A 52,663-nucleotide genomic window follows, 5' to 3' on the forward strand; every position below is an offset into this window, starting at 1 on the left:
GCGATGCGGAACGCTTGGCGCTGCTGACGGAAGCGCTTTACGCCCGCCTTTCGCTTGCCCCGGCCGGCGCGCGCGCCGCCAGCGCCCTTGCCTCGCGCGTGGCAGCTGCCGCGCCAGCCGGCCAGTCGCTCGCCCTGCATGCCGTGGCGCAGCTTGAAGCCAGCGGCGGCGCCTTGCGCGTCGAATCGCTGGCAGCGGCGCTGGGCGTTTCGCGCCAGTACCTCGCCAACCAGTTCCGCGACCATGTCGGCCTGTCGCCCAAACTCTTCGCCCGCATCTGCCGCTTCCGGGCCGCCCGCGCTGCCGCCCTTGCGGCCGAGCCTGGACGGCATGGCCACGACTGGGCCACCCTGGCCCTCGACAGCGGCTACTTCGACCAATCCCACCTGATCCGCGATTTCCAGGACTTCACCGGCGCCTCGCCCGACGTCCATTTGGGTAATCGGTAAGCCGCCACGCCCTGTCGCGAGAAAGTGCGATTTTGGGGTCAAATTGGCCTGACCAAACCGCTATTTTCTGCGATTTTCGGGAACTTTCCGTGATTTCGCATGTCTAAAAGAAAAAATCACGGAAAAGGCCTAAAAATCGCACGAAATAGCGGTTTGGTCAGGCCAATTCAGGGCAAAAATCGCACTTTCTCGCGAAGGAGAAAAAGATGACACCGAATCTATGTATCGCCATTTCCGCGCCCACTTTACGCGCCCTGCTCGACTTTCAAAGCGAGCACGACCAAGAAGCCGACCCAGCCGACTTGGCCGACCAAGTCATCCGCAACTGGCTGCACTATCAGCGCGAGCTCGCCAAAACAGTGGGCCAGCGCGGTTACTTCTGGAAGAAGCTATTCCTTCCTGATGGCACTCGGCTACGGGTTTCCAACCATATGACCACGCGCTATGCCGCTGTCGTGGGTGACGACCTCGTCTACGAAAGCATGACCATTTCCCCGAACCGGTTTGCACAAATGACGCTGGGGTCAGCACGCAATGCCTGGGAAGTCGTCTATGTTCAGATGCCAGGCCAGCGTGAGTGGAAGCTCGCGCTACGTCTGCGCTACGCACTGGAAGCCGACGAGCGGCGAGCGGCCAACCGCCCAGCCACGCCACCATCCGCTGTCGCGCCGCCACCGGCCGCGCCGCGCAACTTGCCCATTGCGACGCTGCATGCGCCCCAGTTACGCCCCGACTGCGAAGAACGGCGCAAGGCGTACCGCCGCGCAGAAGACCTCCTGCTCGACTAGTTTCCATTTTTCCAATCGCAGCCGCGGCCGGCATGGCAAGATGCGGCCATCAACCACCCACTGGAGGAGAACACCATGATCAAAGGCCTGCGCACCGCGATTTACCCCACCCCCGACCTGGCAGCCGGCAAAGCCTGGTACAGCAAGGTATTCCAGAAGGAGCCCTACTTCGACCAGCCCTTCTACGTCGGCTTTGAAATTGGCGGCTTCGAGCTGGGCCTGCTGCCGGACGGCGAACCCGGCAAGGCCGGCAGCCAGGTCTACTGGGGCGTGGAAGACATTGCCAAAGAAGTCCAGCGCATCCTCGCACTGGGAGCAAGCACTCACTCAGAAATCCAGGAAGTGGGCGAAGGCATCAAGGTGGCCGAGCTGGCCGACCCGTTCGGCAATGTCCTCGGCCTGATTGAAAACCCGCATTTCGACAGGGCCAAGGTCGCGTGATACCATGCACCCCCTATGCGCAAACGCAATAACAAATCCATCCTGATCAAGACGCCCGACCAGGTCGAGCTGGCCCGCGTGGCCGGCCAACTGGCGGCCGACGTGCTGACCTTCATCGCACCGCACGTCAAGCCGGGCGTCTCGACCGCCCAGCTGGACCAGCTGTGCAACGACTACATCGTCAACACCCAGAAAGTCATCCCGGCCAACGTCGGCTACGGCGGCTTCACCGGCACCGTCTGCACCTCGGTCAACGAGGTGGTATGCCACGGCATCCCGACCCCGAAGAAGGTGCTGAAGGATGGCGACATCATCAACATCGACGTGGCCGTCATCAAGGACGAATGGTTCGGCGACACCAGCCGCATGTACTACGTCGGCACGCCGTCGAAAGCGGCGCAGAAGCTGTGCGAAGTGACGTATGACGCGATGTGGGCCGGCATTCGCGCGGTCAAGCCGGGCAACCGCCTGGGCGACGTCGGGAACGCGATCCAGAAGCTGGCCGAAGCGGCCGGCTACAGCGTGGTGCGCGACTATTGCGGCCACGGCATCGGCATGGTGTATCACGAAGACCCGCAGGTGCTGCATTACGGCCGCCCGGGCACCGGGCTGCTGCTGGAGCCGGGCATGGTGTTTACCATCGAGCCGATGATCAACGCCGGCAAGCACGCCACGCGCGCACTGCCGGACGGCTGGACCGTGGTCACGGCCGACAGGTCGCTGTCGGCGCAGTGGGAGCATATGGTGGCGGTGACCGAGACCGGCTTCGACGTGTTGACGCTGGCGCCCGGCGAGCAAAACCGGTAATTCGATGTCTGACCCGCAGGGTCAGACACCTGGCCTGCGGCGGCCGCGTACCGGGTGTCTGACCCTGCGGGTCAGACACCGGTTTACCGGTTCTAGCGCAAAGTCAGTTTCAACGCCGGCTTCTCGCCATAATCCTCATAGCGCTCATTGATCCCGCCGACGCAATAGCTGATCTCTTCCAGCAAATCCCCCGGCATCTTCCTCGCATCGGTAATGACAATCTCCAGCACCTCATTCGGCTTGAGCCGGAAGCGCGTCATATTGTCCTCATCGCGCAGATAAGACAGGCAATCCACCCAGGCATCAATCGTCGCGCCATACCCCGACGGGAACCCGAGTTCCGCCTGGCAGGCAGCATGAAAAGCCGCCTCATCGCCGATTACGGCCCCGTTTAACGTAGCAACAGCCATTATTTCTTTTCCTTCGGATCGGTGACGAAACCAAGACGGGTCAGGCCATGCGACTGCGCCGCCGCCATCACCTGCGCCACCACTTCATAGCGGGTATCCTTGTCCGCCCGCAGCTGCAACTCCGGCTGCTGCGGCAAGCCCGCCGCCTCGGCCAGGCGCTCCTCAAGCTCGCCCGGCTGCAAGGCATCGTTATTCCAGTAAACCGTGCCGGCGGCATCGATGGCCAGGGTCACGGTATCGGCCTCCTGCTGCAGCGCCTTGGCCTGCGCCTTGGGCAGTTCCAGCTGAACTGCATTGGTAAACATCGGCGCGCTGATGATGAAGATCACCAGCAGCACCAGCATCACGTCCACCATCGGCGTGACGTTGATGTCCGCCATGGATTCCTTCTGCCGGTGATGGTTGAAGGAGCCGAATGCCATCAGTTCAATCCCTGGCCAGGTAAGCGTGCAAGTCGTGCGCGAAGGCGTCGAGCTCGGACAGCGTGATGCGGTTGATGCGGTTAAAGCCGTTATACGCCAGCACCGCCGGAATCGCCACGGTCAGGCCGACGCCGGTCATGATCAGCGCCTCGCCCACCGGACCGGCCACCTTGTCGATCTGCACCGTGCCCTGCGCCGACACCGCCGCCAGCGCGTGGTAGATGCCCCACACGGTGCCCAGCAAGCCGACAAACGGCGCGGTCGACGCGATCGACGCCAGCAAGGTCAGGCCCGATTCCAGCCGCGTGGTCGAGACATGGATCGCATCGCGCAGCACGCGCGTGACCTGCTCCGAGCGCCCCATTTCGGCGGCGATGCTGCCGCCCTTGGCGTGCGCCAGCTGGTGCGCCCCGGCCTGCGCCACAGCCGCAAAGATTCGCTCCTGGTCGCGCGCCACCATCAGCGCCACGCCATCGGCCACCGAGGGCGCGTCCCAGAACGCCTGCACCACCGGCGCCGCGCGCCGGATGCGCCACGAGGCCCAGCCCTTCCACAGGATGAAGAACCATGATGCCAGCGACATCGCCAGCAGCAGGTAGGCCACGGCATGGCTGATCGCATCGCCGCGCTGCCAGTAGCTGGCGAAGGTAAAGTGCTCCATCAGCCGATCAGCCGTTCAGGCCCAGCACGTCGTACATATCGTACAAGCCGGTCTTCTTGTCGGCCAGCCATTGTGCCGCGCGCAGCGAGCCGTTGGCGTAGTGCTGGCGCGAAGAGGACTTGTGGCTGATTTCAATGCGCTCGCCCTCGGTGGCAAACATCACGGTATGGTCGCCGATGATGTCGCCGCCGCGCACGGTGGCAAAGCCGATCGAGGACGGATCGCGCGGGCCGGTCACGCCTTCGCGCGCGAACACGCCGCACTCCTTCAGGTCGCGCCCCAGCGCATCGGCAATCACCTCGCCCATTTTCAGCGCGGTGCCGGACGGCGCATCGACCTTGTGGCGGTGGTGCGCCTCGATGATCTCGATGTCGTAGCCCAGGTCGAACTGCTTGGCGGCGAACTCCAGCAGCTTCAGCGTCACGTTGACGCCCACGCTCATGTTCGGCGCGAACACGATCGCGGTCTTTTGCGCCGCTGCCGCGATGGCCGCCTTGCCCGCTTCATCGAAGCCGGTGGTGCCGATCACCATCTTCACGCCATGCTCGGCGCAGTAGGCCAGGTGGGCCAGGGTCCCTTCCGGGCGGGTGAAGTCGATCAGCACGTCGGCGCCGGCCAGACCGGCGGCCAGGTCGGCGGTGATGGCCACGCCGGCCGGCTGGCCGGTAAAGGCAGCGGCATCGCTGCCCAGGGCCGGCGCGCCTTCGCGGTCCAGCGCGCCGGACAGGCGTGCCTCGGGCGCCTTCTGCACCGCCTCGATCAACATATGGCCCATGCGGCCGCTGGCGCCGGCGATGGCGATATTCAGTTGCGTCATCTCGCTGTTTCCTCGGTTATTGCTTGGTGCCCGATTCCTGGCCGCCCGGCAGCGGCGCCTTGCCCGGCGCCAGGTTGCCCTTGGCATCCTCGGACTTCTTGAATTCCTTGATCGGGCCGGCGATGCGCGCGATGTATTCCTGTTCGGTCGGCAGGTCGCCGCCCTCGAAGCTGGCCACCTTGTCATCCTGGTCGAAGAACACCACCACCGTGCTGGTGGTCAGCTCGCCATTGCCCTTGGCCAGGCGGAACGGGTAGTCCCAGCGCTTGCCGTGGAAGGCATCGGCCATCAGCGGCGTGCCGAGCAGGAACTTGACCTGGTCCTTCGTCATGCCGTTCTTGAGCTGGGCCAGCATCTCCTTCGACACGAAATTGCCCTGCTGGATATCGGGGCGGTAGGGCGAGAAGAACCACAGGAATTTCTGCGTCTTGGTGATCTGGGTGGTCTGGGCCCCCTGCGAGGCTTCCACCGGGGCCACGGTGGCTGGCTTGCTGGCGCAGGCAGCCAACAGGGCGGCAGCCAGCAGCGGAGTGCTACGTTGCAACAAAGACAGCGGGGTCAAACGCATATTATGCATACCTCAATTCCGTGAGCAGAAGTGCCTAAAACGCTATATCATAAAGCACTTCCCGCAACTGACGTTAGCAAACATGAGTAACAGCCCTACCGACCTGAAGGCCTCCGGCCTGAAGGCTACCCTGCCGCGCCTGAAGATCCTCGATATTTTCCAGAGCAGCCCCGTGCGCCACCTGACGGCGGAAGACGTGTACAAGCTGCTGCTGGCCGAAAACATGGACGTCGGCCTGGCCACGGTGTACCGCGTGCTGACCCAGTTCGAACAGGCCGGCTTGCTCAACCGCAACCATTTCGAAAGCGGCAAGGCGATTTTCGAGCTCAACGAAGGCTCGCACCACGACCACCTGGTCTGCCTCGATTGCGGCCGGGTGGAAGAATTCGTCGACGAAGAGATTGAAAAGCGCCAGCAAAGCATCGCCGCCGAGCGCGGCTTCAAGATCGCCGAACACGCGCTGGCCATCTACGGCAGCTGCACCAAGGTCAACTGCCCGCACAAGCATTGATTTTTCAGTGGTTGCTCAGCGCGTTCGACAGCAGCCGCGACGTGATATCGACAATCGGGATCACTCGCTCGTACGCCATGCGGGTCGGCCCGATCACCCCCAGCGTCCCCACGATCTTGCCGTTGGCCTCATAGGGCGCGGTGACCACGCTCATTTCATCCATCGGCACCAGCTGCGATTCGCCGCCGATGAAGATCTGCACGCCGGAGGCCTTGGACGACACGTCCAATAGCTGCATCAGCCCGGTCTTTTGCTCGAACAGGTCGAACATCGCGCGCAGCGAGCTCATGTTCGAGGACAGGTCGGCCACCGACAGCAGGTTGCGCTCGCCGGCGATCACCATGTCTTCCGATTCGGCCATGGCCTCGCTGCCCGCCTCCACCGCCGCCTGCATCAGGCGCCCCATATCGTCGCGCAACTGGCGCAGCTCATGCTGCAGGCGCCCGCGCACGTCCTCGAACGACAGCCCGGAATAGTGCTGGTTGATGAAATTGGCCGACTGCTGCAACTGGGCCGGCGTGTAATCGACGTCGGTCAGCAGGATGCGGTTTTGCACGTCGCCGCCGGGTGAAACAATCACCAGCAGCACCCGCTTTTCGCCCAGGCGCAGGAATTCGATCTGCTGGAACACCGACTCGTGGCGCGGCGCCAGCACCACGCCGGCAAACTGGGTCAGCGACGACAGCATCTGGGCCGCATTGGCAATCAGCTTTTGCGGCTGCGGCGAGGCCGCGCGCAGGCTGGCCTGCACCGCGCTTTCATCGATGTGCTGCACCGTCAGCAGGGTGTCGACAAAGATGCGGTAGCCGCGCGGGGTCGGCACCCGTCCCGCCGAAGTATGCGGGCTGGCCACATAGCCCTGCTCTTCCAGGTCGGCCATGATGTTGCGGATGGTGGCCGGCGACAGCTCCAGCCCGGAAATCTTGGACAGGGCGCGCGAGCCCACCGGCTGGCCGTCGGCGATGTAACGCTCAACCAGGGCTTTGAGCAGGGTTTGGGCACGGATATCGAGATGCATAGGCCTATTCTGCCAACTGTTGTTCCAGCCACGCAAGCAATTCATCGAGCGTGGCGCAAATCGCGTCCGGCTGCGGCGCACCGTCCGGCAGGCCGGCGCCGTGCCGGTTCATCCACACCGCGCGCAAGCCGGCCGCCTGCGCCCCCGCCACGTCCAGCGCCAGGTCGTCGCCCACGTACACCGCATCGTGCGGCGCCACGCCCAGCGCCTGGCAGGCCGCGCGGAAGATGTCCGGCGCCGGCTTGGCCGCGCCGAAACGGGCCGCCGCCAGCGATACCTCGAAATGGTGGGCCAGGCCGATCACTTCCAGGTCGGCATTGCCATTGGAAATCGTGCCCAGCTGCACATGCTGGCGCAGCTTGAGCAAGCCCGGCAGCACATCGTCGTATGGCGTGACTGCATTGCGCGCGGCAAAGAAGTGCGCCATCGCGCCCTCGACATGGGCCGCGTCCTCGCCGGCCGCGGCAAAGGCCGCGTGCAGGCTGGCGCGGCGCAGCTGGCCCAGGTCGATCAGCAGTTCCGGCTGGGCCGCCGCCAGTTCGGCACGGTGCGCGCGCAAGGCATCGATCGACCATTGCGCCGCCACCCTGGGCGCATGAGCCGCCAGCCAGGCGTGCAGCGTCAGCTCCGCTTCAGCGATGACGGGCGCGATCGGCCACAGGGTGTCGTCCAGGTCGAACAGGATGGCTTTCGGCTTCATGGGCGCATTGTACCGCGCCGCGGTTGCAAGCTGTTACAAGGGAAAAGCTGGCCAAATCGGCTATGGATGGTGCAAATGCACTAAAATAGGCGCCGATTTGACCGCGCGACGCGCGCAACCGACTGGAGAAAGTGGAATGAAGAGTAAGTATCTGTCTGCCGCCGCCGCGCTGCTGTGCGTCGCCGGACTGGCCGCCTGCGGCGGCAAGGGCAATGGCAGCATCGCCCTGGTAGTCCAGGTCCTCGGACTGGACCGCGGCGACCTGGTGCTGCAGAACAATGGCGGCGACGACCTGACCATCACCACCGCTGGCAACGGCAGTTATTCCTTCAAGACGCTGATGGCTCCGGACTCCCAGTTCAATGTGAGCATCAAGAGCGTGCCGGCCAACGTCAGCTGCAAGCTGGCCAACAACACCGGCAAGATCAACTACTACACCTACAACCAGACCGTCGTGACCTGCACCCCCGACCCGTACCCGCTGGGCGGCACGGTCAGCGGCCTGGCCGGCAGCGGCCTGGTGCTGGCCAACGGGGCCCAGACCGTGAACGTGGCCGCCAACGGCAGCTGGCAGTTCGCCACCCCGATCGGCAACGGCAGCGTGTATGGGGTCACCGTGCTGAACCAACCGACCAACCCCAGCCAGAAATGCACGGTCGCCGGTGGCACCAACGGCAACGGTACCGGCAAAATCGAGCCAAGTAAGGATATCAATTTCAACTTGATCGTGACTGTTACCTGCAACTAAGAAAGAGTCCAGATGAAAGCAAAATTCCTTGTCGCGGCCCTGCTGGCCGTCGCCCTGGCAGCCTGCGGCGGCAAAGCCAGTTTCACCATTGGCGGCACCATTTCCGGCCTGAACAACAGTGGCCTGAAGCTGAAAACCGCTGCCGGCGACACCGTCGAAGTGCCAGCTGGCGCCACCACCTTCAGCTTCCCCAACAGCATCAGCTACGGCACCGAATACAAGGTCGAGATCGTGCAGCAGCCGGCGCACATGACCTGTGACTTCCTGGGCGGCACCAATGTCGGTTCGGCTGGCCACACCACCTCGATCAACATCCAGATCAGTTGCGTCCAGAACGCCTACGCCGTCACCGGCACCGTGGAACGCTTGACCACTGGCGACTTGACGCTGGTCAACGGTAGTTCGAGCATTGTGGTCGCCAAGGGCGCCACCACCTTCGCCCTGCCCAACCTGCTCCCGGTCGGCACCGCCTACGGCATCAGCGTCCTGACCCAGCCGCCCGGCCTGAAGTGCGAAGTCCTCAACGGTAGCGGCGTAATGGGCGACGAGCCCCGCAACAACGTGCAAGTGGTCTGCAACCCGGCGTGATATAAGCAAGTGGAATGACTGGAATTCCAAAAATAAATTGGAACAATATGCCGCGACGCAGCATAATTACACCTGTCTCCTCCACTTCTTAACAGAAATGGATTCAGCCCGCTCCCTGAGCGGGCTTTTTTTTGTTCCGGCGCCGACCACCTTGCCCTCGCCGGGTCAGCCTTGCTGGCTGCGCCGCTGGTAAGCTATAGTCGGCTACTTTTCGAGAGCGTCCCCAAGTAGAAGGCAAGCACCGCTTGAAACAAGAAAAACTACACCTGCTGTTCATTTGCCCCACCGTTGCCGGCTATATTGGCGGCACCGAAACGGTGGTCAGCCAGTTCTGCCAGCGCCTCAAGCACAAGGCGCAGATCACCCTGCTCAGCGGCGAGCCCGGCGCAGGCCGCAAGCGCCTGGTCGACCTGGAAGGCGTCAAGCTGCTTACCCTGCCGTTCATCGCCCGCGACAGCAAGCTGAACCGAGTGCTCAGCAAGCTGCTCATGACCAGTCCGTTCAAGATCGAGAGCTACAGCTTTTTCCGCTCGCTCGGGCAAAGCGGCATGGACCTGTCGCGCTACGACTACATCGTGACCTTCTACGAAGCCGATGCCTACCTCTTGTCGAAGCGCTACCCGGCGCTGCGCCAGCGTTGCCGCCATTTCCTGCCGGGCGTATCGCTGCGCGGCTTCTTCAAGCGCGTGCCGGCCAAGGACGTGTTTTACCTCGGATACCGCGCAGCGGAAAAGACCCGACGGAAATGGGGCCTGGAGATCCAGTCGCTGCCGCTGGGCGTGGACGGCGCCTTCTTCCCGCCCAGCCCACCGGCCTACCCGGCCGGCAAGCGCCTGCTGTACATCGGCCGCCTGGATGGCAGCAAGAACGTGGACTGGCTGGCGGACTTTTTCATGCAAAGCGGCCTGGCCCGGCAAGGCTACCACCTCGACATCGTCGGCGACGGCCCGCTGCTGGACAGCCTGCTGGCCAAGTACGGCAACGAGCCAAGCATGACTTTCCACGGCAGAAAGCGCCAGGAAGAAGTGATCGGCATCCTGCGCCAGGCCTTCCTGCTGCTGCACCCGACCGACCACGAAAGCTTTGGCCTGACCATCCTGGAAGCGATGGCAGCCGGGATTCCCGTCCTGACCCACGGGCTCGACAGCATCAAGGCCTGGGCCGGGGAACACCCGCGCTACGCCGCCCACCTCGATGCCGCCGCCTGGACCCGGGAAATCCAGAAATTCGAGCAGCCCGCCTACTGGCTCAGCGCCAGCGCCGGCAGCCTCGAGTACGCCAAATCGTTCACCTGGGAGCGCGTGGCAGACCAGGTGCTGGAACTGATCGCCACATGAAAGTCGGGGTCAGGTCTGGCAATCCGCCACAAATTTCGCTATGCGAAATTTGTGGCGGATTGCCAGACCTGACCCCGACTTTCAATCAGACAGGCAGGTTGGCCAGCGCGACGTAGGCTTCCACCGGCACCATTTCCGGGCGGTCTTGCGGGTTGATGCCGGCCGCTTCCAGCTGCTCCGGCGTGAACATGCCAGCCACGCAGTTGCGGATTACTTTCCTGCGCTGCGAGAAGGCTTTCTGCACCACCGCTTCCAGCCGTGCCGGGTCGCAGGCCAGCGGCTGCTCGATCGGGATCATGCGCACGATGGCCGAATCGACTTTCGGCGGCGGGTCGAAGGCGTCCGGCGGCACGATGAACAGCAGGGCCATGCGGTAGCGCCATTGCAGCATCACCGACAGCCGGCTGTAGGCCTTGGTGCCGGGTTCGGCCACCATGCGCTCCACCACTTCCTTTTGCAGCATGAAATGCTGGTCCTGCACAATGGGGGCGAATTCGGCCAGGTGGAACAGCAGCGGCGAAGAGATGTTGTACGGCAGGTTGCCCACCACGCGCAGCTTTTTCCCTTCCGGCACCGGGATGTAGCCAAAGTCGAACTTCAGCGCGTCGCCGGCGTGGATGGTCAGTTTTTCGCGTGGGTAGCGCTTTTCCAGGCGCGCCACCAGGTCGCGGTCCAGTTCCACCACGTGCATGTGCGGCAGGGACTTGAGCAGCAGGTCGGTCATGGCGGCCAGTCCGGGGCCGATTTCCACCATGGTGTCGCCGGCGGCCGGCGCAATGGAATCGATGATGTCGCCGAGGACGCGGTCGTCCTGCAGGAAGTTCTGGCCGAAGCGTTTGCGGGCAATGTGTTTCATGGTTGTTCTTTCTGCTTATTGGCTGGCCTGCGCCATCTGCAGCGCCGCCTCCAGTGCGGCCTGCATGCTGGAGCAGTCGGCGCGGCCCAGGCCTTGCGCGGCCAGGTCGAGCGCAGTGCCGTGGTCGACCGAGGTGCGGATCAGCGGCAGGCCGAGCGTGATGTTGATGCCGTGGCCGAAGGTGGCGTACTTCAGCACCGGCAAGCCCTGGTCGTGGTACATGGCCAGCACGCAGTCGGCGTCTTTCAGATACTTGGGCTGGAACAGGGTGTCGGCCGGGTACGGGCCGCGCGCATCGATGCCGCGCGCGCGCGCAGCGTCCAGCGCCGGGGTGATGGTATCGATCTCCTCGCGCCCCAGGTAGCCGTTTTCGCCGGCATGCGGGTTCAGGCCCGCCACCAGGATGCGCGGCGCGGCGATGCCGAACTTGCCGCGCAGGTCGGCCTGGATGATGTCCAGCGTTTGCGCCAGGCTCTCTTGCGTGAGCGCGGAGCTGACCTCCTTCAGCGGCAAGTGGGTGGTTGCCAGCGCCACGCGCAAGGGCGGTGCATCTTCTGCGCCGGCGGCTGCACGCGGCTGGCCGGCCAGCATCATCACCACGCGCGCGGTGCCGGTCTGCTCGGCAAAGTATTCGGTGTGGCCGGAAAAGGGCACGCCGGCGTCGTTGATGGTGGATTTCTGCACCGGGGCGGTGGCCACGGCTTCGAACCAGCCGGCGCGGATGCCTTCGATGGCGGCGTCCAGCGTGGCCAGCACGTAGCGGCCGTTTTCCTTGTCCAAGACGCCCGGCTGCACATGGGCGCCGAGCGGGATGTCCAGCGCGCACAGGCGGTCCGCGCCGAAGTGCGGCAGGCCGGCATTGCGCGCCGCCATGGTGGTGACGGCGCTGATGCGGATCTCGGGATCGATGGCCGAGGCGGTCATGGCCAGGAAGGCGGCGTCGCCCACCAGCACCGCATTGACCTGGTGCCGCATGGCCCAGGCGGCGCGGATGGCGATTTCCGGCCCGATGCCGGCCGGCTCGCCGGTGGTGATGGCAATCACCGGACGAACCCCGGGGCGCACACCTGGGCGACGTGCTTGCAGGTTGGCGCTCATGGTGTCCCCCGCCTGCTTATTTCAACGATTCGTCGCGGAACTCGACGTAGGCGCGGTCGCGCACCTGGCGCTGCCAGTCTTCCACCGCTTCCACCAGCTTGCGCTCGCGCAGGGCGTTGCGGGCCGCGGCGCGCTGCTTCTCTTTCGAGACGTCGTCGGTCTTGCGCTCCAGCACCTCGATCAGGTGGTAGCCGAAGGACGATTCGACCGGTTCGGACACCTGGCCCAGTTTCAGGCCGTTCATGGCCTGCTCGAATTCGGGCACGGTGTCGCCAGGGTACAGCCAACCGAGGTCGCCGCCCTTGCTGGCGGTGCTGTCGTTGGAGAACAGGCGCGCCAGCTCCTCGAACTTGGCCGCCTTGTTGTCCAGGCGCTCCTTCAGTTCCAGCAGCTTGCGCTTGGCGTCGGCCGCGCTCATGGTCGGCGTGACTTTCAGCAGGATGTGGCGGGCATGGGTCTGCTGCACGGTTTCCTGGGCAGCCGCTTCGGCCATGCTGCGCTTGTCGACCAGCTTCAGGATGTGGAAGCCGGCTGCGCTCTTGATGATCGGGGTGTTCTGGCCCGGCTTCAGCTTGTTCAGCGCCTCGGCGAAGATCGGCGGCAGCGCGCTGCCCGGGCGCCAGCCCACGGCGCCGCCCTGCAGCGCGTCGGACGCGTCGGAATAGGTGGCGGCCATCTTGGCGAAGTCGGCGCCGGTGCGCAGCTGGCGCAGCACTTCTTCGGCGCGCTTCTGGCGCTGGCCCAGCACTTCGGGCGAAGCATTTTCCGGGATGCGCACCATGATCTGCGAGATGTTCAGCTCGAACTGCTCGGACGCCGCCGCTTTCTCGGCAGCGATGAAGCTGTCCACTTCCGCTTCGCCGATGGTGATCTTGTTGTCGACCTCATACTCGCGCAGGCGCTGCATGATGATCTCTTCGCGGATCTCTTCGCGGAAGGAGGCGAAGGTGGTACCCTCCTTCTCCATCTGGTTGCGCAGCTGCTGCACCGTCATCTTTTGCTGCTCGGCGATGCGGGCAATGGCGCGGTCGAGCATATTGTCGTCCACCCGCACCCCCATTTCCTTGGCCAGCTGCAGCTGGGCGCGCTCCACGATCATGCGCTCGAGCACCTGCTTGCGCAGTTCGGCCTGGTCAGGCACGGCCAGCTTCTGCTGCTGCATGCGCGCCACGATGGTGGCCGCGCGTTCGTTCAGTTCACGCTGGGTGATCACTTCATCGTTGACGATGACGGCGATGGCGTCGATCGGCGCGTTGGCCGACTGGCCCGGCGGCGTGAAGCCCTTCGATGGCGCCGCCTTGGCAGCAGCGGCTGCCGGCACTGTCGGCTTGGCCGGCTTGGCGTCCTGCGCCAGGGCCGGGACGGCAAGGGAAGCACACAGCAGGGCAACAGCTAATTTGATCGGGTGCATATCTGAAACGCTCATGTATCAGTGTGGATGAAATCGAAAGCTTAACGGCCTTCATTGACGCGGCGATAGCCAGGAATGCTGTTCTTCAGCACCTCCAGCGGGTTGCCGAAACCGAGCTTGGACAAGCCGTTCAACTCCAGCTGGAAGAAGAACTGGGTCGAGGTCTTCTTGGCCGTGGTGACGAAGCGCTGCGCGCCCATGCGGAATACCCAGCAATCGCAGTTGTATTCCAGCCCCACCACGCTTTCCAGCATCTTGTGCTCGCGCAGCGAGTATGACACGCGGCCGACGCCGAACCACTTGTCCGAGATCGGCCACTGGGTCGACAGGTCGGCATTCTTGAAGCTGTCGCGCACATAGCGGTAGCCGGCGTTGAGCACCTTGTAGGTGCCCGGCTGGTACTGCAGCGACATATTCGAGGTGGTGACCTTGCTGGTGCTCGGGTTGTACTGCACCAGGCTGTCGATGCCCCAGGAATTGGAGATGCGGCCGGTGGCCGCCAGCAGCATGTCGGAACGGGTGCTGTTGACCGGCGTTGAATTGTCGATCTGCACGCGCTGGTCGGCGAAGTAGAAGCGCTGGCCGAACGCCAGGCGCAGGCGCTCGGCGCCGGACGACTCCAGGAAGCGCGACACGACTGCCGCCGTCACCTGGTTGGCGTCGCCGATGCGGTCGGAACCGACAAAGCGGTTCTCGCTGAAGATCTGCGAGAAGTTGAAGGTGGCCGGCGCGGTGTCGAAGTTCGGGTACTGGTCCTGCTTGCGGTACGGCGTGTAGACGTAGAACAGGCGCGGCTCCAGGGTCTGCGTCAGCTTCTTGCCGGCAAACTTGGTATCGCGCTCGAAGATCAGGCCCGAGTCGAGCGAGAAGGTCGGCACCGCGCGCTGCAGCGAGCGCGACGGGTCGCTGCCGAAGGCGTCAAGCTGGTAGGCGCTGGCGTTCAGCATCACTTTCGGCGTCACGAAATAGGAAGCGCCGATGATCGGGTAGCTGAGCTGCGGCACCGCCACCAGGCGGTTGCCCTTGATCATGTCCGGGTGCCAGAAGCGGGTCAGCTCGGAATCGAGCTGCCAGTCGAAGCCGCCGACGTCGTAACGCGCCGCGTGCAGGTTGATCGCCGGCAGGCGGTCGTAAGGGCGCGAGACCGGCAGATCGGGGTCCTGCAGCACGTGGTACTTCTGGGCGCGCGCAGTCAGGCTCCAGTATTCGCCGCCGTAATCGGTGCGCAGCTCCTTGAGCAGCTGGCGCTCGGACGACGATGCCACGGTCTTGGAAAAGTCGTTCGGATAGTTGTCGTCGGACGCGGCGCGCAGGTTCCAGCCATAGGTCCAGTCCTCGGTCAGGTGCTGGGTGTGCACCGTATGCAGCTGCCAGCGGTCGCGGTTGGCTTCCTTGTCGTTGGGCAGGTACTCGAGCAGGGTCCTGCCTTCGTAGTAGTTGCCACCGTCGGTCTCGCCCATGTAGCGGGCCACCGCGCCCAGTTGCAGGCCGCGGCGCGCGATGTAGCGCGGGTACAGCGTCAGGTCGCGGTTGGGCGCGATATTGAAGTAATACGGCAGCACCAGCTCGGCCCCGCCGCGCGAGGAGTACGACGGTGTCGGCGGCAGCCAGCCGGAGCGGCGCGCGCCCGACAGCGAGAACGACATGGCCGGCGTGCCCAGGATTGGCACGTCCTTGAAGTAGATCAGGGTGGCGCCGGCCGTGCCGACGTCGCGCCCCTGGTCCAGGTTCAGCGAACGCGCCTTCACATACCAGTCCGGGTTCGGCCCCTGGCAGGTGCTGTAGGTGCCATCGACCACCTGGGCTTCGTCGTCGTTCAGGAAGTTGATGCGCTGCGCCTTGCCCTGGGCGTTATTGGCTTCCAGCTGGTAGGTCGGCTGCAGCGCATAGCCGCGCGCCGTTTCCAGGTTCAGTTTCAGTTCATCGGCCGTGTAATAGTCGCCGAAGCGCCACAGGCGCACATTGCCCTTGGCCTCAAGCTCCTGCTCCACCTGCTGGAAGCTGGCCGAGTCGGCGGTCACGCGCGTCTTGTCGTGCACGACTTCCACGTCGCGCATCAGGCGCAAGTCGCGCTCGGGGCGGCCGGCCATGTCTTCGGCGCGTATGGTGGTCGGTGCATTCTTGTCTTCCACATGCGGCGGGCGCTTGGCCGCTGGATGCGACTGCGCATGGGCGGACATCGCCGCGGTGGCGGCGGCAATGGCGGTCAAGGCGAACGCCCAGCGCTTTGGGTTGGGGGGTGCCAGGAACCGGGTCATGGGTGGGACGCGTGAAACACCATAAAGGCGATTTTTTAATGTGAATCCCTTATTATATGGGAATCTTTACCACTCACTGGATTTCGCAGGCTGCTTTAATGTCTTTATTGTCTAATTCACCATCCCCAGCCGCCGATCCACGCCTTGCCGAGCTTACCGAATGGCTGCAAGGCACCGGCCTGGTGGACGCCGCTTCGGCGCGCCCTGCCTCCGAGGATGCCAGCTTCCGCCGCTATTTCCGCGTTGACGTGCTGCCGGCGCACCGTGCCGCGCACGGCGCCACCCTGGTCGCCATGGACGCCCCGCCGCAGCGCGAAAACGTGCCGGCTTACGTGAAGGTCCAGGGCTTGCTGGAAGCTGCCGGCGTGTCGGTGCCGAAAATCGCCGCCGAGAACGTCGCGCAGGGCTTCCTGCTGCTGTCCGATCTGGGCACCACCACCTACCTGCAGGCGCTGAACCACGATTCGGCCGCCACCCTGTATGCCGAAGCGCTGTCGTCGCTGGTCAAGATCCAGCAGGCGAGCCAGCCCGGCGTGCTGCCGGAATTCGACCGCGCCTTCATGCTGCGAGAATTGAATATCTTCCCCGAGTGGTATATCGGCAAGCACCTGGCCGCCACCCTGAGCGAAAAGCAGCAGCAGGAACTGGACAAGGTATTCGAGGCGATCCTGGCCAACTGCCTGGCGCAGACCCAGGTCTATATGCACCGCGACTACCACTCGCGCAACCTGATGTGGATGGACGAGGGCAACCCCGGCATCCTCGACTTCCAGGACGCTGTGTGGGGCCCGATCACCTACGACGCCGCCTCGCTGCTGCGCGACGCCTACGTGTCGTGGGACGAGGAACTGGTGCTCGACTGGCTGATCCGCTACTGGCAGCACGCGCGCAGCGCCGGCCTGCCGCTGAAGAAGGACTTTGACGATTTCTACAAGGACTTCGAATACATGGCCTTGCAGCGCCACCTGAAGATCCTCGGCATTTTCTGCCGCCTGAACTACCGCGACGGCAAGCCGCACTACCTGGGCGACCTGCCGACCGTGATGGAATACGTGCGCAAGACCGCCAACCGCTACCGCGAACTGAAGCCGCTGATCAAGCTGCTCGACTCGCTGGAAGGCACCGCGCCGCAAGTCGGCTACACCTTCTGAGGGGCGACGCATGAAAGCCATGATCCTCGCCGCCGGCCGCGGCGAACGCATGCGGCCCCTGACCGACACCTGCCCCAAGCCGCTGCTGAAAGTGCGCGGCCGGCCGCTGATCGTCTGGCATATCCTGAACCTGGTGCGCGCCGGGATCACGGAGATCGTCATCAACCACGCCCACCTCGGCCACATGATCGAGCAAGCGCTGGGCGACGGCTCGCAGTTCGGCGCCCAGATCCAGTATTCGCCGGAAGCGGAAGCGCTGGAAACGGCAGGCGGCATCGCCAATGCCCTGCACCTGCTGGGCGACCAGCCCTTCCTGGTGCTGTCGGGCGATATCTACTGCCCGCACTTCGACTTTTCCGAAGCGCTGGACGTGCTGAAGGACAAGGACCACCGCGGCGACCCGTACCCCGCCCACGTGCGCGACATCGCCTGGATCTGGCTGACGCCCAACCCGTGGCACAACCCGGAAGGCGACTTCGCCCTGAACCTGTACACCGTTTCCGGCCAGGGCTCGCCGAAGTGGAACTTCGCCAATATCGGCGTGTACCGTCCCGAGATGTTCGCCGGTATCACGCCGGGCCAGAAGGCCGGCCTGGGCAAGCTGCTGTTCGAATACGCCGACCAGGGCCGCATCGGCGGCGAGATCTACCAGGATGAATGGGTCAACGTCGGCACCGTGCGCCAACTGGAAGAACTGAACGCATGAAACCCTACTCCGACCGCCGCGCGCGCCTGCTGGCCCAGATGGAAGCGGGCAGCGTGGCAGTCATCGGCACCGCGCCCGAAGCGACGCGCAATGCCGACACCGAATACCCCTACCGCCACGACAGCTCCTTCTACTACCTGACCGGCTTCACCGAGCCGGAAGCTGTGCTGGTGCTGGTGGCGCCGCGCGGCAACGCCGCCGCGCAATCGATATTGTTCTGCCGCGAAAAGCACCTCGAATCCGAAATCTGGGACGGCTACCGCTACGGCTCCGAGGCCGCACGCGAGGCGTTCGGCTTCGACGCCGCCCACCCGGTCGGCGCGCTGGACGAGCACATGGTGCGACACCTGTCCAACGCCAGCGCCCTGTACGCCTCGCTGGCACGCGGCGGCGAAGAGCAGCAGCGACGCTGGTTCGACGGCGTGCGCAGGCTGTCGCGCAGCGGCACCACCGCGCCGCCCGCGCTGCGCGACCTGCCTTCCCTGGTCGATGAAATGCGGCTGTTCAAGGACGAACACGAGCGTGCCATCATGCTGCGCGCCGGCGAGATCTCGGCAGGCGCCCACGCCCGAGCCATGCGCTTTGCCGGCGCCCATGGCGCTGGCGCCTTCGAATACGAACTGGAAGCCGAACTGCTGCACGAGTTCCGCCGCCACGGCGCCCAGTTCCCCGCTTACACGCCGATCGTGGCCTCCGGCCCCAACGCCTGCGTCCTGCACTACAACGCCAACAACCGCCGCACCCAGGACGGCGACCTGGTGCTGATCGACGCCGGCTGCGAACTCGATGGCTATGCCTCCGACATTACCCGCACCTTTCCGGTCAACGGCCGCTTTAGCCCCGCCCAGCGCGAGCTGTACGAGCTGGTGCTGGCCGCGCAACAAGCCGCCTTCGCCGCCGTCAAGCCGGGACGCAAATACCACGACGCCCACGACGCCGCAGTGCAAGTGCTGGCGCAGGGCATGCTGGACTGCGGCCTGCTGCAAGGCACGCTGGACGACGTGCTGGCCGAGAAAAAATACACGCAGTTCTACATGCACGGCACCGGCCACTGGATCGGCATGGACGTGCATGACGTCGGCCTGTACCGCGACGTAAGTCGCGAAGACAAGCCTTCGCGACTGCTGCAAGCCGGCATGGCGATGACGGTGGAACCTGGCATCTACGTGCGCCCGGCCGAAGGCGTGCCGGAAAAGTACTGGAACATCGGCATCCGCATCGAAGACGACGCGATCGTCACCGATGGCGGCTTCCAGCTGTTGACGGGCGGCGCGCCCAAGACAGTGGCCGAGATTGAAGCTCTGATGAAATGACTGATTACGATATCGCCATTTGCGGCGCCGGCCCCGCCGGCATGGCCCTGGCAGCAATGCTGGTAAAACGCGGCGTCGATGCCGCCCGCATCGTGCTGGTGGACGCCAAGCCGCTTGAACAAGCCATGCAGGACCCGCGCACCCTGGCCCTGTCCTACGGCAGCCGCCAGATCCTCGAGCAGGTCGGCGCCTGGCCGATCCACGCCACCGCGATTCACGAGATTCACGTTTCGCGGCGCGGCCAGTTCGGCCGCAGCATGATCACGCGCGACGAACACAGGCTGCCCGCGCTGGGCTACGTCACGCGCTATGGCGCCATCGTCGAAGCACTGGGCAACGTCTGCCAGCGCCTCGGCATCGCCGCCTTGCGCCCGGTGCGCGTCAGCGGTAGCGACGAAGCCACCGACAGCGTCACCCTGCACCTTGAAAGCGAAGGCCAACACCCGCGCGTGCTGCGCGCCGCCGTGGTAGTGCAAGCCGAGGGCGGACTGTTCGGCGAGCAGACCGACAAGGCCGAAACGCGCGACTACCGGCAGACCGCCATCATCGCCCAGGTCAACACCAGCGCCCCGCTGGCGCACCGCGCTTACGAACGCTTTACCAGCGAAGGCCCGCTAGCCCTGCTGCCCCAGGACGACGGCTACTCGCTGGTCTGGTGCGCGCGCCCCGCCAGCGCGCAAGCCATCCTCGCACTGGACGATGGCGCCTTCCTTGCCAAGCTGGGAGAGACCTTCGGCGAGCGCCTGGGCAAGTTCACGCACGCCACGCGCCGCCTGGCCTTCCCGCTCGGCCTGAACGCAGGCGTCACCGGCAGCGCGCGCAGCGTCGCCATCGGCAATGCCGCGCAGACCCTGCACCCGGTAGCCGGCCAGGGCCTCAACCTCGGCCTGCGCGACGCCACCGAACTGGCACGCGCACTGGCACGCGGCGCCACCCCACAGGCATTGGAAGAATACGCCGCCCAGCGCCGCCGCGACCGCAAACTGACTGTGCGCCTGACTGACACGATGGCCCGCGTCTTCGCCAACGAATCGCTGCTGCAGCCCCTGCTCGGCCTCGGCCTGGCCGCCATCGACCTCGCAGCCCCAGCGCGCGCCGTGCTGGCCGAATTGATGATGTACGGCCGCCGCTAAGGGAAACACCATGCGCCGCCCTGCCTTCGCGCTGCTCGCCGCCCTGCTGGTGCCAGGCGTGCAGGCACGCGACAGGATGTCCTGGCTGATGCCCGACGTGCCGCCTGCCTCGATGCCGGTGGACGGCAAGCCCACCACCGGCATCGCCGACCAGATCGCGCTATACATCAGCGCCCGCTGGCCCGAAGCCGAGCACCGCTTCATCTACGCCAATCCCAAACGCACCTGGCTGATGATCGAGCGCGGCGAGCAAGCCTGCGTGGTGGCCGCCTTGCGCAATGCCGAAAGGGACAAGCTGGCCTACTTCGTCAACACCAACCTGGTGCCGCCGCTGCAGCTGGTGGCGCAGGCCAGCACCCTGCCGCGCCTGCCGCTGAACGCCCATGGCGAAGCCGACCTGCAGAAATTATTGTCCGATCCCGTCTTGCGCGGCATCGTGGTGGAACGCCGCAGCTACGGCACAGCAGTGGACGAATTGCTGGCCGGGCGCCCCGCCAATTCAAGGCTGGAGACCACCTCGGTCGGCGATTACGGCCGCAATGTGCTGAAGCTGGTGGTGCACGGCCGCGCCGACTACACCCTCGACTACGACTACGCGCTGCAATACGCCAGCAAAGCCGAGCCTGAGATCGGCGCGCTGAAAACGGTACCGATCGCGCAAAACAACAAACCCATGCTGGGCGGCATCGCCTGCCCGCGCAACGCCTGGGGCATGGCGGCAGCGAAACGCATCGACCAGATCGTCGGCACCCCCGAAGGCGCCGCCGCCATGATCAAAGCGCAGAACAGCTGGCACACCCCGGCCTCCCAGCAACGCTACGCCGCCCAGATCAGCGAATTCCAGCGCCAGCGCGCCAAACCCACCCACTAAAACAGAAGAGCCCGTGTCACACCTTGGGGTCACACCCCAACTGTGCCACGAGCTCATCCTTGGTAACACTTGGGCCCGTGTCACACTAGGGGTGTGACCCCAGGGTGTGACACGGACTCGGCTGTGAGTGCAGGCCTTATTCGACGGCCTTCACCATGTCTTCCAGCACTTTCTTGGCGTCGCCAAATACCATCATGGTCTTGTCCATGTAGAACAGCTCGTTGTCCAGGCCTGCATAGCCGGCCGCCATCGAGCGCTTGTTAACGATGATGGTCTTGGCCTTGTAGGCCTCGAGAATGGGCATGCCGGCAATCGGGGACTTGGGGTCTTTCGCCGCCGGGTTCACCACGTCGTTCGCGCCCAGCACCAGTACCACGTCTGCCTGCGCGAACTCGCTGTTGATGTCTTCCATCTCGAATACCTGGTCATAAGGCACTTCGGCTTCCGCCAGCAGCACGTTCATATGGCCCGGCATGCGGCCGGCGACCGGGTGGATCGCATACTTCACCGTCACGCCGTGGTGGCCAAGTTTTTCGACCAGTTCCTTCAGCGCGTGCTGGGCGCGTGCCACCGCCAGGCCATATCCAGGAACGATGATCACGGTTTCGGCGTTCTGCATCAGGAACACGGCGTCATCCGACGAACCCGACTTCACATTGCGCTGCGCTTGCGCGCCGCCTGCCGCCGCAGCGGAGGTGTCGCCGCCGAAGCCGCCCAGGATCACGTTGAAGAACGAACGATTCATGGCCTTGCACATGATGTAGGACAGGATCGCGCCAGAGGAACCCACCAGCGAACCGGCGATGATCAGCATCGAGTTGTTGAGCGAGAAGCCAATGCCTGCCGCCGCCCAGCCCGAGTAGGAGTTCAGCATCGACACCACCACCGGCATGTCGGCGCCGCCGATCGGGATGATGATCAGCACGCCCAGCACGAAAGCAATCGCCGTCATGACCAGGAATGGGCCCCAGGCCGGCTCGCTGCCGCCGCTGAACACGAATACCAGGCCCAGGCCAATCATCACCAGCGCCAGCACCAGGTTCAGCATGTGCTGGCCGCTGAATACGACAGGTGCGCCCTGGAACAGGCGGAACTTGTACTTGCCGGCCAGCTTGCCGAAAGCGATCACCGAGCCGCTGAAGGTAATCGCCCCGACAAAGGTGCCGATGAACAGCTCGATGCGGTTACCGACCGGCAGTGCCTGGCCGCGTGCTGCGATGCCGAAGGCATGCGGCTCGGCCACGGCAGCAATGGCGATGCAGACCGCCGCCATGCCGATCAGCGAGTGCATTGCCGCCACCAGCTCGGGCATCTTGGTCATTTCGACGCGCTTGGCCAGGACCGCGCCAATGCCGCCCCCGACCAGCACGCCCAGCGCCACCAGGCCGAGGCCCAGGCTGCCCGACCCGCTACGGGCATGCACGTCCAGACCCATCGAGCGCGCCAGGGCCGCAACCGCCTCCGCGCTTTCCGCTGCCGCAGCAGCGTCGTGCTTGAGGCGCAGGATCAGCGCGATGGTGGTCACGGCGGCAATCGCCATGCCGGCCATGCCGAAGGCATTGCCCTTGCGTGCCGACGCCGGCGACGACAACCCTTTCAGCGCCTGGATGAAGCAGACAGACGCGATCAGGTACATCATCGTGACAAGGTTCATGGTGATGAAGCTCATGCCTTGGCCTCCTTCTCGGCCGCCGCTGCAGCACCGGCCGCAGGCGCCGCTTTCTTCTCCTTCTTCTTGAACATCTCCAGCATGCGCTGGGTGACCAGGAATCCGCCGAACACATTGACCGCGGCCAGCGCCACGGCGATGGTGCCCATGATTTGCCCAACCAGGCCCTCGGTCAGCGCAGCCGCCAGCATGGCGCCCACGATGATGATGGCCGATACTGCATTCGTTACCGCCATCAGCGGCGTATGCAGCGCCGGCGTGACGTTCCAGACCACGTGATAGCCCACGTACACGGCCAGCACGAAGATGATCAGGTTGATGATGGTGTGACTGACTTCCATTCGTCTCTCCTATTTCCGCAACTGCTCGCCGCCATGGCAGACCAGCGTTGCTTTGATGATTTCATCCTCGCGGTCGATGACCAGCCTGTCCTCCTTGTCGAAGACCAGCTTGAGGAAGTCCAGCACATTGCGCGCATACAGGGCGGAGGCGTCCGCCGCCACGTGGCAGGCCAGGTTCGGCTCGCCCACGATGTACACGCCATGCTTGACCACCGTCTTGCCCAGTTCGGACAAGGGGCAATTGCCGCCCTGCTCCACCGCCAGGTCGACGATGACGGAGCCTGGCTTCATGGCCTTCACGGTTTCTTCGGAGATCAGCACCGGCGCCGGGCGGCCCGGAATCAGTGCCGTGGTAATGACGATGTCAGCCTGCTTGGCGCGTTCATGCACCAGCTCCGCCTGGCGTTTCATCCATTCAGGCGGCATCGGGCGCGCATAGCCGCCTACGCCCTGCGCGATCTCGCGCTCTTCGTCGGTCAGGTAAGGCACGTCGATGAATTTTGCGCCGAGCGACTCCACCTGTTCTTTCACTGGCGGACGCACGTCGGACGCCTCGATCACGGCGCCCAGGCGCTTGGCGGTCGCAATCGCTTGCAGGCCGGCCACGCCGACGCCCATGATCAGCACACGGGCAGCTTTCACGGTACCCGCTGCGGTCATCAGCATGGGCATGAAACGCTGGTAGGTATTCGCGCCAACCATCACGGCCTTGTAGCCCGCGATATTGGCCTGGGAGGACAGCACGTCCATGGACTGCGCGCGCGTGATACGCGGCACAGCTTCCAGTGCAAACGCGGACAGGCCGGAAGCCGCCATGGCCGCAATGTTTTCCCCGTCAAAAGGATTCAGCATGCCGACCAGCACGGCGCCCGGTTTCATCAGGCTGCGCTCCTCGGCGTTCGGGGCGCGTACCTTCAGTACCATTTCCGCACCCAGTGCCTCTGCCGCGGTGCCAATGGTGGCGCCGGCAGCGGCATATGCTTCATCCGTCACCGAGGCTGGAATGCCGGCTCCCGCCTGCACGATCACCTGGTGCTTGACTGCTAGTTTCTTGACCGTCTCGGGCGTTGCCGCCACCCTGGTCTCCCCCGGCCTTGACTCGGCCGGTACGCCAATCTTCATAATGCCTCCAAATAGTGGGAAAAACTGACTAAAATCTAACATGAAATGTTCTACGGCCAACATTACCTATGCCGAATTGTTGCAATGCACAAGCATTTCACGCCGTGGTCACAACGAAGAGGCAAGATCAGGCTACAATGTCGGGTCTTCTGAGGATGGACTAACATGCCGCGCACCTGGAAACCGAATGTCACAGTCGCCGCCGTCATCGAGCGCGACGGGAAGTTTCTCCTGATCGAGGAAGAAACCAGTGACGGCATTCGCCTGAACCAGCCCGCCGGCCACCTCGATCCCCTGGAGTCGCTGGAACAGGCTGTCATCCGCGAAACGCTGGAAGAAACCGCTTACGATTTCACCCCGACCGCCCTGGTAGGCATGTATATGTCGCGCTACCGCTCGGCGCGTACCGGCCAGCTGGTGACGTTCCTGCGCTTTGCCTTCTGCGGCGAGGTTGGCGCTTACTATCCGGATCGCCCACTCGATGAGGGCATCCTGCGCACGCATTGGATGACGCGCGATGAAATCGCGGCCTGCCGCGAACGCCACCGCAGCCCCCTGCTGCTGACTTGCGTGGACGAATACCTGGCGGGCAAGCGCGCTCCGCTGGAGATCCTGCACACCCACGTGTCGGTATTCGAAGAAGTCTGAAGGTTTCTTCTAGTTTGGATAATTTGCAACACCCTGCCTGGGGCGCGCCGCTCCCATGGCTCAATTGGACCGCATCATGAGCAAGAAAAAAGTAGTCATCGGCATGTCCGGTGGCGTTGATTCCTCCGTTTCCGCTTGGTTACTGAAAGAACAAGGCTATGAAGTTGTCGGCCTGTTCATGAAGAACTGGGAAGACGACGACGATTCCGAATACTGTTCCTCGCGCCAGGACTGGATCGACGCGGCCAGCGTGGCCGATGTGGTGGGCGTGGACATCGAAGCCGTCAACTTTGCCGCCGAATACAAGGACCGCGTGTTTGCCGAGTTCCTGCGCGAATACCAGGCCGGCCGCACCCCGAACCCGGACGTTTTGTGCAATGCGGAGATCAAGTTCAAGGCCTTCCTCGACCACGCCATGCACCTGGGCGCGGACCTGATCGCCACCGGCCACTATGCGCGCGTGCGCCACAACACCGCCACCGGCCGCCATGAACTGCTGAAAGCCGTCGACCACACCAAGGACCAGAGCTACTTCCTGCACCGCCTGAACCAGGCGCAGTTGTCGAAGACCTTGTTCCCGCTGGGCGAAATCCCGAAAACCGAAGTGCGCAAGATCGCAGAGAAGCTGCAGCTGCCGAACGCAGCCAAGAAGGATTCCACCGGCATCTGCTTCATCGGCGAGCGTCCGTTCCGCGAATTCCTGAACCGCTACCTGTCCTACAAGGCTGGTCCGATCAAGACGCCGGACGGCAAGGTGGTGGGCGAGCACGTCGGCCTGTCCTTCTACACCCTGGGCCAGCGCAAGGGCATCGGCATCGGCGGCGTGAAGACTTACCAGAACGCGGACGGTTCCTCCGACGCCTGGTATGTGGCGCGCAAGGACGTTGAAAACAATACGCTGTGGGTAGTGCAGGGCCATGACCACCCGTGGCTGCTGTCGGAAGCGCTGCATGCCGGCCAGGCAAGCTGGGTTGCCGGCGTGGCGCCGGAGGCAGGCCGCATCAGCGCCAAGACCCGCTACCGCCAGGCCGACGTGCCGTGCGACGTTGCCGCCAACGGCGACAGCGAATTCGCGCTGAAATTCATGGATGCCCAGTGGGCAGTCACCCCGGGCCAGTCGGCCGTGCTGTACGACGGCGACGTCTGCCTGGGCGGCGGCATCATCGACGGCTCAAACTTCGTCTGATCCCCCGGCCGGGGCGGCGCCCTGCGCGTCGGCCTGCGCCTTCTGCTGCCGCTTCACCGTTGCGATAATGGTGTTGCGGATGGTCTTCAATACCGTACCGCCATTGAACGGCTTCACGATATAGCCGTTGATGCCCATTGCATGGGCCTTCTGGATCGTCGCCTGGTCGAATTCCGACGACACCATGAAGATCATGGCTTTCGGCCAATCCTTGCGCATGGCCAGCATGGACGGCTCATCGGCCTCGATGCAGTCGCGCGAGATGCAGATGATCTGGGGCTGGTGCTTGATCAGCAGCACATTGCCCGCCACGCAGGTGTGCGCCTGGCCGACCACGTCGTAGCCGCCGTCGATCAGCACCGTGTTGAGCAGGCCGCGGGCAATGGCGCTGCTGTCGATAAGAACCGCTTTTAACATCAGGAGGTTTAACGGTGGTCCCAGGCCAGCATATTCCAGCTCACGCCGATCCGGACGTCCGTTTTCAGTTGTACCAATTGACGAGAAAGATACAACATCTCGCGCTCTTTTCGTAGGCTTTCGCCGACTTTGTCCTTCAGGATGCCTGCACCGGCCATGATTGCGTCCAGAGTGCCGTAAGTTCGCAACAGTTTGGCGGCGGTCTTCACGCCCACATTGGAGACGCCGGGGATGGAGTCGGTCTCGTCGCCCATCAGCGCCAGCAGGTCGGGCAGCATGCCGGGCGTGACGCCCCACTTCTGCTCGACCCAGGTGCGGTCGTGCCATTCGGATTTGAAGTGGTCCCAGATGCGGGCGCCTTCGGCGATCAGGCAATGCAGGTCCTTATCGGTGGTGGCCACCACCGCCTCGCCGCGGTTTTCGCTGAGCCAGCGCGTGACCACGGTGCCGATCACGTCGTCGGCCTCCACTTCGGGGATGGCGATCGGGCACATGCCGATCCTGGTCAGCTGCATATAGAACTCGGGCAGCGCCTCGCGCAGTACTTCCGGCATCGGCTGGCGGCCTTCTCGGTAGCCCTTGTACAGGCTATGGCGCCAGGTGGGACCGCCGTAATCGAAGGCTGGCAGGATATGGGTCGGTTCGTGGCCGTTGACCAGGCGCTGGAAAGCGTTGAACGCATGGCGCATGGCGATCTCGGCTTTGAGGTCCGAGTCCGGCTCCGGACTTGCCTCATACACACGCCGCACAATATTCAAACCGTCAATGGCCAGCAATCTTCCTGTCATAGCCGGCATTTTACCGCACAGCTACTTGCTGTTCCGTATCGCCGCGTGCAAAGTCAGCACAGCTACAGATCCCTTCAAGCAGACTGATCGACAATGGCGCAACACAGCTCTGACCCTGTTCTGCGTTCCCTCAAATTGCCTCCACCTGCATCAGGATTAAGATGATGATTCAAGATTGCGAATGGAGGCTGAGATGGAGCCAACTGTTTCAATGGAAGAGTTCGCACGTGACCCGATCAAATGGTTGGAACAGGCTCGGGCGAAGGAGGAAAATTTCCTGATTTCAGATCACGGGGAATTGATTGCGCAGGTCACCCCGTTCCCAGTTCCCGATCCGACCGCAATTGATCGATTGCGTGAAATGACAATGAGTTACGGAGACGTGTTATCGCCCGCCTGGGAAGCTGAGCCAGAGACGAGCAAATGATATTGCTCGATACGCCCACGCTGATCTGGTGGTATGAGAGAGATTCGCGTCTTTCGAACCACGCCGCGACGGCAATTGAACTTGGACAGGCGCAAAGCAGAGTGCTGGTTTCTACTATCACTAGCTGGGAAGTTGCACTCTTGCTTTGGAAAGGACGTTTAGCGCTGCATTGCGGAATCCACCAATGGATTGCTGGCGTAGCACCCTTGCCAGGTTTTCGCTTTATCCCGTTGACAGCGCGATCGCCATTGACGCAGTTCATTTACCCAACTATTCTCCACGTGACCCGGCCGATCGCATCATCATTGCAACTGCCCTACGATACGATGCCTCCATCGTGACGGCAGATCGAGAAATGCAAGGTTATCCGAACATCGCCACAATCTGGTAAGAACGCTCCCCTTTAATCAGTTTCACCAGCCGTTTCACTCGCTGAGACGCGATCGCACTTCCATCAAGGCAAACCCGAGCAGATTCATTCCCGTCCATTCGGATGGGTTCTCTGCATACGGCGAATCTGCAGCAAAGCCTGTACCCCAGACGAAATCAACGGGACTTGCTTCCACCAGGACTTGTTCGCCAGTGGCGAGCAGGAAGCCGCGCAACGGGGCGTTCTGCGCGAACTTTGCATAGTTGGCCTGGACCACGATATCCCAACGGTTCGCGGCCCAGATTTCGTCATCGAACCCTTGTACTTCGCGGCCGGCGGCTTTGGCGACTGCCGGGTTGCGAGCCTGCAGGATACGATCCAGCGCAACTGCGTCACTGAACAAGCGGGCCTTTTCCGCCATCATGAAATGTTCGGCTGTCGGGTACCGTGTGCCATCGATAACAAACTCCGCTTCGAACCATTGGCTGAAGCAAGTCTTCGTGATCGAACCATTCTTTGATGGTTGATGCCCCCAGAACAGAACCATCCTGGGTTGCCCATGATTGCGAACATGCTCGCACAGCTCGACGACATTCCTCATTTAATTTCTTCTCCAGTGAACTCCGCTTCAAAGGCGGCAACCGCTGCCCCCTTCCGGTCAAGCACCGCAAAGACCACGTGCTCGACCGCATCCCTTTATTGTTATTGGTTTTTTTTGATCAAGCAGGAACATCATAAGCCACTTAGTGCAATTTCACAACTAAGTTAGACTATTTTTACACTAAGCCTTAGTGCAACAGTTCGTACGGGCCGCCGCGCTCCAGGGCGCGCTGGTAGGCCGGGCGGGCGTGAATGCGCTGCAGGAAGGCTTGCAGGCGCGGGTAGTTGGCGCCAAGGCCGGCGCGCGAGGCGGCCGCTTCGAGGGGGAAGCTCATCTGGATATCGGCAGCGCTGAACTCGTTGCCAGCGAACCAGTCGCGGTTGGCGAGTTCGGACTCCAGGTAGGCCAGGTGGCGGTCGATATTGGGCTGCACGAAGCTCGACATCACCTTCTGCGCGATGGCGCGCTTGATCGGCTTGACGAAGAATGGCGCTGGCGAGGATTCAACCTTGTCGAACACGAGCTTCATCAGCAGCGGCGACATCAGCGAGCCTTCCGCGTAATGCATGAAGTAGCGCCAGCGCAGCTTGTCCGGCGTGCCGGCCGGCGGCACCAGCCGGTCATTGCCATGCTTCTCCACCAGGTACTCGAGGATGGCGCCCGACTCCGCGACGATATTGCCTTCATGCTCGATGACGGGCGACTTGCCCAGCGGGTGCACCCTGGTCAGCTCCGGCGGCGCCAACATGGTCTTCGGGTCACGCTGGTAATGCTTGATCTCATAGGCCAGCCCCAGCTCTTCCAGCAACCACAGCACGCGCTGGGAACGAGAGTTATTGAGGTGGTGAACGATGATCATGGGCGCGCTCCGCAAGGTTAAAATGGAGCCATGACTTTACCACTGACCCAGGAATCCATCGCGACACTGGTCCACGAGTTCTACGACGGCGTGCGCGCCGATCCGGAACTGGGCCCGGTGTTCAATGCTGCCATCGACGACTGGGAGCCGCACCTGGCGCGCATGGTGGAGTTCTGGAGCACTACCATGCTGGGCACCAAGAGCTTCCAGGGCAATGTCTACGGCAAGCACATGGCGCTGCCGGGCGTACAGCCGCAGCACTTCCAGCGCTGGCTTGCGCTGTTCCAGTCGACGGTGGACCGCCTGTTCGAGCCAGCCGTGGCGGAAGAATTCCGCATCGTCGCCAGCCGTATTGCGCAAAGCCTGCAATACGGCTTCTTCGGCCAGGTGCATTTCAGCTGATGGCGTCGGCGGCGCTCATCACCGAGTAACTGGCTTGCCAGCGGCGCAGTGCAGCCGGCAATACCTGCATCGGCTGCGGCGCCGCAATGAAGTCGCCGGAAGCCTGCGTGCACCCTTCTTCCCGCACTTGCAGCCAGTCCAGCAGGTTGGACACCTCACAGCAGCCTGCATGACCTTCATCGCGCAGTTCGAGCCGGTGTTGCGCAATGCCTGCCTGCAGCATCAGCCCCTGGATATCGGCCGCAAGCGCGATGGCGTCCGGCGTATCCTTGCTGAATGCCAGCGGCGGCAGGCACAACACCATGTCCAGCTTGAAGCCTTCCGCCTCCCACATCCTTAACGCAGCCAGCGCATCGCACACCATGTGCAGCAGGAAGACCCGTTCCAGTCCCGAAGCCGACAACTCGCCGGCAAAATCGCAGTAGTGCAGGACGCCGCTGCCGGGGCGGCGCCAATGGACGGCCGCCAGCACGCTGCCGATGCTGCCGTCACGCGCGGCAACCTGGGGCTGGCACCACAGTTCAAACTGGCCCAGCTCGAGCGCATTACCAATCAAATTTCACCTCCGCAGAGTAAGAGCGTTGTGGGTAAGGGTGGAAGTTCCAGTACTTGTAGTTGTTGGCGTTGTCGATGCCGAAGGCGGCGCTCCAGTGCTTGTCGATGCGGTAGCGCAGGCGCGCGTCGACCGTGAAGTATTTGCTGGCGCCCTGGTAGGCAAAGCCGTTGATGTCGGTGTTGTCCAGCGTCGAGTATTGCTTGCCGCTGTAGCGGGCTGCCAGCGTGGCGCTCAGCTTGTCGTTCACGCGGTAGGTTGCCACTGCACTGGCACGCCATTCGGGAATGCGCGGCTGCCATTTGCCGACGCTGGCCGGGAACTTCTCGTTGCGCTTGATCTTCGAATCGGTCCAGGTCAGGCTGGCCTGCATGTCGAGTCCTTCGACCAGCACGTTTTCGTTGGACCAGGCAGTCTCCAGGCCATGGGTGCGGATCAGGTCGACGTTCTGCACATTGGTCACGTTCGGCGTCACCAGCACATTGGTTTGCGAATACAGCGCGTCGCGGTTGCGCTCGAAGAAGGCCGTGATGCGCAAGGCGGAATTGCCGACCAGGCGCTCGGCGCTCAGCTCCGTAGTCCAGGAGCGCTCGGCCTTCAGGTCCGGATCGTTGTTGATCAGGGTGCCAGTGTTGTTGATGCCGCCCTGGTACAGCTCGGACACGGTCGGCATGCGGATCGCGCGTCCGGTGGAAGCTTTCAACGTCCAGTCCTCGTTGGCCTGGAAGGCCAGCGCCACCTTGGGCGAGATAAAGTTGTCGCTGCGTTTGGCATGGCGCACCACGGTGGTCGCGTTGGCGGTTTCTCCATCACGGCCCTCCCAATGCTCGAAGCGCGCACCGAGCACGGTCTTCCAGTCTGGCGACAACTTCCAGGTGTCCTGCAAGTACAGGCTGTCGATGCTGGTGCGGCCGGAGAAAGCCTGATTGCGCGCGCCCGGCTCGCCGTTCAGCCAGTCGCTGGTGGCGCGCTCGATTGTCGATAGCTTGTAGGCGGCGCGCTGGAAGCCAAAATCGAAGATGTGGCTGCCGCGCATGCCGTCCGGGCGATACACGCCTTTCAGGGACAAGGTATTCCAGCCGGTGCCGCCCTGCTCGACGATGCGGCCGGCGCCGCCGCTTGCGGCAGCCGGGCGCGCCGTGGTCGGTGCGCGCAGGATGTCGCGGCTGTAGTCATACAGGCTGGCCGCCACTTCCCAGTCGAACACGCCTTTGGTATTGCTCTTTACCGTCAAGCCGTGCATCAGGTGGCGCAACTCTTCCTTCGTCGAATTGAAGTCGGAAGCAGCCAGCGTGAAGCTGCGGCCATTGATCGAGACCGGCCCGCTGAACACCGGCTTGCCTGTCGTATCCCGCAGGTAGGTATCGGGCGAGCCGCTCGAATCGTTCTGCCACCAGCCCAGGGAGTAGCTGGCGCGCACGGTCGGCGAGAAATCGTATGCCACTTTGAACTTGGCGTGATCCTGCACCGTGCTGTACTGGGTCGCGGTGCCGAGGATGTAGATGTCGCGGTTGCTGCGGTCCTTGTCCACTACGGCGCCGGTGACCTGAACACCCGTTCCAGCCGCCGTGCCGCTCGCGATCGCACGCGTGGTGTAGGTCTGCGGCTGGCCATCGCTGTCGGTGCGGTTCACGCTGACAAACCAAGACCAGGCGCCGTGGCGGTCGCCAAGCGACATGCTGGACTGGCGTGCAGTCGAAGTCATGTTCGTGTTGTACAGCTCAAACGGCTGGCGCACATAGGCGACGCGCGCATGCGCTTCGAACTGCTTCGGCATGCGCGTCACGTAATCCACCACGGCGCCGACCGAGTTGCCGCCATAGGCTGCCGAGAACGGGCCATACAGTACGTCGACACGTTCGATTTCTTCCGGCGCCACCATGCCCCAGCGCGGCGCGAAGGTGGCGCCGTTGCCCAGGTAATTCGACAGCAGCACGCCATCCGCATACACCGCCGAGCGCGCGCTGTTGCCGGTGCCGGAAGCGCGGGTGGACAGCACGGCATGGTTGTAGTCGCCGATATAGCGCTTGCGCACCAGCAGGCTTGGCAGGTATTTCAGCGCGTCTTCCGCATCGCTGGCGTTGACCTGCTCTTCAATCTGCGCACGGGTGACGCCTTCGATCGTGGTCGGAATCTGGGTCGGCAGAGAAGTCGGATGGCTGCCGGCAATGACGACGGTGCCAACCATCTTCAGCGGCGATTCCCCTTCATGATCGGCAAATGCCGGGGCCGAAAAGACGGCCAGCAGCGCGGCGGCCAGGGGAATGAGGCGGGTGTTCATGATGCTTCCTTTCTTGTTCTTGCGAGCGAAGGCCTTGCGACCGCGCCGCCAAAAGGCGCGTGCAATGCAAAGCCTGGGAGTACTGCTGCGAAGATTCAAGCGGAAGGCGGGGCGCGCGACGGCGGCGCAAGGGCGACTTGCTGCGGCAACGCGGCCGCAGCCTGCAACGCCGGTTCAATGCGCGATGCCGCCACCAGCGCCAAGGCAGGGCCGGCAGGCGGCGGCGGTACGGCGGGCAGGTCGGCCTGCACCATGCAGTAGCCGCATTTCTGGACGACGTGGTGGGCTTTGGGCTGGGCGTGGCAATGCGCGACGCTGTTATCGCCGCAGGCCTCCGCCAGAAAAGTGGACAGCGTTGGCGCGGAGACGGCCATCAGCATCGCAAACAGCGCGATCCTGACAATCCCGGCAATCTGTCTCCTGCTCCAGCCCACGATGGCTCCCACAATGCAACCTCAATAAGTCGCATTGTAGGTACACGTTTGAGGCGGCGATATGCCCTAGATCAAGTTTTCACTTGCCCGCAGCGCGAGGGAACTGCTATCGTAAATCTTTCAGTCCTGGCAACGCGCTATGGATCATCTAGTGGCTCTCGAGTTGGTAGCTCTGTTCGTCGGCCTGTCATGCCTGCCCAACTGGCTCATCGCCCAATGGTATGCCGCTCATGGCTGCCGGCCGGCACTCAAGCGCTCCGCCGCCATCAGCGCCGTGCTGGCGCTCATTGGCATCAGCATTGTCCTCGGTTCAGTTGCGCTGGAATTGCGCCACGCCAAACCCATGCTCACTTACGCATTCGGCTTGCTGGGCATTGCGGGCTTGCTGGTCTCTGCCGCGCTGCACACTTTCGACGAAGATTAAGCCGGCCCTGCGCCCCGGAACGGATCGCAGGACAGATAGTTATTCAGCGCTGGACGTGCAACTTGATCACGCGATGCACCGGCCCGCTGTCGGCAGGAGGGGCTGAAGACGCGGGCGAATCGCCACAACCGCCGCAGGAGCCGCAGCCGCTGCCGCAGCTCGATTCGGTATTGAAGAAGCGCGCCAGCTTTTCCTGCGGCAAGCCACGGCGCGACAGGGCATGGACGATCTGCTGGCGCCAGGCGGACGGCAGGTATTTCCGCGCCGCGTGCAGCGCGGCAGCTGCCACGATGATGCCGACGACGATTTCCTGCCACATGGTTCAGCCTCCCAGCGCCAGGGCGACGCGGTAAGTGATGAATGTGGCGGTGTACGCCAGCACGAACATGTAACCCGCCATCATCAGCGGATACTTCATCGAATTGGTTTCGCGGCGCACCACGGTCAGCGTGGACAGGCATTGCGGCGCAAAGACGTACCAGGCCAACAGCGCCAGCGCGGTCGGCAAGCCCCAGCTGGCCTGGATTACCGGTGCCAGGGAGTTGGCCAGTTCGTCGCCAGTCTGCGACAGGGCATACACGGTGCCCAGCGCGCCAACAGCTACTTCACGCGCCGCCATGCCCGGCACCAGCGCAATGCAGATCTGCCAGTTGAAGCCGATCGGCGCGAAGATGAATTCCAGTGCGCGGCCCAGCATGCCGGCCACGCTGTAGTAGATCGGCGGATGGGTCGCGCCTTCCGGTGCGCCCGGGAAGCTGGACAAGGCCCACAGCAGCACCATCAAGGTCAGGATGGTGGTACCGACGCGCATCAGGAAGATCTTGGCGCGCTCGTACAGGCCGATGGCCAGGTTGCGCATGTGCGGCCAGTGGTAGGCCGGCAGCTCCAGCATGAGCGGCTGGTTGCGCTTGGCTTTCATGGAGCGCTTCATGACCCAGGCCACTGCCATGGCGGAGATGATGCCGGCAAAGTAGAGGCAGAACAGCACCAGGCCTTGCAGGTTGAACATGCCCCACACTTCGCGGTCCGGGATGAAAGCGGCGATCACCAGTGCATACACCGGCAGGCGCGCCGAGCAGGTCATCAGTGGCGCAATCATGATGGTCACGATGCGGTCGCGCGGGTTCTGGATGGTACGCGCTGCCATGATGCCGGGAATGGCGCAGGCAAACGACGACAGCAGCGGGATGAAGGCGCGGCCGGAGAGACCGACGCCACCCATCAGGCGGTCCAGCAGGAAGGCGGCGCGCGGCAGGTAGCCGCAGTCTTCCAGCACCAGGATGAAGAAGAACAGGATCAGGATCTGCGGCAGGAAGACCAGCACGGCGCCAACGCCGCCCAGCACACCGTCCACCAGCAGGGAGCGCAGCACGCCGTCGGCCATATGCGCTTTGACCAGCACGCCGAGGTGCTCGACGCCGCCGCTGATCATGTCCATCGGAACTTCAGCCCAGCTGAACACGGCCTGGAATACGCAGAACATCAGGACCGCCAGGATGATCGGCCCCATGAACGGGTGCAGCACGAAGTGGTCGATCTTTTCGGAGCGGTTGCCGCGGTCGTCGGCATCCTTGACGGCGACCGACAGGATGCGGCGCACTTCGCGCTGGGTTTCCTCAACGCTCACGGCATCGATGGCGGACAGCGGGTTGGCGACGCTTTCATAGAACGGCCACAGGCCGTCCAGTGCATCGACCAGGGCTTTCTCGCCGCCGCTCTTCACGGCCACGGTTTCGACCACCGGCATGCCCAGTTCCTGCGACAGCTTGCCCGCATCGACCACGATGCCGCGTTTCTTCGCGACGTCGACCATGTTCAGGCACAGCACCATCGGCAGGCCGAGGCGCTTGATTTCGAGGACCAGGCGCAGGTTCAGGCGCAGGTTCGTGGCATCGACCACGCACACCACGACGTCGGGCGAACGCTCGCCTTCGCGCAGGCCGGCCACCACGTCGCGCGTGATCATTTCATCAGGAGTATGGGCCGACAGGCTGTAGGCGCCCGGCAGGTCGAGCAGGCGGTACTGGTTGCCGGCACTGGAAGTGAACTGGCCTTCCTTGCGCTCGATGGTCACGCCGGCATAGTTGGCGACCTTCTGGCGCGCGCCGGTCAAACGGTTGAACAGCGCGGTCTTGCCGCAATTCGGGTTGCCCAGCAGGGCGACCATTGGCTGCTGCGCGATGGCTTGCGCGGCCTTTTCTACTGCACCCATTGATTTATTCCGGTTGGATCGAGATCAGCGCGGCCTCGAAGCGGCGCAGGGCAAACGTGGCATTGCCGACTTTGATGGCGAGGGGTTCGCCGCCTGGCAGGCCACGCTTGAGCATGCGGATGCGCTCACCGGGCACGAAGCCCAGCTCCATCAGGCGGCGCGCCAGGTCAGCGCCGTCCTCGGTATCTTCAGGATTGCCCGGAGCGATATGGATCACCGTTCCGCTCTGCCCCACCGGCAGGGAATCAAGCTTGATCAGGGTAGGAGCAAGGGTCATGGTGAACTTTCCAGGGCGAAATACAACCTCGCCATTATAAATGAGAATGGTTTTCAATTTCGCTTGCATTGTAGCCCTGTTCGGGTAGAATGGGAACCGTAATGATAATGATTCTCAATAACGGAATCGCAATCTTAGCCAGAAGGTAATCTCTGAAATGATCGTTTGTGTCTGCAATAACATCTCTGATCGAGAAATCCGTCAAGCCATAGATATGGGTATCAGCTCCATGGACGAGTTGCGCGAAGCGCTCGGCGTGGCCACCTGCTGCGGCAACTGCCTCAGCTATGCGGCGGAAGTGCTGGACGAACATCTGGGCAGCGGAATACAGGAGACTGTGCTCAAGCGCCCATCACTGACCGTGTAAGGAGCGCTTCATGCAATCGATGACTTTCCCGGCTGGCGGCGATTTCGACGCCGGCATTGGCGGCGCCAAGCTGACCAAGATCGCAGCGGTCGTCGCCTTGCATGCAGTCCTCGGTTATGCCTTTATTAACGGCACCATGCATCGCCTGGTGGACCGTATCCCGGAAGTGGTGAATGTCACGTTTGTGGCGCCGCCGCCACCTCCCCCGCCAGCTTCGCAGCCCAAGACCGTAGAAATCGCGCAGAAAGCGCCTTCGATCACCCCACCGCCGCTGCCGATGCTGCCGATCGTGATTGAAAATACCATCACCCCGCCGCCTTCGCAGGCGCGCGTGACCGAGCCTGCGCCGGCAACACCGGTCGTGGTGGCGCCGGTTGCTGCGGCGCCGGCGGCGCCTGCCGCACCGGCTGGCCCGCGTGTGATCTCCGCTGTGGAATATATCCGTGCGCCGCAGCCGGTGTACCCGTCGGTGTCGCGCCGTATGGGCGAACAGGGCGTGGTGACCTTGCGCGTGCTGGTCAATGAGAAGGGTTATGCCGAGCAGGCCTCGGTACAGAAATCGTCCGGCTTCAACAACCTGGACGAGGCTGGCCGCGCTGCTGTCATGCGTGCGCTGTTCAAGCCTTATGTGGAAGATGGCAAGGCGCAGCCGGTGTATGTGGTTGTGCCGATCAATTTCCAGATGTCCTGAAAACCGGTAAACCGATGTCAGACCCGCAGGGTCTGACACCTATGTGCAAACGCCGCGGCTTCTCTCGAAGTCCGCGGCGTTTGTGTTTCAGTGTCTGACCCTGCGGGTCAGACACTGGTTTACCGGTTTTAAAGGTCAGCCCATATCCGCAACAGATTGTGATAATGGCCCGCCAGGCCGACAGTGGCCTCGTCATCGCCATGCGAAGCGCGCAGCTTCTGGATATTCTGGTCCAGCTCGAACAGCATGGCGCGCTTCCAGTCGTCGCGCACCATCGACTGCGTCCACAGGAAAGACGCCACGCGCTCGCCGGCAGTCACCGGATTCACGCGATGCACGCTGCTGGCCGGATAGATGATCGCATCGCCCGCTGGCAGCTTGACCTCGTGTGCACCGTAGCTGTCCATCACAGTCAGCTCGCCGCCTTCATACTCTTCGGGATCGGACAGGAACACGGTAGTGGAAACGTCCGAACGCATCACGTCCGACGAGCCCGCCATATGCCGGATCGCGCCATCGATATGCAGGCCATATGTCTCACCGCCTGTGTAGCTGTTGAAATACGGCGGCAAAATCTTCAGCGGCAGCGCCGCCGAATAGAACAGCGGGTTTTTCGCCAGTGCCTTGATGATGATATCCCCGAGTTCCAGCGCCAGCGGCGTCCCTTCCGCGATCTGGCGGTTGCGCTTGACTTGCGCCCCCTGCGATCCCACGCTGGCGCGGCCGTCGATCCATTCGGCGGCCGCCAGGCGTTGGCGGAAGTGTTTGACTTGCTCCGGCGTCAGCACGCCGGGGATATGCAGCATCATGATCAGTAGCGGAAGTTCGCGGTCAGGATTGCGGTACGGCCCACGCCAACGCCGGCATAGTGGTTGGAGCCGACCTTGTCGTAATACAGCTTGTCCGTCAGGTTCTGGATGTTCAACTGCAGGCTGATGTTCTTGTTCACATCATAGCTCGCCATCGCGTCGTAGCGGGTGTAGCCCGGCACGAACTTGGTGTTGTTGACGTTGCTCCATACCTTCGACACTGCATTCACGCCGCCGCCAATGACCAGGCCTTGCATGATCGTGTACGAAGTCCACAGCGAAGCGCTCTGCTTAGGCGTTGCCGGGAAGGCGTTGCCGTTGAACGGGGATGCAGCATACACCGGCTTTGCAGTAGTGCCGACGTTAACAAAACCGTTGTCCTCAACTTCGGAATCGAGCCAGGTGTAGCCGCCGAAGACCTGCCAGTTGCTGGTCAGTGCGCCGCTCACGCCCAGCTCAAAGCCCTTGACGGATTTCTTGCCGACGTTCTGGGTGGTGCCATCCACGTTGGTCACGCGGGCGTTGTTCATCTTGCTGGAGAAGATGGCGCCGCTGACGGACAGCTTGCGTGCCAGAATTTCCCACTTGGTGCCCAGTTCGAAGTTCTTGCTGTCCTGCGGCTTCAGGTTCTGTACCGAGGTGGACAGCGCGTCCACGCCATCGCCGCCGTCGTTGCCCGGAGGAGTGGACGAGGTGCCGTACGACACGTAGATGCTGCTGTTGGCTGCTGGCTTGTACACCAGGCCCGCCTGGTAGTTGGCGAAGCTGGACTTGTTTTCCGCGTCAATCGCAGCCACAACCGGGGTGGCGGCGGTGTTGGCGTTGGTGTGCAGGCCGGTGCGGAACTCGTCCCAGCGCACACCTACGTTCAGCAACCACTGCGGGTTGAACTCGATGGTGTCGAAGCCGTAGGCCGAGCGGGTGTTGGTGTGCACCTTGGTGTCGTTCGGCGCCACGCTGCGTACCTGGCCGACGGTCCATGGATCGTACGGGTTCGGGTTGGACAAGGTTGTGCAGTTGTACAAGGTTTCCGCGCCTGCGGTAGGGCAGGTGGTGGTCTTGGTCAGCGGGTTGTTGGTGCCCGGGGTGAAGTTGTAGGTCGCGCGCTCGGTCACTTCGCGGCTCACTTCCACGCCGGCGGTGAAGCTGTGCTTGACGCCTGCTGCAATCAGGGAGCCGGTCAGGCTGGACGCATTGGCCAGCGACTCGGTTTCCGCATTGCGGCTGTTGTGGCGGCGCCATACGGTGCCATACAGCACCACGTTGCCCTTGGAGTCGTCCGGCAGGGTGTAGACGTATTCATTGCCGGTCTTGCCGTAACGGGTCACGTTGCGGAAGGCCAGGCCGCTGCTGAATTCGTGCTTGATGTCGATGGTGCCGATGTCGGACTTGGTGTCGCGGAAGTCGCGGTCGACCAGGCCGTAAAAGGTCTCGCTTGGCACGTTGACTGGCTTGCCGACGCCGTTCTTGGCCACGTTCGCGCCGGTGGTGAACGGATTGTCGAATGGCACGCCGGCGTCCGGCAGCTCGCTCGACTTGTAATGGTAGTAGCTCAGGTTGACTTTGGTCGGACCGGTCAGGCCGAAGGCCACGCTTGGCGCAAAGCCCCAGCGGTCGCTGTAAATCTCGTCGTGATGGCCAGCAACGTGGTTTTCATGGCCCATCAGGTTCAGGCGCACGGCGGCGTTATCGCCGATCATGCGGTTCACGTCGGCGGTCACACGGCGATATTTCGCGGTACCCAGGCCAACGCTGGCGTTACTGAAGGTTTCCGCCTTGGCGGTCTTGGAAACCATATTGATGCCGCCGCCAGCGGACGAGCGGCCGCCGTAAGCGGAATTCGGGCCTTTCACGACTTCGATCTGCTCCAGCGCGAAGATTTCGCGCGACTGGGAGCCGCTGTCGCGGATGCCGTCGATATAGGTGTCGGTCTGTGCGTTGTAGCCGCGGATGAACAGGTTGTCGCCCACTGGCTGGCCGCCTTCGGCAGCGCCGACGGTGATGCCCGGCACGGTGCGCAGCGCATCGGTCAGGGAGGTGGCGCCGGTCTGGGAAATCACCTCGGTCGGGATCACGGTCACCGATTTCGGGGTATCCAGCAGCGGGGCGGTGAATTTGTCGGATGCCGATTTCTTAACCTGGAAATCGCTGCCATTCTGGCCGGTAACGACGACTTCCTGCATTTTCTGCTCTGGTGCAGCGGTGTTGGTCTCGGCTTGCGCTACAGGCATCACCAGGGTGGCGGCGATGGCGGCGAGCGTAGCTGGCGCGTGCTTGCGGCTCTTAATGTAAGACATGGACAACTCTGAATTGTTGGGATAAAACGCAAATGATAATTGTTTTCATTTACATTAGCAATGTCGTTAGCAATCCTATGTTGCCCTCATGACTAGGTGGGAGCCCTGCTTCGTGGCAAAATGCCATTATTCCCAACCAAACAAGAAGGAAACCCCATGAAGGGCGACAAAGACGTTATCCGTCTGCTCAATGCGCAGCTGACCAACGAGCTGACAGCGATTAACCAGTACTTCCTGCATGCGCGCATGTACCGTCACTGGGGCTTCGACAAGCTGGGCAAGAAAGAGTACGACGAGTCGATCGGCGAGATGAAGCATGCCGACCGCCTGATCGACCGCATCCTGATGCTGGACGGCCTGCCGAACCTGCAAGCGCTGCACAAGCTGCTGATCGGCGAGAACACCGAAGAAATGCTGGCTGCCGACCTGAAGCTGGAAAAAGGTGCGCACGTGACCATCAAGGAAGGCATTGCGCAATCCGAGAAAGTCGGCGACTACGTGTCGCGCGACCTGCTGCTGGATATCCTCAAGGATACCGAGGAGCACATCGAATGGCTGGAAACCCAGATCGACCTGATCGGCAAGATCGGCATCCAGAACTATCTGCAATCGCAGATGTCGGAAGCCGAGTAATGCCCGGACAAAGTCCGGAACTCTTGCGGCGCCTGCTGCGCGCCAAAGACAAGATGGACGCCGCCTCGCAAGAGGAATGGCCGGTAAGCCGCCTGGCGGAAGTGAGCTGCGTTTCTGCAACTCACTTCGCCCGCTCCTTCAAGGAGGCGTTCGGCCTCCCTCCCCACCGCTACCTGCTGACGCGCCGCATCGAGCGCGCCGTGACGCTGCTGCGCGAATCCGACCTGCCCATCACCGAAATCGCCTACTCGACCGGCTGGAACAGCATCGGCACCTTCGGCCGCACCTTCCGCGACATCACCGGCAAGAACCCGGGCGACATCCGGGAACAGGTACGCCTCGAGGCTGAGCAGGCCGGACGGGTGCCGGCCTGCGTGCTCAGCGCCGCGCACCGGCCGGACCTCACAATGGCAGTTTCGGAGAAGCGGCGCCAGGAGAGCGTCCCTACAATGGAGTCTCACTTAAAGGAGACCACCCCATGACTCAAGGTATTCAAACCGTCGGCCTGTATGTTCGCGACCAGGATGAAGCGCTGGCTTTCTATGTCGACAAGCTCGGCTTCAAGGTCCATACCGACGTGCGCAACGGCGACTACCGCTGGCTGACCGTGCAGCACCCAGACCAGCCATCGTTCCAGCTCGGCCTCTACGTGCCGGGTCCGCCCGTCCATGATGCGGCAACCGCGCAGGCGCTGAACGCACTGGTGGCCAAGGGCGCCATGCCGCCGATGGTGCTGGAAGTGGACGATTGTTTCGCCGCCTACGACAAGCTGCACCAGCAAGGCGTGGAATTCAACCAGGAGCCGGTGGAACGCTACGGCACGGTGGATGCGGGCTTCCGCGACCCGTCCGGCAACGGCTGGAAGATGATCCAGACCCGCCGCAAGGTGGCAGCGGCTTAAGCCAGGCCCCAGGCTGTGCGCCAGGGCGCGTAGAACGCCGGATCCGGCGATACCGCGCCCGCAATGCCGCACACGGCGCCGGCAAAGGCATTGGCGCGCGCCAGGATCAGCGGCATCTCCCAGCCGCGCGCACGTCCGGCCAGCAACACGGCGGCAAACGCATCGCCCGCTCCCACCGAGTCGACGAACCGGGCCGGTTTGCTGGTGCGGTGGTCGACCACGCGCGAACCATCAGCGCCGAAATACATGGCGCCGCGCTCGCCCAGCGTGACCAGCACCCCCTGGATGGAGAAGTTGTGCATCATGGCACGGACCTCCGCTTCGACGGCGGCGCAGTCCATGTCCACCGTGTCAGGACAGGTGTGACAGTACCAGGAGAACAATGCCTGCAATTCATCCTCATTGACCTTGACGATGTCGGCCCGCTGCAGCGCGGCGAACACCACTGCTTCATCCACCCCGTCGCGCAAGTTCAGGTCAAGGAAATGTTCAGCCTCGCTGGCGCCGTCCAGCACCGCGTTGAGCGCAGCGCGCGAAGCCGGCTCGCGCTGGGCCAGGGTCCCGAAATACACGGTGTCGGGAGAGAAGGCGCGCATCACGTCTATCGCGGCTGCCGCTTCGATATGGTCATAAGCCTGTTCGGCCAGGATGTGGAAGCGGTGGCCGCCATTGCCATCGCGCTCCACGAGCACGCGGCCGGTCGGCTGCGGGCCATGCTGCAAGCCCTCCGTGCTCATGCCGAAGCCTGCAAACGCCTCGCGCACCTGGTCGCCGTAACGGTCGTTGCCGACGCGCGTTACCATCAGTGCGGGCAGGCCCAGCGCAGCCAGGTTGCGCGCCACGTTGAAGGGGGCGCCGCCGACGATCTGCTGGTCGCCAAAGTCGTCCAGCAGGGCTTCGCCAAAAACCAGTACTCGCTCTGACATCGCTGCCCTCCCCACGTTGATCGGCTCGGGCTATTTTAGCAAAACAGCCTCCTGGCGCGGAGCAGTGTCGGACAGCGGTCGTGCGGCGCGCAACTTGACGAACAGTACGGCCACGGCTGCGCACAGCAGCAGCGCACCGGCCAGGCGCACCACGTTGGCAGGGTCGCCGTGCAGCAAGCTGCGGTAATACAGTGGCAAGGTGAAAATCTGGATGATCATCGGAATCACGATGAACATATTGAAGATGCCCATGTACACGCCGGTGCGTTCGGGCGGTATGCTGCCTGCCAGCATCACGTAGGGATTGCCCATGATGCTGGCCCAGGCCAGCCCGATGCCCAGCATGGGCCACAGCAATTGCAGCGGTTCGCGGATCAGCGGAATGCTGAGCATGCCGATGCCGGCAGCCGCCAGGCAGATGCTGTGCGTGATTTTCGGGCCGAAGCGGCGCGTGAACGGTACCAGTGCAAAGGCAGCAAGGAAGGCGACGAAGTTGTAGAAAGCGCCCACCTGCCCGTTCAGCAAGCCCGCTTCGCGGAAACCGGCCGAAGCGGGGTCGGAAGTCTTGTAGATCGAAGACGCCAGCGCCAGCATGATGTACTGCCAGTAGCAGAACATGGCGTACCACTGGAACAGCTTGACCACGGCCAGTTGCTTCATGGTGGGCGGCATGTCGCGCAGCGCCTCGGCGATTTCCTGCAGGGTGTGGCGCCAGCCGGTGGGTTTCGCACGCAGTTCCGCTTCTTCTTGCGGCGACAGCGGCAATTCCGGCGTGGTCCAGCAGCTCCACAACACCGAGGCGATCGAGAAAACAGCCCCCAGCAGGAAGGCGCCGATCACCGTGTAGGGAATGTGGTGGCTGTTGACTGCGTCGCGGCTGATGCCGAGGTAAACCAGGATCGAGGGCGTGAGGTAGGCCAGCGTCTGTCCCAGTCCCGTGAACGCGCTCTGGGTCAGGAAGCCGAGCGAATGCTGGCGCACGGCCAGGCGATCGCTGACGAAGGCGCGGTACGGCTCCATCGTCACGTTGTTGGCCGCATCGAGTATCCACAGCAGGCCGGCGGCCATCCACAGCACAGGGCTGAAAGGCATGGCCAGCAGGCCCAGGCTGCAAATCAGGGCGCCGATCAGGAAGTACGGCGTGCGGCGTCCCCAGCGCGAAACGGTGCGGTCGCTCAGGGCGCCGATGACGGGTTGCACCAGCAGTCCGGTGACGGGACCGGCCAGCCACAGGTAAGGCAGGCTGGCTTCATCGGCGCCCAGGTATTTGTAAATCGGGCTCATGCTGCTCTGCTGCAGCCCAAAGCTGAACTGGATGCCGAAGAAGCCGATGTTCATGTTGACGATCTGCCGGAACGACAGATGCGGTTTATGCTGCGTCATCGCGTGGCTCCTTCCGCTGCGGCTTGCCAGCGCTGGGTCCATGGTTCGTAAAACGCCAGGTCCTGCGGTACTGCGCCGGACAGGCTGCATACGGCGCCGGCGAAGGCGTTGGCGCGCGCCATGGTCAGCGCCAAGTCCCAGCCTTGCACATGGCCGTGCAGGAAGACGGCGGAGAAAGCATCGCCAGCGCCCACCGTGTCGACCAGCTTGTACGGCTCTTCGTTGCCATGCTCGCGGATCACCCGGCCGTCTGCGCCAATATACATCGCGCCGCGCGGTCCTAACGTGACGACCATTGCCTGCAGGCTGAATTTCTCGATCAGCAGGGAGCACGCCGGCGGCAACTCCGGATCATGCGCCTTTACCAGGCGCGGACCGTCCGGCGCATACCAGGCCAGCAGGGCCGCCAGTTCGTCTTCGTTGACTTTCAGGATGTCGGCGTGGCGCAGCGATTCGTAGACGCTGCGCTCCGTGTACTGGCCTTCGCGCAGGTTCAGGTCGAGGTAGCGGGTCGCCTGGCTGGCTTCCAGCAGTTCGATCAGCGCCGTGCGCGAAGTCAGGTGGCGCTGGGCCAGGGTGCCGAAGTACAGCACCTGCGGCCTGGCCGGCTCGAACGCGGCGCGTGCCGAGGCGGCATTGATATGGTCATAGGCCTGTCCGGGCAGGATGTGGAAGGCGTGGCCTTGCAGGCCGCGCTCCACCACGACGCGGCCGGTCGGCCTGGCGGGGTCGGTCTGCAAGCCCCATTGCGGCATGCCGTAGCGCTCGAACTCTGCGCGCACGGCGGCGCCGTTGGCGTCCTGGCCGATGCGGGTGATCATCAGGGCCGGCGTGCCCAGGGCTGCCAGGTTGCGCGCCGCGTTGAAAGGCGCGCCGCCGACTACCTGCTCGCTGCCGAAATCATCGACGAGGGCTTCGCCGAACATTGCCACACACATGGCTGTCTCCATCATGTTTTTTCAGTGATCGCGCTCGAGCCAACACATGGCCCATGGCGCCAATGTGATCTTCCCGGACAGCGTGCCGCGCTCGATGGCGTCGGTCCATTGGCCTTGCAGCGCGAACTGCTGCGGCTTGCCCGAGAAGTTGTATAGCGCGAGGAAGGCATGGCCGCGCTGCAGCGCCAGCACCGCCGACACCGACGCAAGCAGCGAGCGCGGCTCGCCTGCCGTCAGTGCTGGGATGCGCTGGCGGGCCGCGACCAGGCCGCGCAAGGCCCCGTAGACGCGGCCCGCTTGCGTGCTGATGTCGTGGCGTTGCGCCAGGCGCTCTTCGTCGAGGGCGGGACGCTGCAGCCAGCGGCTATCCATCGCCCGGTCGGGGCGCTGGCGGAAACTGTAATCGTTGGCCTGCCCCAACTCGTCGCCCATGTACAGCACCGGCAGCGCACCAAAGCTTAACGCCAGGCCGTGCAGGAGCATCAGGCGCCGCATGGCCAGCCCTTCGGCCTCCGCGCCATCTGCGCCTTCGAGACCGACCAGGCTGGCCGCCATGCCGTTGCTGCCGTGCGCGGCGTTCGGATCGCTGCTCTGGAAAGCTTCGCCCCGTGCGTAGCTGCCGCCGTCACCCGCGAAGAAGCGCGAGATCGCGGCAAGGCGCGCTTGCGGATCGCCCGTCCCCGAGGCTTCCGCACGCAGGACGTTCCAGCCGATATCGTCATGGCAGCGCACGTAACTGAGCCAGCTTGCGTGCGGCGGCAGCGGCGGCGTGTCTTCGGCCACCTTGCGCACCAGTGCCGCGTCCTGCTCCGCCAGCGAGCCCCAGGCCGCCGCCATCAGGCTGCTGTGGTAAGCGATATGGCATTCCGGTTGCGCAGCCTGGCCGAAGTAGGCCGGCAGCTCGCGCATCGGCACGATCGCCTCCGCTTTCAACAGCACACCCGGCGCGGCGATGGAGGCCAGGGCACGCAGGGCCTGCAGGATCAGGTGCGCCTCCGGCTGGTTCATGCAATTGGTGCCTTCCCGTTTCCACAGGAACGCCGTGGAATCGAGGCGGAATACTTCGATCCCCCGGTTGGCCAGGCGCAGCAGCGTCGAGGCCATCTCGGCGAATACTTCCGGGTTGGACCAGTTCAAGTCCCACTGATAGGGATAGAAGGTGGTCCATGCCCAGCCGCCCGCTGCCGGCACTTCGGTGAAATTGCCGGGCGCCGCCTGAGGGAAGACCTGGCCCAGCGTCTTTTCGTAACGGTCGGGCAGCACGCGGTCCGGGAACAGGTGGAAGTAGCCGCGCAGGCGCTGGTCCCCGGCGCGGGCTCCCAGCGCCCACGGATGGTCGTCCGCCACATGGTTCAGGATGAAATCCGAGCACAGGCTGATGCCTGCTGCGCGCAGGCTTTCCGTCAGCGCCTCGAGGTCGGCATTGTTGCCGAAGCGCGGCTCCACTTCTTCGAAACTGGCTACCGCAAAGCCGCCGTCATTCTCGCCTTTGCGCATCTTCAGGAAAGGCAGCAGGTGCAGGTAGCGCACGCCCAGTTCCTGCAGGTGCGGAATGCGCCTTGCGACGCCGCGCAGGTCGCCGCCGAGGCGGTCGACGTAGGCGCAATAGCCCAGCATCTGCTGCCCGAGGAACCAGCCCGGCTGTGCAGCGCGTTCGGCGTCAAGCGCCGCCAGCGCCGGGCTGCGTGCGGCAAGCAACTCCGCTACGGTAGACAGCAGGCGGCCATACCACAGATCGAAACCCGGAGTGCGCCCATACAGCGCATGCAGGCAACTGTGCAGCGCCGGCGCATGCTCCGCATAGCGGCGCACGGCTTGCGCACGGCGCCCCTCCGGCAAGACTTCGAACAGATGGTGGAAGGATGAAGACATCGGCATGACGGTTTCCAGGTCAGAAGGAGTAGTTCAGGCCCATCTTCACGGCGCGGCCGCCGATCGAACGCGCGGCATGGCCATCGCCCTCAACCTCGGTGTAGCCGATCTTGTTGAACAGGTTGTTGACGCTCAGCGACAGGCTCAGTTGCGAGTTGAGCTGGTAACGTGCAAACAGGTTCACGGTGCGGAAGGCCGGCATGTCGATGGTGTTGGCATCGTCCGCCCACGAGCGGCCGGTGCCCACCAGGCTGCCGCCCACGGTCAGCGGGCCGGCGTTGTAGCTAGGCGCAATCTGGTAGGTGATGCGCGCCTGGCGGCGCGGCGTATGTCCAATGGTGGATTCCTGGCCAGCCGCAGCGCCGACGATCTCGGCATCGGTCCAGGTCAAGCCGCCGTTGATGCGGAAGTCGCCCAAGCTCCATGCCGCTTCCAGCTCGGCGCCCTTGGCGTCGTAGCGGTTGGCGGTGCTGATCTGCGTCGTCGCTTCGAAGTTCGATTCGTCGGTCTTGGCCCGGAACAGCGTCAGGAACGCACTGGTGCTGCCGGAACGCCATTTCACCCCGCCCTCCACCTGGCGCACAGTGTTGATGCTGATCGGCGCACTGCCATCGAGCGGCGTGCCGAACAAGATGCGGTCCGCATTGAAGGCTACGCCGTCGCTGACACGGGCAAACAGCGCCAGGTCGCGATTGAGCTGGTAGTTGCCGCCCACCGAATACGAGGTGTGATGAATCTTGTAGTCGACCAGTTGTTCGTTGGCCGGTTCGTAGACCAGGCCATTGGTGGCGATATTGGCCGTGCCGTTGGCGCGCTGGCGATCCTGGCGCACGCTGGCGTCAAAGTTCAGCGGGCCCTTTTCCCATCCCACGTTCAAGTAGGGCGAGAGCAGCTTGTATTCCATGTCTACCGCGCGCATGCAGCAGCCGCCAAAGGCCGGTCCGACATAGCCGGGCGTGGCCGATGCGGTCTGCAGCAGCGCGGGCTTGTCGCCGGTAAGCTGCATCAGGTATTCGTTGAAGTTCCAGGTCAGGCCCAGTTTCTGCAGCGAGGTGTACAGGCCGCCCGTGGTGGTCAGCTTGCCGCCGTTGATGGTAAAGGTCTTGGCCAGTTTCAGGTCGTTCAGGGTATTGTCGGCGTTGTCGATCGAGGTGTTGAATACCACGGCGGAGAAGGCCATGCCGTTATAGGCCTTTCCCTTGTCCGGGCCGGTGGCGATCACGTAATTGCCGGCCACGCCGTTATTTGCCGGGAATACGCCGAGGAAGCGGCCGCTGTTGTTCGACTTGCGGAAGCTGTCGCTCAAGGTAATGCCGTTGCCAAGGTCGAAGGAAGCGGCAATGCCGAAGCTGTCGCTCTTGACGCGCAGGCCGTCGTTGACATTGCTCGATGCCTTGCCGTTTTCCTTGGTCAGCGAGATATCGCGCGTCCAGTAAGGCGAATAGAACGTGGTGTCGCGCGGATCGATGCCGGGGATTTCGCTGATGCGGCCATTGGTGACGCGCACCGGCACCGGCAGCGCGGTCGGGGCCTTGTCGTCCAGGTGCTTGAACGACAGCCTGATCCAGCCGTTCGACAGTTCCTGCGTGATGTTGCCGCGGATCTGCCCACCCTCTTCCGTGTTCATGCCGGTATTGCGCTGGCCTTCGCCGGTGCGGTAATGGCCGCCGATGAAGAAGCGGGTCTTTTCCGCCAGGCGGCCGCCGTAGTCGAAGTCGTAGCGAGTTTCGTCGTAGCCCAGGCCGCGCTGGATGCCGATATTGCCGCCCTGCTGTTCGCCGGTCTTGCTGATGAAGTTGATGATGCCGCCCGGCGAGTTGGTGGCCAGGGTCGAGGCCGAGCCGCCGCGCACCACTTCCAGGTGGTCCAGCGAACCGTCGATCTTCACAAAGCTGTCCGGCGTGATGAAGTTGAAGTCGCCCGACTGCAGCACGGGCAGGCCGTCTTCCTGCATCTGCACATAGCGCGCACCGCCGGCGGAAATCGGCACGCCGCGCACGGTGATGTTGGCATTGCCCTCGCCGCCTGAGGACTCGGCGCGTACGCCGGGCACGGAGCGCAGCACTTCAGCGGCGCTGGTCGGGGCGGACAGGGAAATCGCTTCCGACTCCATGGTACTGACCGAGATACTGGAGCGCATCTTGGAACTGCGGCTGGCGGTGCCGGTGACCACCACGCGCTCCAGCTTCAAGCCATCGGCTGGCGCCGCGGCAGCAGACACTGGCGCTGGCGCCTGGTCGTCGGCGTGGGCTGGCTGCGGCGCAGCTTCCTGGGAATAGGCGGGGTGGGCGAATGCAGCAGCGATGGCAGCAGCCATGCAGCCACGCTGGGCTGTACGTAAAACCATTGTCTCCTCCGTTGATCGGGCTTATTCATCGGCCATCTGGCCGCGTCTGTTTATCTGCAGATGCCTCATTATTCATCAGCTTTTTGCAAATTGCAATCGATTGCAAAGATTATTTGCAGAACGCTCGTGCGCTAGTGCTGCGCGCAATGCAAACGGTTGCAATCAGCGCGAGCTGGCGCGCTGGATCAAGGAAGTGGGAAGTTCAATCGAGCGGGCCGCCTGGCCCTCGGTCTGTGCCAGCAGGGCTGCCACCATGGCGCGCCCCGCGTCGCGCACGGGCTGGCGCACCGTGGTCAGGGGAGGATGGAAGTAGGAAGAGAGCTCGATATCGTCATAGCCGACGACAGCCACATCGCCCGGCACCGAGCGGCCCTGCTCGCGCAAGGCGTTAATGGTCATCATGCCCAGCAAGTCGGAACAGGCAAACACCGCGTCGTACTGCACGCCGCGCCGCGCCAGTTCCGCCACCGCCTCGCGCCCGCCTTCCGGCAGGAAGGAAGCCGCCACGCACAATTCGGGATCGAGCGCGATGCCGGCCGCCTGCAAGGCCGCGCAATAGCCGCGGTAGCGCTGCTCGACTTCCGGCAGGCGCGTATCGCCGAAGAAGGCAATGCGGCGCCGGCCCTCGGCCAGCAAATGCTCGGCAGCCAGGCGGCCGCCGCTCAGGTTATCGCCGCCGACGGTGCAATACAGCTGCTGCGGCATCTGCGCCCCCCACACCACCAGCGGCACATGGCGCGCCGCCATTTCGTTCAACTGGTCGTGGTGGCCCCACTGGCCGATCAGGATGATGCCGATCACGCGGCCCGTATCGAACGGCGTGGCGGCGGAGTCGAGCTGCTCCGCATCCACGCGCGACAGCAGCATGTCGAAACCCTGCTCCGTCAGCGCATCGGCCAGGGAGCCGATCATCGACAGGAAGAAGGGATCGGAAAGGCTCTGGTGCACCTTGGCATCGGATGGCACCACCACGGCCACCGAGCGGTTCTGTTTCAGGCGCAGGTTCTGTGCGCCGACGTTGATGGTGTACTTGAGCGAACGCGCCAGCTCCATGATGCGGGTGCGCGTCTCCTCGTTAACCAGCTTGCTGCCGGCCAGAGCACGCGACACGGTGGAGGTGGACACCCCCGCCAGGCGGGCGATGTCCGCCATCTGCAGGCGTTCCTGGGACGGTGGCTTGGCTGCCATGCGGGGCGGCGCTTACGCCTGCGGGACGGTGTCTTTGAAGGATTGGCGCTCGGACAGCTTGTCGTACAGGCGGCCCAGGTTAGGATGCTTGCCGCGCCAGTCGATATCCGGGAAACGGAAGCTCAGCCAGCCCAGGCAGCAGCCCACGGCAACGTCGGCCAGCGAATAATGGTTGCCGGCACACCAAGGATCGTCATCCAGGCGCTCGGACATCGACGCCAGGCCCAGTTCCACCTTTTGCATCTGGCGCGCAATCCAGGTTTCGCTCTGCTGTTCGGGCGGGCGCTGGTTGCGCTCGAGGCGCATCAGCACCGCGGCATCCAGCACCCCGTCTGCCAGCGCTTCCCAGCACTTGATGTTGGCGCGCTCGCGGCCATTCGGTGGCAGCAGCTTCGACACCGGCGACACGGAATCCAGGTACTCGACGATCACGCGCGAATCCTGCATCGCGTAGCCGTCTTCCATGATCAGGCAAGGCACTTTGCCGAGAGGATTCAGTTTCTGGATGGTGGTGTCGGGCGCCCAGACGTTTTCCAGTTCCAGTTGATAGTCGAGTTTTTTTTCCGCCAGGACGACACGAACCTTGCGTACATAAGGGCTGGCGAGAGAACCGATTAGTTTCATAGGTGCTGAAAGTGGAGAATTAGACAACAGTATAGCATCGCGCCCCGATAGCAGGCGCAGCGTAGTGGCGGGAGGACGACGACCGGCCAATGGTAAAATCCTGTTTTTTCCCGCCTCCCTTCCCTGCATTATCATGACAACTCCTTACTCCACCCTGTCGGCCCTGTCCCCGCTGGACGGCCGTTATGCTTCGAAAACCGACAAGCTGCGCCCGATCCTGTCCGAATCCGGCTTCATGCACCACCGTGTGAAGGTCGAAATCGCGTGGCTGCAAGCGCTGTCGCTGGCCGGTTTCGCCGAAATCAAGCCGTTTTCCGCGGCCGGCACCGCCCTGCTGGACAAGCTGGCTGCCGAGTTCACCGAAGCCGATGCCGCCCGCATCAAGGAAATCGAAGCCGTCACCAACCATGACGTGAAGGCGGTGGAGTACTGGCTGAAGGAAAAAGTAAAGGACGTGCCTGAGCTGGTGGCCGCCTCCGAGTTCATTCACTTTGCCTGCACCTCGGAAGACATCAACAACACCTCGCACGGCATGATGCTGAAAGCCGCCCGCGACGGCGTGATGGTGCCGGCCCTGAACGGCCTGGTGGCCCGCCTGAAGGAAATCGCCCACGCCAACGCCGAGCTGCCGATGCTGAGCCGCACCCACGGCCAGACCGCCAGCCCGACCACCCTGGGCAAGGAATTCGCCAACGTGATCGCCCGCCTGCAGCGCGCCATCGAGCGCATCGCCAAGGTGGAAATCCTGGGCAAGATGAACGGCGCCGTCGGCAACTACAACGCCCACCTGTCTGCCTACCCATCGTTCGACTGGCCGGCGTTCTCCAGGAACGTGATCGAGCAGCGCCTGGGCCTGGTGTTCAACCCGTACACCATCCAGATCGAGCCGCACGACTACATGGCCGAGCTGTTCGACGCCTTCGCCCGCGCCAACACCATCCTGCTGGACCTGAACCGTGATATCTGGACGTATGTGTCGCTGGGCTACTTCAAGCAGAAGCTGAAGGCCGGTGAAATCGGTTCCTCCACCATGCCGCACAAGGTCAACCCGATCGACTTCGAAAACTCGGAAGGCAACCTGGGCCTGGCTAACGCTGTTCTGAAGCACCTGTCTGAGAAGCTGCCGGTGTCGCGCATGCAGCGTGACCTGACCGATTCGACCGTGCTGCGTAATATCGGTGTCGGTTTCGGCTACACCCTGCTGGCTTATGACTCGTGCCTGCGCGGCCTGAACAAGCTGGAAGTGAATCCTGCCCGCCTGGAAGCCGACCTGGATGCGTCGTGGGAAGTGCTGGCGGAGCCGGTGCAGACTGTGATGCGCCGTTATGGCATCGAGAATCCGTATGAGCAGCTGAAGGAACTGACTCGCGGCAAGGGCATTACCAGGGAAGCGCTGCGTGAGTTCATTGGCGGCCTGGCGATTCCGCAGGATGCCAAGGATCATCTGCTGGCGATGACGCCGGCGAATTACACCGGTATTGCTGCTTCCTTGGCTAAGGCCATCTGAAACCGGTAAACCCGGGTCTGACCCACAGGGTCAGACCCAGAATGACCTCACGGCCAACGGGGTTGGTTCCAGGCTTCTGACCTTCTCAAAAAGTCAAAGGCCCAGAA

General features: G+C 63.4%; 58 protein-coding genes (1 of these 58 only partly in view). 25 read left to right on the forward strand and 33 right to left on the reverse strand.

Annotated features, from left to right (window positions below; genetic code table 11):
- The 4 genes from ACN9MW_RS29810 to map form a co-directional block, all read left to right on the forward strand.
- A protein-coding gene (locus tag ACN9MW_RS29810) for a DUF6597 domain-containing transcriptional factor (RefSeq protein ID WP_426165750.1) crosses the window boundary here: on the forward strand, positions 1-449 show its 3' portion. Its footprint begins 379 nt before the window's first position; only the last 449 of its 828 coding nucleotides appear in the window; its start codon lies off the left edge, out of view; the stop codon is at positions 447-449.
- Between the two features lie 206 nt (positions 450-655).
- Positions 656-1,237, forward strand: a complete 582-nt coding sequence (locus ACN9MW_RS29815) for a hypothetical protein (protein WP_426165752.1) — start codon at positions 656-658, stop codon at positions 1,235-1,237.
- Positions 1,238-1,312: 75 nt separating this feature from the next.
- Positions 1,313-1,678: a VOC family protein gene (locus tag ACN9MW_RS29820; RefSeq protein WP_426165754.1), complete on the forward strand. Its 366-nt coding sequence runs from the start codon at positions 1,313-1,315 to the stop codon at positions 1,676-1,678.
- A gap of 15 nt (positions 1,679-1,693) precedes the next feature.
- Complete coding sequence (gene map / locus ACN9MW_RS29825) at positions 1,694-2,485, forward strand: type I methionyl aminopeptidase (protein WP_426165756.1); 792 nt, start codon at positions 1,694-1,696, stop codon at positions 2,483-2,485.
- Between the two features lie 92 nt (positions 2,486-2,577).
- On the opposite strand, the gene ACN9MW_RS29830 is transcribed toward map, so the two are convergent.
- From ACN9MW_RS29830 to ACN9MW_RS29850, 5 genes are read right to left on the reverse strand one after another with little or no spacing between them, the layout of a single operon-like run.
- On the reverse strand, positions 2,578-2,895 hold the full coding sequence (locus ACN9MW_RS29830) for a barstar family protein (protein ID WP_426165758.1): 318 nt from the start codon (positions 2,893-2,895) through the stop codon (positions 2,578-2,580).
- Positions 2,895-3,317, reverse strand: a complete 423-nt coding sequence (locus ACN9MW_RS29835; RefSeq protein ID WP_426165760.1) for an ExbD/TolR family protein — start codon at positions 3,315-3,317, stop codon at positions 2,895-2,897. Before ACN9MW_RS29835 ends, ACN9MW_RS29830 begins: the two co-directional genes overlap by 1 nt.
- A gap of 4 nt (positions 3,318-3,321) precedes the next feature.
- Positions 3,322-3,978: a MotA/TolQ/ExbB proton channel family protein gene (locus ACN9MW_RS29840; RefSeq protein ID WP_426165762.1), complete on the reverse strand. Its 657-nt coding sequence runs from the start codon at positions 3,976-3,978 to the stop codon at positions 3,322-3,324.
- Positions 3,979-3,985: 7 nt separating this feature from the next.
- Positions 3,986-4,795, reverse strand: coding sequence for a 4-hydroxy-tetrahydrodipicolinate reductase (gene dapB / locus ACN9MW_RS29845; RefSeq protein WP_426165764.1), 810 nt, complete (start codon positions 4,793-4,795; stop codon positions 3,986-3,988).
- A 16-nt stretch (positions 4,796-4,811) separates the two neighbouring features.
- Entirely contained in the window at positions 4,812-5,339 is a 528-nt protein-coding gene (locus ACN9MW_RS29850) for an outer membrane protein assembly factor BamE (RefSeq protein WP_426165766.1), read from the reverse strand.
- 106 nt (positions 5,340-5,445) lie between these two features.
- Here ACN9MW_RS29850 and fur point away from each other — a divergent pair, with 106 nt between their 5' ends.
- Entirely contained in the window at positions 5,446-5,874 is a 429-nt protein-coding gene (gene fur, locus ACN9MW_RS29855; protein ID WP_090439976.1) for a ferric iron uptake transcriptional regulator, read from the forward strand.
- Between the two features lie 4 nt (positions 5,875-5,878).
- Here the strand turns inward: fur and hrcA are convergent, their stop codons facing one another.
- Both hrcA and ACN9MW_RS29865 read right to left on the reverse strand, forming a co-directional pair.
- Positions 5,879-6,892, reverse strand: coding sequence for a heat-inducible transcriptional repressor HrcA (gene hrcA, locus ACN9MW_RS29860; protein WP_426165769.1), 1,014 nt, complete (start codon positions 6,890-6,892; stop codon positions 5,879-5,881).
- A 4-nt stretch (positions 6,893-6,896) separates the two neighbouring features.
- Positions 6,897-7,592 (reverse strand): HAD family hydrolase, encoded by a 696-nt coding sequence (locus tag ACN9MW_RS29865; RefSeq protein WP_426165771.1) that lies wholly within the window; start codon positions 7,590-7,592, stop codon positions 6,897-6,899.
- A gap of 136 nt (positions 7,593-7,728) precedes the next feature.
- Here ACN9MW_RS29865 and ACN9MW_RS29870 point away from each other — a divergent pair, with 136 nt between their 5' ends.
- The 3 genes from ACN9MW_RS29870 (at position 7,729) to ACN9MW_RS29880 (ending at position 10,265) form a co-directional block, all read left to right on the forward strand.
- Positions 7,729-8,340, forward strand: coding sequence for a hypothetical protein (locus ACN9MW_RS29870; RefSeq protein ID WP_426165773.1), 612 nt, complete (start codon positions 7,729-7,731; stop codon positions 8,338-8,340).
- Positions 8,341-8,352: 12 nt separating this feature from the next.
- Complete coding sequence (locus tag ACN9MW_RS29875; RefSeq protein ID WP_426165775.1) at positions 8,353-8,928, forward strand: hypothetical protein; 576 nt, start codon at positions 8,353-8,355, stop codon at positions 8,926-8,928.
- Positions 8,929-9,173: 245 nt separating this feature from the next.
- Complete coding sequence (locus ACN9MW_RS29880; RefSeq protein ID WP_426165777.1) at positions 9,174-10,265, forward strand: glycosyltransferase family 4 protein; 1,092 nt, start codon at positions 9,174-9,176, stop codon at positions 10,263-10,265.
- Between the two features lie 85 nt (positions 10,266-10,350).
- On the opposite strand, the gene rsmA is transcribed toward ACN9MW_RS29880, so the two are convergent.
- From rsmA to ACN9MW_RS29900, 4 genes are read right to left on the reverse strand one after another with little or no spacing between them, the layout of a single operon-like run.
- The gene (gene rsmA, locus ACN9MW_RS29885; protein ID WP_426165779.1) at positions 10,351-11,121 is read right to left on the reverse strand and encodes a 16S rRNA (adenine(1518)-N(6)/adenine(1519)-N(6))-dimethyltransferase RsmA; all 771 of its coding nucleotides are present in this window, start codon (positions 11,119-11,121) and stop codon (positions 10,351-10,353) included.
- A gap of 15 nt (positions 11,122-11,136) precedes the next feature.
- Entirely contained in the window at positions 11,137-12,219 is a 1,083-nt protein-coding gene (pdxA, locus tag ACN9MW_RS29890) for a 4-hydroxythreonine-4-phosphate dehydrogenase PdxA (protein ID WP_426165781.1), read from the reverse strand.
- A 16-nt stretch (positions 12,220-12,235) separates the two neighbouring features.
- Positions 12,236-13,630 (reverse strand): peptidylprolyl isomerase, encoded by a 1,395-nt coding sequence (locus ACN9MW_RS29895; RefSeq protein WP_426165783.1) that lies wholly within the window; start codon positions 13,628-13,630, stop codon positions 12,236-12,238.
- A 41-nt stretch (positions 13,631-13,671) separates the two neighbouring features.
- Positions 13,672-15,888, reverse strand: a complete 2,217-nt coding sequence (locus ACN9MW_RS29900; RefSeq protein ID WP_426165785.1) for an LPS-assembly protein LptD — start codon at positions 15,886-15,888, stop codon at positions 13,672-13,674.
- Between the two features lie 98 nt (positions 15,889-15,986).
- Here ACN9MW_RS29900 and ACN9MW_RS29905 point away from each other — a divergent pair, with 98 nt between their 5' ends.
- The 5 genes from ACN9MW_RS29905 to ACN9MW_RS29925 are packed head-to-tail and all read left to right on the forward strand — an operon-like array spanning position 15,987 to position 21,062.
- Positions 15,987-17,039, forward strand: a complete 1,053-nt coding sequence (locus ACN9MW_RS29905) for an aminoglycoside phosphotransferase family protein (RefSeq protein WP_426165787.1) — start codon at positions 15,987-15,989, stop codon at positions 17,037-17,039.
- A 10-nt stretch (positions 17,040-17,049) separates the two neighbouring features.
- Entirely contained in the window at positions 17,050-17,745 is a 696-nt protein-coding gene (gene murU / locus ACN9MW_RS29910) for an N-acetylmuramate alpha-1-phosphate uridylyltransferase MurU (RefSeq protein WP_426165789.1), read from the forward strand.
- Entirely contained in the window at positions 17,742-19,058 is a 1,317-nt protein-coding gene (gene pepP / locus ACN9MW_RS29915; RefSeq protein WP_426165791.1) for a Xaa-Pro aminopeptidase, read from the forward strand. The genes murU and pepP overlap by 4 nt, the downstream gene beginning before the upstream one ends.
- The gene (locus ACN9MW_RS29920; RefSeq protein ID WP_426165793.1) at positions 19,055-20,191 is read left to right on the forward strand and encodes a UbiH/UbiF/VisC/COQ6 family ubiquinone biosynthesis hydroxylase; all 1,137 of its coding nucleotides are present in this window, start codon (positions 19,055-19,057) and stop codon (positions 20,189-20,191) included. Before pepP ends, ACN9MW_RS29920 begins: the two co-directional genes overlap by 4 nt.
- 10 nt (positions 20,192-20,201) lie before the next feature.
- Positions 20,202-21,062 (forward strand): TIGR02285 family protein, encoded by an 861-nt coding sequence (locus tag ACN9MW_RS29925; protein ID WP_426165795.1) that lies wholly within the window; start codon positions 20,202-20,204, stop codon positions 21,060-21,062.
- Positions 21,063-21,198: 136 nt separating this feature from the next.
- Here the strand turns inward: ACN9MW_RS29925 and ACN9MW_RS29930 are convergent, their stop codons facing one another.
- The 3 genes from ACN9MW_RS29930 to ACN9MW_RS29940 are packed head-to-tail and all read right to left on the reverse strand — an operon-like array spanning position 21,199 to position 24,194.
- A complete protein-coding gene (locus ACN9MW_RS29930; RefSeq protein ID WP_426165797.1) occupies positions 21,199-22,731 on the reverse strand; it encodes an NAD(P)(+) transhydrogenase (Re/Si-specific) subunit beta in 1,533 nt (510 codons plus the stop codon).
- Positions 22,728-23,072, reverse strand: coding sequence for a proton-translocating transhydrogenase family protein (locus ACN9MW_RS29935; RefSeq protein ID WP_426165799.1), 345 nt, complete (start codon positions 23,070-23,072; stop codon positions 22,728-22,730). The genes ACN9MW_RS29930 and ACN9MW_RS29935 overlap by 4 nt, the downstream gene beginning before the upstream one ends.
- Before the next feature lie 9 nt (positions 23,073-23,081).
- Positions 23,082-24,194 (reverse strand): Re/Si-specific NAD(P)(+) transhydrogenase subunit alpha, encoded by a 1,113-nt coding sequence (locus ACN9MW_RS29940; protein WP_426165801.1) that lies wholly within the window; start codon positions 24,192-24,194, stop codon positions 23,082-23,084.
- A gap of 165 nt (positions 24,195-24,359) precedes the next feature.
- On the opposite strand from ACN9MW_RS29940, the gene ACN9MW_RS29945 reads away from it, so the two are divergent.
- Together ACN9MW_RS29945 and mnmA are read left to right on the forward strand one after the other, a co-directional pair.
- Entirely contained in the window at positions 24,360-24,842 is a 483-nt protein-coding gene (locus ACN9MW_RS29945; RefSeq protein WP_426165803.1) for an NUDIX hydrolase, read from the forward strand.
- Between the two features lie 76 nt (positions 24,843-24,918).
- The gene (gene mnmA / locus ACN9MW_RS29950; RefSeq protein WP_426165805.1) at positions 24,919-26,028 is read left to right on the forward strand and encodes a tRNA 2-thiouridine(34) synthase MnmA; all 1,110 of its coding nucleotides are present in this window, start codon (positions 24,919-24,921) and stop codon (positions 26,026-26,028) included.
- Here mnmA and ACN9MW_RS29955 read toward each other — a convergent pair.
- Together ACN9MW_RS29955 and ACN9MW_RS29960 are read right to left on the reverse strand one after the other, a co-directional pair.
- Positions 26,014-26,445 (reverse strand): response regulator, encoded by a 432-nt coding sequence (locus ACN9MW_RS29955; protein ID WP_426165807.1) that lies wholly within the window; start codon positions 26,443-26,445, stop codon positions 26,014-26,016. The genes mnmA and ACN9MW_RS29955 overlap by 15 nt on opposite strands.
- An 8-nt stretch (positions 26,446-26,453) precedes the next feature.
- Positions 26,454-27,233 carry a 5'-3' exonuclease gene (locus ACN9MW_RS29960; protein ID WP_426165809.1) on the reverse strand — a complete coding sequence of 260 codons (780 nt, stop codon included), beginning with the start codon at positions 27,231-27,233 and terminating at the stop codon, positions 26,454-26,456.
- Positions 27,234-27,426: 193 nt separating this feature from the next.
- Here ACN9MW_RS29960 and ACN9MW_RS29965 point away from each other — a divergent pair, with 193 nt between their 5' ends.
- Both ACN9MW_RS29965 and ACN9MW_RS29970 read left to right on the forward strand, forming a co-directional pair.
- Positions 27,427-27,660: a hypothetical protein gene (locus ACN9MW_RS29965; protein WP_426165811.1), complete on the forward strand. Its 234-nt coding sequence runs from the start codon at positions 27,427-27,429 to the stop codon at positions 27,658-27,660.
- Positions 27,661-27,844: 184 nt separating this feature from the next.
- A complete protein-coding gene (locus tag ACN9MW_RS29970) occupies positions 27,845-28,051 on the forward strand; it encodes a PIN domain-containing protein (protein ID WP_426165813.1) in 207 nt (68 codons plus the stop codon).
- 34 nt (positions 28,052-28,085) lie between these two features.
- On the opposite strand, the gene ACN9MW_RS29975 is transcribed toward ACN9MW_RS29970, so the two are convergent.
- Positions 28,086-28,631 carry an NADAR family protein gene (locus ACN9MW_RS29975; protein WP_426165815.1) on the reverse strand — a complete coding sequence of 182 codons (546 nt, stop codon included), beginning with the start codon at positions 28,629-28,631 and terminating at the stop codon, positions 28,086-28,088.
- Positions 28,632-28,818: 187 nt separating this feature from the next.
- Positions 28,819-29,490 (reverse strand): glutathione S-transferase family protein, encoded by a 672-nt coding sequence (locus ACN9MW_RS29980; protein ID WP_426165817.1) that lies wholly within the window; start codon positions 29,488-29,490, stop codon positions 28,819-28,821.
- Positions 29,491-29,520: 30 nt separating this feature from the next.
- Between ACN9MW_RS29980 and ACN9MW_RS29985 the strand changes: the two genes are divergently transcribed.
- The gene (locus tag ACN9MW_RS29985) at positions 29,521-29,892 is read left to right on the forward strand and encodes a group III truncated hemoglobin (RefSeq protein ID WP_426165819.1); all 372 of its coding nucleotides are present in this window, start codon (positions 29,521-29,523) and stop codon (positions 29,890-29,892) included.
- Here ACN9MW_RS29985 and ACN9MW_RS29990 read toward each other — a convergent pair.
- The 3 genes from ACN9MW_RS29990 to ACN9MW_RS30000 form a co-directional block, all read right to left on the reverse strand.
- Positions 29,885-30,448, reverse strand: a complete 564-nt coding sequence (locus ACN9MW_RS29990; RefSeq protein WP_426165821.1) for a hypothetical protein — start codon at positions 30,446-30,448, stop codon at positions 29,885-29,887. The two genes, ACN9MW_RS29985 and ACN9MW_RS29990, sit on opposite strands and share 8 nt — an antisense overlap.
- Positions 30,438-32,726 (reverse strand): TonB-dependent receptor, encoded by a 2,289-nt coding sequence (locus ACN9MW_RS29995; RefSeq protein ID WP_426165823.1) that lies wholly within the window; start codon positions 32,724-32,726, stop codon positions 30,438-30,440. Before ACN9MW_RS29995 ends, ACN9MW_RS29990 begins: the two co-directional genes overlap by 11 nt.
- Before the next feature lie 95 nt (positions 32,727-32,821).
- Positions 32,822-33,172 carry a DUF2946 family protein gene (locus ACN9MW_RS30000; RefSeq protein ID WP_426165825.1) on the reverse strand — a complete coding sequence of 117 codons (351 nt, stop codon included), beginning with the start codon at positions 33,170-33,172 and terminating at the stop codon, positions 32,822-32,824.
- Between the two features lie 139 nt (positions 33,173-33,311).
- Here ACN9MW_RS30000 and ACN9MW_RS30005 point away from each other — a divergent pair, with 139 nt between their 5' ends.
- Entirely contained in the window at positions 33,312-33,584 is a 273-nt protein-coding gene (locus ACN9MW_RS30005) for a hypothetical protein (RefSeq protein ID WP_426165827.1), read from the forward strand.
- Between the two features lie 43 nt (positions 33,585-33,627).
- On the opposite strand, the gene ACN9MW_RS30010 is transcribed toward ACN9MW_RS30005, so the two are convergent.
- Genes ACN9MW_RS30010 through ACN9MW_RS30020 form a run of 3 tightly spaced genes read right to left on the reverse strand, consistent with a single transcriptional unit; the run spans position 33,628 to position 36,073 of the window.
- A complete protein-coding gene (locus ACN9MW_RS30010; protein ID WP_426165829.1) occupies positions 33,628-33,903 on the reverse strand; it encodes a DUF6587 family protein in 276 nt (91 codons plus the stop codon).
- 3 nt (positions 33,904-33,906) lie between these two features.
- Positions 33,907-35,796 carry a ferrous iron transporter B gene (gene feoB, locus ACN9MW_RS30015; RefSeq protein ID WP_426165831.1) on the reverse strand — a complete coding sequence of 630 codons (1,890 nt, stop codon included), beginning with the start codon at positions 35,794-35,796 and terminating at the stop codon, positions 33,907-33,909.
- A gap of 4 nt (positions 35,797-35,800) precedes the next feature.
- Positions 35,801-36,073 (reverse strand): FeoA family protein, encoded by a 273-nt coding sequence (locus ACN9MW_RS30020; RefSeq protein WP_057261371.1) that lies wholly within the window; start codon positions 36,071-36,073, stop codon positions 35,801-35,803.
- Between the two features lie 157 nt (positions 36,074-36,230).
- Here ACN9MW_RS30020 and ACN9MW_RS30025 point away from each other — a divergent pair, with 157 nt between their 5' ends.
- A complete protein-coding gene (locus ACN9MW_RS30025) occupies positions 36,231-36,440 on the forward strand; it encodes a (2Fe-2S)-binding protein (RefSeq protein ID WP_426165833.1) in 210 nt (69 codons plus the stop codon).
- A 10-nt stretch (positions 36,441-36,450) separates the two neighbouring features.
- Positions 36,451-37,131 (forward strand): energy transducer TonB, encoded by a 681-nt coding sequence (locus tag ACN9MW_RS30030; protein WP_426165835.1) that lies wholly within the window; start codon positions 36,451-36,453, stop codon positions 37,129-37,131.
- Between the two features lie 128 nt (positions 37,132-37,259).
- On the opposite strand, the gene ACN9MW_RS30035 is transcribed toward ACN9MW_RS30030, so the two are convergent.
- Positions 37,260-37,940: a Fe2+-dependent dioxygenase gene (locus tag ACN9MW_RS30035; protein WP_426165837.1), complete on the reverse strand. Its 681-nt coding sequence runs from the start codon at positions 37,938-37,940 to the stop codon at positions 37,260-37,262.
- 2 nt (positions 37,941-37,942) lie between these two features.
- Positions 37,943-40,237, reverse strand: coding sequence for a TonB-dependent receptor (locus ACN9MW_RS30040; protein WP_426165839.1), 2,295 nt, complete (start codon positions 40,235-40,237; stop codon positions 37,943-37,945).
- Between the two features lie 156 nt (positions 40,238-40,393).
- On the opposite strand from ACN9MW_RS30040, the gene bfr reads away from it, so the two are divergent.
- The 3 genes from bfr to ACN9MW_RS30055 are packed head-to-tail and all read left to right on the forward strand — an operon-like array spanning position 40,394 to position 41,771.
- The gene (gene bfr, locus ACN9MW_RS30045) at positions 40,394-40,870 is read left to right on the forward strand and encodes a bacterioferritin (protein WP_057261376.1); all 477 of its coding nucleotides are present in this window, start codon (positions 40,394-40,396) and stop codon (positions 40,868-40,870) included.
- Entirely contained in the window at positions 40,870-41,352 is a 483-nt protein-coding gene (locus tag ACN9MW_RS30050) for a helix-turn-helix domain-containing protein (protein WP_426165842.1), read from the forward strand. Before bfr ends, ACN9MW_RS30050 begins: the two co-directional genes overlap by 1 nt.
- Complete coding sequence (locus ACN9MW_RS30055; RefSeq protein WP_426165844.1) at positions 41,349-41,771, forward strand: VOC family protein; 423 nt, start codon at positions 41,349-41,351, stop codon at positions 41,769-41,771. Before ACN9MW_RS30050 ends, ACN9MW_RS30055 begins: the two co-directional genes overlap by 4 nt.
- On the opposite strand, the gene ACN9MW_RS30060 is transcribed toward ACN9MW_RS30055, so the two are convergent.
- From ACN9MW_RS30060 to ACN9MW_RS30090, 7 genes are all read right to left on the reverse strand, one after another.
- Positions 41,768-42,697: a PfkB family carbohydrate kinase gene (locus ACN9MW_RS30060; RefSeq protein WP_426165846.1), complete on the reverse strand. Its 930-nt coding sequence runs from the start codon at positions 42,695-42,697 to the stop codon at positions 41,768-41,770. The two genes, ACN9MW_RS30055 and ACN9MW_RS30060, sit on opposite strands and share 4 nt — an antisense overlap.
- A 30-nt stretch (positions 42,698-42,727) precedes the next feature.
- Positions 42,728-44,080, reverse strand: a complete 1,353-nt coding sequence (locus ACN9MW_RS30065) for an MFS transporter (protein ID WP_426165848.1) — start codon at positions 44,078-44,080, stop codon at positions 42,728-42,730.
- Positions 44,077-45,018: a PfkB family carbohydrate kinase gene (locus ACN9MW_RS30070; RefSeq protein WP_426165850.1), complete on the reverse strand. Its 942-nt coding sequence runs from the start codon at positions 45,016-45,018 to the stop codon at positions 44,077-44,079. The genes ACN9MW_RS30065 and ACN9MW_RS30070 overlap by 4 nt, the downstream gene beginning before the upstream one ends.
- 21 nt (positions 45,019-45,039) lie before the next feature.
- Positions 45,040-46,896, reverse strand: coding sequence for an alpha-amylase family protein (locus tag ACN9MW_RS30075; RefSeq protein WP_426165852.1), 1,857 nt, complete (start codon positions 46,894-46,896; stop codon positions 45,040-45,042).
- Between the two features lie 13 nt (positions 46,897-46,909).
- On the reverse strand, positions 46,910-49,237 hold the full coding sequence (locus ACN9MW_RS30080; RefSeq protein ID WP_426165854.1) for a TonB-dependent receptor domain-containing protein: 2,328 nt from the start codon (positions 49,235-49,237) through the stop codon (positions 46,910-46,912).
- A gap of 162 nt (positions 49,238-49,399) precedes the next feature.
- Positions 49,400-50,425, reverse strand: a complete 1,026-nt coding sequence (locus ACN9MW_RS30085) for a LacI family DNA-binding transcriptional regulator (RefSeq protein ID WP_426165856.1) — start codon at positions 50,423-50,425, stop codon at positions 49,400-49,402.
- Between the two features lie 12 nt (positions 50,426-50,437).
- Positions 50,438-51,049: a glutathione S-transferase family protein gene (locus ACN9MW_RS30090; protein ID WP_426165858.1), complete on the reverse strand. Its 612-nt coding sequence runs from the start codon at positions 51,047-51,049 to the stop codon at positions 50,438-50,440.
- 133 nt (positions 51,050-51,182) lie between these two features.
- Here ACN9MW_RS30090 and purB point away from each other — a divergent pair, with 133 nt between their 5' ends.
- Entirely contained in the window at positions 51,183-52,556 is a 1,374-nt protein-coding gene (gene purB, locus ACN9MW_RS30095) for an adenylosuccinate lyase (protein WP_426165860.1), read from the forward strand.
- Positions 52,557-52,663: the final 107 nt, after the last annotated feature.

It is taken from the genome of Pseudoduganella sp. R-34, assembly GCF_049904655.1.
GTDB lineage: Bacteria > Pseudomonadota > Gammaproteobacteria > Burkholderiales > Burkholderiaceae_D > Rugamonas.

What these genes read in the sequence shown, in the direction of transcription:
- purB (WP_426165860.1), top strand. Translation starts at nt 51,183, where the DNA reads ATGACAACTCCTTACTCCACCCTGTCGGCCCTGTCCCCGCTGGACGGC.
- ACN9MW_RS30030 (WP_426165835.1), top strand. Translation starts at nt 36,451, where the DNA reads ATGCAATCGATGACTTTCCCGGCTGGCGGCGATTTCGACGCCGGCATT.
- ACN9MW_RS30060 (WP_426165846.1), bottom strand. Translation starts at nt 42,697, where the DNA reads ATGTCAGAGCGAGTACTGGTTTTTGGCGAAGCCCTGCTGGACGACTTT.
- map (WP_426165756.1), top strand. Translation starts at nt 1,694, where the DNA reads ATGCGCAAACGCAATAACAAATCCATCCTGATCAAGACGCCCGACCAG.
- ACN9MW_RS30040 (WP_426165839.1), bottom strand. Translation starts at nt 40,237, where the DNA reads ATGTCTTACATTAAGAGCCGCAAGCACGCGCCAGCTACGCTCGCCGCC.
- ACN9MW_RS30090 (WP_426165858.1), bottom strand. Translation starts at nt 51,049, where the DNA reads ATGAAACTAATCGGTTCTCTCGCCAGCCCTTATGTACGCAAGGTTCGT.
- ACN9MW_RS30075 (WP_426165852.1), bottom strand. Translation starts at nt 46,896, where the DNA reads ATGCCGATGTCTTCATCCTTCCACCATCTGTTCGAAGTCTTGCCGGAG.
- ACN9MW_RS29895 (WP_426165783.1), bottom strand. Translation starts at nt 13,630, where the DNA reads ATGCACCCGATCAAATTAGCTGTTGCCCTGCTGTGTGCTTCCCTTGCC.
- ACN9MW_RS29935 (WP_426165799.1), bottom strand. Translation starts at nt 23,072, where the DNA reads ATGGAAGTCAGTCACACCATCATCAACCTGATCATCTTCGTGCTGGCC.
- ACN9MW_RS30050 (WP_426165842.1), top strand. Translation starts at nt 40,870, where the DNA reads ATGCCCGGACAAAGTCCGGAACTCTTGCGGCGCCTGCTGCGCGCCAAA.
- ACN9MW_RS30010 (WP_426165829.1), bottom strand. Translation starts at nt 33,903, where the DNA reads ATGTGGCAGGAAATCGTCGTCGGCATCATCGTGGCAGCTGCCGCGCTG.
- ACN9MW_RS29940 (WP_426165801.1), bottom strand. Translation starts at nt 24,194, where the DNA reads ATGAAGATTGGCGTACCGGCCGAGTCAAGGCCGGGGGAGACCAGGGTG.
- murU (WP_426165789.1), top strand. Translation starts at nt 17,050, where the DNA reads ATGAAAGCCATGATCCTCGCCGCCGGCCGCGGCGAACGCATGCGGCCC.
- ACN9MW_RS29945 (WP_426165803.1), top strand. Translation starts at nt 24,360, where the DNA reads ATGCCGCGCACCTGGAAACCGAATGTCACAGTCGCCGCCGTCATCGAG.
- ACN9MW_RS30080 (WP_426165854.1), bottom strand. Translation starts at nt 49,237, where the DNA reads ATGGTTTTACGTACAGCCCAGCGTGGCTGCATGGCTGCTGCCATCGCT.
- ACN9MW_RS29835 (WP_426165760.1), bottom strand. Translation starts at nt 3,317, where the DNA reads ATGGCATTCGGCTCCTTCAACCATCACCGGCAGAAGGAATCCATGGCG.
- ACN9MW_RS29955 (WP_426165807.1), bottom strand. Translation starts at nt 26,445, where the DNA reads ATGTTAAAAGCGGTTCTTATCGACAGCAGCGCCATTGCCCGCGGCCTG.
- ACN9MW_RS29920 (WP_426165793.1), top strand. Translation starts at nt 19,055, where the DNA reads ATGACTGATTACGATATCGCCATTTGCGGCGCCGGCCCCGCCGGCATG.
- fur (WP_090439976.1), top strand. Translation starts at nt 5,446, where the DNA reads ATGAGTAACAGCCCTACCGACCTGAAGGCCTCCGGCCTGAAGGCTACC.
- ACN9MW_RS30085 (WP_426165856.1), bottom strand. Translation starts at nt 50,425, where the DNA reads ATGGCAGCCAAGCCACCGTCCCAGGAACGCCTGCAGATGGCGGACATC.
- rsmA (WP_426165779.1), bottom strand. Translation starts at nt 11,121, where the DNA reads ATGAAACACATTGCCCGCAAACGCTTCGGCCAGAACTTCCTGCAGGAC.
- ACN9MW_RS29995 (WP_426165823.1), bottom strand. Translation starts at nt 32,726, where the DNA reads ATGAACACCCGCCTCATTCCCCTGGCCGCCGCGCTGCTGGCCGTCTTT.
- ACN9MW_RS29980 (WP_426165817.1), bottom strand. Translation starts at nt 29,490, where the DNA reads ATGATCATCGTTCACCACCTCAATAACTCTCGTTCCCAGCGCGTGCTG.
- ACN9MW_RS30070 (WP_426165850.1), bottom strand. Translation starts at nt 45,018, where the DNA reads ATGTGTGTGGCAATGTTCGGCGAAGCCCTCGTCGATGATTTCGGCAGC.
- ACN9MW_RS29960 (WP_426165809.1), bottom strand. Translation starts at nt 27,233, where the DNA reads ATGACAGGAAGATTGCTGGCCATTGACGGTTTGAATATTGTGCGGCGT.
- ACN9MW_RS29970 (WP_426165813.1), top strand. Translation starts at nt 27,845, where the DNA reads ATGGATTGCTGGCGTAGCACCCTTGCCAGGTTTTCGCTTTATCCCGTT.
- bfr (WP_057261376.1), top strand. Translation starts at nt 40,394, where the DNA reads ATGAAGGGCGACAAAGACGTTATCCGTCTGCTCAATGCGCAGCTGACC.
- ACN9MW_RS29985 (WP_426165819.1), top strand. Translation starts at nt 29,521, where the DNA reads ATGACTTTACCACTGACCCAGGAATCCATCGCGACACTGGTCCACGAG.
- ACN9MW_RS30065 (WP_426165848.1), bottom strand. Translation starts at nt 44,080, where the DNA reads ATGACGCAGCATAAACCGCATCTGTCGTTCCGGCAGATCGTCAACATG.
- ACN9MW_RS29930 (WP_426165797.1), bottom strand. Translation starts at nt 22,731, where the DNA reads ATGAGCTTCATCACCATGAACCTTGTCACGATGATGTACCTGATCGCG.
- ACN9MW_RS29900 (WP_426165785.1), bottom strand. Translation starts at nt 15,888, where the DNA reads ATGACCCGGTTCCTGGCACCCCCCAACCCAAAGCGCTGGGCGTTCGCC.
- hrcA (WP_426165769.1), bottom strand. Translation starts at nt 6,892, where the DNA reads ATGCATCTCGATATCCGTGCCCAAACCCTGCTCAAAGCCCTGGTTGAG.
- ACN9MW_RS29925 (WP_426165795.1), top strand. Translation starts at nt 20,202, where the DNA reads ATGCGCCGCCCTGCCTTCGCGCTGCTCGCCGCCCTGCTGGTGCCAGGC.
- ACN9MW_RS29865 (WP_426165771.1), bottom strand. Translation starts at nt 7,592, where the DNA reads ATGAAGCCGAAAGCCATCCTGTTCGACCTGGACGACACCCTGTGGCCG.
- ACN9MW_RS29815 (WP_426165752.1), top strand. Translation starts at nt 656, where the DNA reads ATGACACCGAATCTATGTATCGCCATTTCCGCGCCCACTTTACGCGCC.
- ACN9MW_RS30035 (WP_426165837.1), bottom strand. Translation starts at nt 37,940, where the DNA reads ATGATGCTGCATATCCCCGGCGTGCTGACGCCGGAGCAAGTCAAACAC.
- ACN9MW_RS29975 (WP_426165815.1), bottom strand. Translation starts at nt 28,631, where the DNA reads ATGAGGAATGTCGTCGAGCTGTGCGAGCATGTTCGCAATCATGGGCAA.
- ACN9MW_RS29905 (WP_426165787.1), top strand. Translation starts at nt 15,987, where the DNA reads ATGTCTTTATTGTCTAATTCACCATCCCCAGCCGCCGATCCACGCCTT.
- ACN9MW_RS29875 (WP_426165775.1), top strand. Translation starts at nt 8,353, where the DNA reads ATGAAAGCAAAATTCCTTGTCGCGGCCCTGCTGGCCGTCGCCCTGGCA.
- ACN9MW_RS29840 (WP_426165762.1), bottom strand. Translation starts at nt 3,978, where the DNA reads ATGGAGCACTTTACCTTCGCCAGCTACTGGCAGCGCGGCGATGCGATC.
- mnmA (WP_426165805.1), top strand. Translation starts at nt 24,919, where the DNA reads ATGAGCAAGAAAAAAGTAGTCATCGGCATGTCCGGTGGCGTTGATTCC.
- ACN9MW_RS30020 (WP_057261371.1), bottom strand. Translation starts at nt 36,073, where the DNA reads ATGACCCTTGCTCCTACCCTGATCAAGCTTGATTCCCTGCCGGTGGGG.
- ACN9MW_RS30025 (WP_426165833.1), top strand. Translation starts at nt 36,231, where the DNA reads ATGATCGTTTGTGTCTGCAATAACATCTCTGATCGAGAAATCCGTCAA.
- pdxA (WP_426165781.1), bottom strand. Translation starts at nt 12,219, where the DNA reads ATGAGCGCCAACCTGCAAGCACGTCGCCCAGGTGTGCGCCCCGGGGTT.
- ACN9MW_RS29820 (WP_426165754.1), top strand. Translation starts at nt 1,313, where the DNA reads ATGATCAAAGGCCTGCGCACCGCGATTTACCCCACCCCCGACCTGGCA.
- ACN9MW_RS29870 (WP_426165773.1), top strand. Translation starts at nt 7,729, where the DNA reads ATGAAGAGTAAGTATCTGTCTGCCGCCGCCGCGCTGCTGTGCGTCGCC.
- pepP (WP_426165791.1), top strand. Translation starts at nt 17,742, where the DNA reads ATGAAACCCTACTCCGACCGCCGCGCGCGCCTGCTGGCCCAGATGGAA.
- ACN9MW_RS29965 (WP_426165811.1), top strand. Translation starts at nt 27,427, where the DNA reads ATGGAGCCAACTGTTTCAATGGAAGAGTTCGCACGTGACCCGATCAAA.
- feoB (WP_426165831.1), bottom strand. Translation starts at nt 35,796, where the DNA reads ATGGGTGCAGTAGAAAAGGCCGCGCAAGCCATCGCGCAGCAGCCAATG.
- dapB (WP_426165764.1), bottom strand. Translation starts at nt 4,795, where the DNA reads ATGACGCAACTGAATATCGCCATCGCCGGCGCCAGCGGCCGCATGGGC.
- ACN9MW_RS29830 (WP_426165758.1), bottom strand. Translation starts at nt 2,895, where the DNA reads ATGGCTGTTGCTACGTTAAACGGGGCCGTAATCGGCGATGAGGCGGCT.
- ACN9MW_RS30055 (WP_426165844.1), top strand. Translation starts at nt 41,349, where the DNA reads ATGACTCAAGGTATTCAAACCGTCGGCCTGTATGTTCGCGACCAGGAT.